At 43.4% G+C, this 57,671-nt stretch carries 51 protein-coding genes and 2 pseudogenes (2 of these 53 only partly in view); 36 read left to right on the top strand and 17 right to left on the bottom strand.

What is annotated here, in order from left to right:
- From CLOL250_RS06420 to CLOL250_RS06465, 10 genes are all read right to left on the bottom strand, one after another.
- Positions 1-232, bottom strand: partial view of a SpoVG family protein gene (locus tag CLOL250_RS06420; protein WP_005927636.1) — the 5' portion only. 221 nt of this gene lie to the left of the window's left edge; the window shows 232 of its 453 coding nt (coding positions 1-232); it begins with the start codon at positions 230-232; its stop codon lies beyond the left edge, outside the window.
- A 13-nt stretch (positions 233-245) separates the two neighbouring features.
- Positions 246-1,112, bottom strand: a complete 867-nt coding sequence (locus tag CLOL250_RS06425; protein ID WP_005927637.1) for a VirB6/TrbL-like conjugal transfer protein, CD1112 family — start codon at positions 1,110-1,112, stop codon at positions 246-248.
- 41 nt (positions 1,113-1,153) lie between these two features.
- Positions 1,154-1,369, bottom strand: a complete 216-nt coding sequence (locus CLOL250_RS06430; protein ID WP_016306504.1) for a Maff2 family mobile element protein — start codon at positions 1,367-1,369, stop codon at positions 1,154-1,156.
- A gap of 85 nt (positions 1,370-1,454) precedes the next feature.
- A complete protein-coding gene (locus CLOL250_RS06435; protein WP_005927695.1) occupies positions 1,455-3,278 on the bottom strand; it encodes a VirD4-like conjugal transfer protein, CD1115 family in 1,824 nt (607 codons plus the stop codon).
- Positions 3,275-3,745: a PcfB family protein gene (locus tag CLOL250_RS06440; protein WP_005927698.1), complete on the bottom strand. Its 471-nt coding sequence runs from the start codon at positions 3,743-3,745 to the stop codon at positions 3,275-3,277. The genes CLOL250_RS06435 and CLOL250_RS06440 overlap by 4 nt, the downstream gene beginning before the upstream one ends.
- A gap of 91 nt (positions 3,746-3,836) precedes the next feature.
- Positions 3,837-4,874 (bottom strand): hypothetical protein, encoded by a 1,038-nt coding sequence (locus CLOL250_RS06445; RefSeq protein ID WP_242651894.1) that lies wholly within the window; start codon positions 4,872-4,874, stop codon positions 3,837-3,839.
- Between the two features lie 26 nt (positions 4,875-4,900).
- Entirely contained in the window at positions 4,901-5,614 is a 714-nt protein-coding gene (locus CLOL250_RS06450) for an antirestriction protein ArdA (protein WP_005927704.1), read from the bottom strand.
- Positions 5,615-5,618: 4 nt separating this feature from the next.
- Positions 5,619-6,704, bottom strand: coding sequence for a DNA cytosine methyltransferase (locus tag CLOL250_RS06455; RefSeq protein WP_005927707.1), 1,086 nt, complete (start codon positions 6,702-6,704; stop codon positions 5,619-5,621).
- A complete protein-coding gene (locus CLOL250_RS06460) occupies positions 6,691-7,047 on the bottom strand; it encodes a DUF7768 domain-containing protein (protein ID WP_003500157.1) in 357 nt (118 codons plus the stop codon). Before CLOL250_RS06460 ends, CLOL250_RS06455 begins: the two co-directional genes overlap by 14 nt.
- Positions 7,048-7,356: 309 nt before the next feature.
- Complete coding sequence (locus CLOL250_RS06465) at positions 7,357-8,736, bottom strand: ParB/RepB/Spo0J family partition protein (protein WP_005927714.1); 1,380 nt, start codon at positions 8,734-8,736, stop codon at positions 7,357-7,359.
- A gap of 291 nt (positions 8,737-9,027) precedes the next feature.
- Between CLOL250_RS06465 and CLOL250_RS06470 the strand changes: the two genes are divergently transcribed.
- From CLOL250_RS06470 to CLOL250_RS06495, 5 genes and pseudogenes are all read left to right on the top strand, one after another.
- Positions 9,028-9,468 carry a hypothetical protein gene (locus CLOL250_RS06470; RefSeq protein WP_044945293.1) on the top strand — a complete coding sequence of 147 codons (441 nt, stop codon included), beginning with the start codon at positions 9,028-9,030 and terminating at the stop codon, positions 9,466-9,468.
- Between the two features lie 172 nt (positions 9,469-9,640).
- Positions 9,641-10,932, top strand: a pseudogene (locus tag CLOL250_RS06480) (IS110 family transposase).
- Positions 10,933-11,375: 443 nt separating this feature from the next.
- A complete protein-coding gene (locus CLOL250_RS06485; protein WP_008401450.1) occupies positions 11,376-12,869 on the top strand; it encodes an ATP-dependent nuclease in 1,494 nt (497 codons plus the stop codon).
- 239 nt (positions 12,870-13,108) lie between these two features.
- The gene (locus CLOL250_RS06490; protein WP_008401452.1) at positions 13,109-13,750 is read left to right on the top strand and encodes a hypothetical protein; all 642 of its coding nucleotides are present in this window, start codon (positions 13,109-13,111) and stop codon (positions 13,748-13,750) included.
- Between the two features lie 92 nt (positions 13,751-13,842).
- The gene (locus CLOL250_RS06495) at positions 13,843-15,948 is read left to right on the top strand and encodes a hypothetical protein (protein WP_008401453.1); all 2,106 of its coding nucleotides are present in this window, start codon (positions 13,843-13,845) and stop codon (positions 15,946-15,948) included.
- Here the strand turns inward: CLOL250_RS06495 and CLOL250_RS06500 are convergent.
- Positions 15,918-17,399, bottom strand: coding sequence for a nucleotide sugar dehydrogenase (locus CLOL250_RS06500; RefSeq protein ID WP_008401454.1), 1,482 nt, complete (start codon positions 17,397-17,399; stop codon positions 15,918-15,920). The genes CLOL250_RS06495 and CLOL250_RS06500 overlap by 31 nt on opposite strands.
- Before the next feature lie 330 nt (positions 17,400-17,729).
- Between CLOL250_RS06500 and CLOL250_RS06505 the strand changes: the two genes are divergently transcribed.
- The 28 genes and pseudogenes from CLOL250_RS06505 to CLOL250_RS06635 all read left to right on the top strand — a co-directional run bounded on the left by CLOL250_RS06505 (position 17,730) and on the right by CLOL250_RS06635 (position 50,250).
- A complete protein-coding gene (locus tag CLOL250_RS06505; protein WP_008401455.1) occupies positions 17,730-20,522 on the top strand; it encodes a leucine-rich repeat protein in 2,793 nt (930 codons plus the stop codon).
- 16 nt (positions 20,523-20,538) lie between these two features.
- The gene (locus CLOL250_RS06510) at positions 20,539-21,966 is read left to right on the top strand and encodes an MATE family efflux transporter (RefSeq protein WP_008401456.1); all 1,428 of its coding nucleotides are present in this window, start codon (positions 20,539-20,541) and stop codon (positions 21,964-21,966) included.
- Between the two features lie 128 nt (positions 21,967-22,094).
- The gene (locus CLOL250_RS13325) at positions 22,095-22,574 is read left to right on the top strand and encodes a hypothetical protein (RefSeq protein ID WP_049941091.1); all 480 of its coding nucleotides are present in this window, start codon (positions 22,095-22,097) and stop codon (positions 22,572-22,574) included.
- Positions 22,575-22,587: 13 nt separating this feature from the next.
- The gene (locus tag CLOL250_RS13330; protein WP_008401458.1) at positions 22,588-22,833 is read left to right on the top strand and encodes a hypothetical protein; all 246 of its coding nucleotides are present in this window, start codon (positions 22,588-22,590) and stop codon (positions 22,831-22,833) included.
- A 708-nt stretch (positions 22,834-23,541) separates the two neighbouring features.
- Entirely contained in the window at positions 23,542-23,979 is a 438-nt protein-coding gene (locus CLOL250_RS06520) for an RrF2 family transcriptional regulator (protein ID WP_008401460.1), read from the top strand.
- Positions 23,980-24,639: 660 nt separating this feature from the next.
- The gene (gene spoIIIAA, locus CLOL250_RS06525) at positions 24,640-25,653 is read left to right on the top strand and encodes a stage III sporulation protein AA (protein WP_008401464.1); all 1,014 of its coding nucleotides are present in this window, start codon (positions 24,640-24,642) and stop codon (positions 25,651-25,653) included.
- A gap of 18 nt (positions 25,654-25,671) precedes the next feature.
- The gene (locus tag CLOL250_RS06530; protein ID WP_044945296.1) at positions 25,672-26,199 is read left to right on the top strand and encodes a stage III sporulation protein AB; all 528 of its coding nucleotides are present in this window, start codon (positions 25,672-25,674) and stop codon (positions 26,197-26,199) included.
- A 15-nt stretch (positions 26,200-26,214) separates the two neighbouring features.
- Positions 26,215-26,415 carry a stage III sporulation protein AC gene (gene spoIIIAC / locus CLOL250_RS06535; RefSeq protein ID WP_008401466.1) on the top strand — a complete coding sequence of 67 codons (201 nt, stop codon included), beginning with the start codon at positions 26,215-26,217 and terminating at the stop codon, positions 26,413-26,415.
- Positions 26,416-26,427: 12 nt separating this feature from the next.
- On the top strand, positions 26,428-26,814 hold the full coding sequence (locus tag CLOL250_RS06540; RefSeq protein ID WP_021944766.1) for a SpoIIIAC/SpoIIIAD family protein: 387 nt from the start codon (positions 26,428-26,430) through the stop codon (positions 26,812-26,814).
- Between the two features lie 4 nt (positions 26,815-26,818).
- The gene (locus tag CLOL250_RS06545; protein ID WP_008401468.1) at positions 26,819-28,087 is read left to right on the top strand and encodes a stage III sporulation protein AE; all 1,269 of its coding nucleotides are present in this window, start codon (positions 26,819-26,821) and stop codon (positions 28,085-28,087) included.
- Positions 28,088-28,153: 66 nt separating this feature from the next.
- Positions 28,154-28,738 carry a stage III sporulation protein AF gene (locus CLOL250_RS06550; RefSeq protein WP_044945301.1) on the top strand — a complete coding sequence of 195 codons (585 nt, stop codon included), beginning with the start codon at positions 28,154-28,156 and terminating at the stop codon, positions 28,736-28,738.
- 45 nt (positions 28,739-28,783) lie between these two features.
- Positions 28,784-29,437: a hypothetical protein gene (locus tag CLOL250_RS13335; RefSeq protein ID WP_008401470.1), complete on the top strand. Its 654-nt coding sequence runs from the start codon at positions 28,784-28,786 to the stop codon at positions 29,435-29,437.
- A 16-nt stretch (positions 29,438-29,453) separates the two neighbouring features.
- Positions 29,454-30,179 carry a SpoIIIAH-like family protein gene (locus tag CLOL250_RS06560; RefSeq protein WP_008401471.1) on the top strand — a complete coding sequence of 242 codons (726 nt, stop codon included), beginning with the start codon at positions 29,454-29,456 and terminating at the stop codon, positions 30,177-30,179.
- 688 nt (positions 30,180-30,867) lie between these two features.
- On the top strand, positions 30,868-32,928 hold the full coding sequence (locus CLOL250_RS13340) for an Ig-like domain-containing protein (protein WP_008401472.1): 2,061 nt from the start codon (positions 30,868-30,870) through the stop codon (positions 32,926-32,928).
- 46 nt (positions 32,929-32,974) lie between these two features.
- Positions 32,975-35,050: an Ig-like domain-containing protein gene (locus CLOL250_RS13345; RefSeq protein WP_008401473.1), complete on the top strand. Its 2,076-nt coding sequence runs from the start codon at positions 32,975-32,977 to the stop codon at positions 35,048-35,050.
- Positions 35,051-35,681: 631 nt separating this feature from the next.
- Positions 35,682-37,982: an Ig-like domain-containing protein gene (locus CLOL250_RS13350; RefSeq protein ID WP_049941093.1), complete on the top strand. Its 2,301-nt coding sequence runs from the start codon at positions 35,682-35,684 to the stop codon at positions 37,980-37,982.
- 666 nt (positions 37,983-38,648) lie between these two features.
- Complete coding sequence (locus CLOL250_RS06580) at positions 38,649-39,035, top strand: Asp23/Gls24 family envelope stress response protein (protein ID WP_008401476.1); 387 nt, start codon at positions 38,649-38,651, stop codon at positions 39,033-39,035.
- Between the two features lie 10 nt (positions 39,036-39,045).
- Positions 39,046-39,480, top strand: a complete 435-nt coding sequence (gene nusB / locus CLOL250_RS06585) for a transcription antitermination factor NusB (RefSeq protein ID WP_008401477.1) — start codon at positions 39,046-39,048, stop codon at positions 39,478-39,480.
- 8 nt (positions 39,481-39,488) lie between these two features.
- Positions 39,489-40,694: an exodeoxyribonuclease VII large subunit gene (gene xseA, locus CLOL250_RS06590; protein WP_008401478.1), complete on the top strand. Its 1,206-nt coding sequence runs from the start codon at positions 39,489-39,491 to the stop codon at positions 40,692-40,694.
- 2 nt (positions 40,695-40,696) lie between these two features.
- Positions 40,697-40,915 carry an exodeoxyribonuclease VII small subunit gene (gene xseB, locus CLOL250_RS06595; protein WP_008401479.1) on the top strand — a complete coding sequence of 73 codons (219 nt, stop codon included), beginning with the start codon at positions 40,697-40,699 and terminating at the stop codon, positions 40,913-40,915.
- Positions 40,902-41,787: pseudogene (locus CLOL250_RS06600) on the top strand (polyprenyl synthetase family protein). The gene xseB and the pseudogene CLOL250_RS06600 overlap by 14 nt, the downstream one beginning before the upstream one ends.
- Positions 41,788-41,792: 5 nt before the next feature.
- Positions 41,793-43,664, top strand: coding sequence for a 1-deoxy-D-xylulose-5-phosphate synthase (gene dxs / locus CLOL250_RS06605; protein WP_008401482.1), 1,872 nt, complete (start codon positions 41,793-41,795; stop codon positions 43,662-43,664).
- Positions 43,665-43,666: 2 nt separating this feature from the next.
- Positions 43,667-44,461 (top strand): TlyA family RNA methyltransferase, encoded by a 795-nt coding sequence (locus CLOL250_RS06610; protein ID WP_008401483.1) that lies wholly within the window; start codon positions 43,667-43,669, stop codon positions 44,459-44,461.
- A gap of 16 nt (positions 44,462-44,477) precedes the next feature.
- Positions 44,478-45,326 carry an NAD(+)/NADH kinase gene (locus tag CLOL250_RS06615; protein WP_044945304.1) on the top strand — a complete coding sequence of 283 codons (849 nt, stop codon included), beginning with the start codon at positions 44,478-44,480 and terminating at the stop codon, positions 45,324-45,326.
- A gap of 1 nt (position 45,327) precedes the next feature.
- The gene (gene argR / locus CLOL250_RS06620; protein WP_008401485.1) at positions 45,328-45,771 is read left to right on the top strand and encodes an arginine repressor; all 444 of its coding nucleotides are present in this window, start codon (positions 45,328-45,330) and stop codon (positions 45,769-45,771) included.
- Positions 45,772-45,809: 38 nt separating this feature from the next.
- Positions 45,810-47,495 (top strand): DNA repair protein RecN, encoded by a 1,686-nt coding sequence (gene recN, locus CLOL250_RS06625; protein ID WP_044945307.1) that lies wholly within the window; start codon positions 45,810-45,812, stop codon positions 47,493-47,495.
- A gap of 184 nt (positions 47,496-47,679) precedes the next feature.
- A complete protein-coding gene (locus tag CLOL250_RS06630) occupies positions 47,680-48,768 on the top strand; it encodes a SpoIVB peptidase S55 domain-containing protein (RefSeq protein WP_084770665.1) in 1,089 nt (362 codons plus the stop codon).
- Between the two features lie 105 nt (positions 48,769-48,873).
- Positions 48,874-50,250: a sodium-dependent transporter gene (locus CLOL250_RS06635; protein ID WP_008401489.1), complete on the top strand. Its 1,377-nt coding sequence runs from the start codon at positions 48,874-48,876 to the stop codon at positions 50,248-50,250.
- A 166-nt stretch (positions 50,251-50,416) separates the two neighbouring features.
- On the opposite strand, the gene CLOL250_RS06640 is transcribed toward CLOL250_RS06635, so the two are convergent.
- From CLOL250_RS06640 to CLOL250_RS06665, 6 genes are all read right to left on the bottom strand, one after another.
- Positions 50,417-51,760 carry an MATE family efflux transporter gene (locus CLOL250_RS06640; RefSeq protein WP_008401490.1) on the bottom strand — a complete coding sequence of 448 codons (1,344 nt, stop codon included), beginning with the start codon at positions 51,758-51,760 and terminating at the stop codon, positions 50,417-50,419.
- Between the two features lie 72 nt (positions 51,761-51,832).
- Complete coding sequence (locus CLOL250_RS06645; RefSeq protein ID WP_084770659.1) at positions 51,833-52,915, bottom strand: NTP transferase domain-containing protein; 1,083 nt, start codon at positions 52,913-52,915, stop codon at positions 51,833-51,835.
- On the bottom strand, positions 52,863-53,198 hold the full coding sequence (locus tag CLOL250_RS06650) for a winged helix-turn-helix domain-containing protein (protein ID WP_008401492.1): 336 nt from the start codon (positions 53,196-53,198) through the stop codon (positions 52,863-52,865). The genes CLOL250_RS06645 and CLOL250_RS06650 overlap by 53 nt, the downstream gene beginning before the upstream one ends.
- Positions 53,195-53,992 carry an ABC transporter ATP-binding protein gene (locus CLOL250_RS06655; RefSeq protein WP_008401493.1) on the bottom strand — a complete coding sequence of 266 codons (798 nt, stop codon included), beginning with the start codon at positions 53,990-53,992 and terminating at the stop codon, positions 53,195-53,197. Before CLOL250_RS06655 ends, CLOL250_RS06650 begins: the two co-directional genes overlap by 4 nt.
- Positions 53,989-54,966: a FecCD family ABC transporter permease gene (locus tag CLOL250_RS06660; RefSeq protein WP_008401494.1), complete on the bottom strand. Its 978-nt coding sequence runs from the start codon at positions 54,964-54,966 to the stop codon at positions 53,989-53,991. Before CLOL250_RS06660 ends, CLOL250_RS06655 begins: the two co-directional genes overlap by 4 nt.
- Complete coding sequence (locus CLOL250_RS06665) at positions 54,950-56,047, bottom strand: ABC transporter substrate-binding protein (protein ID WP_044945310.1); 1,098 nt, start codon at positions 56,045-56,047, stop codon at positions 54,950-54,952. The genes CLOL250_RS06660 and CLOL250_RS06665 overlap by 17 nt, the downstream gene beginning before the upstream one ends.
- Positions 56,048-56,177: 130 nt before the next feature.
- Between CLOL250_RS06665 and CLOL250_RS06670 the strand changes: the two genes are divergently transcribed.
- The 3 genes in view from CLOL250_RS06670 to CLOL250_RS06680 are tightly spaced (each overlapping or abutting the next) and all read left to right on the top strand, a layout consistent with a single transcriptional unit that may run on beyond the window.
- Positions 56,178-56,978 carry an FAD binding domain-containing protein gene (locus tag CLOL250_RS06670; protein WP_044945312.1) on the top strand — a complete coding sequence of 267 codons (801 nt, stop codon included), beginning with the start codon at positions 56,178-56,180 and terminating at the stop codon, positions 56,976-56,978.
- On the top strand, positions 56,969-57,454 hold the full coding sequence (locus tag CLOL250_RS06675) for a (2Fe-2S)-binding protein (RefSeq protein WP_008401497.1): 486 nt from the start codon (positions 56,969-56,971) through the stop codon (positions 57,452-57,454). Before CLOL250_RS06670 ends, CLOL250_RS06675 begins: the two co-directional genes overlap by 10 nt.
- A protein-coding gene (locus tag CLOL250_RS06680; RefSeq protein ID WP_008401498.1) for a xanthine dehydrogenase family protein molybdopterin-binding subunit crosses the window boundary here: on the top strand, positions 57,435-57,671 show its start. The gene runs 2,064 nt beyond the window's last position; 237 of the gene's 2,301 nt are visible here — the first part of the coding sequence; its start codon is at positions 57,435-57,437; its stop codon lies off the right edge, out of view. The genes CLOL250_RS06675 and CLOL250_RS06680 overlap by 20 nt, the downstream gene beginning before the upstream one ends.

Here is a 57,671-nt window from a genome sequence, read left to right on the forward strand (position 1 = left end):
CGCCTTTGCCGTCCGGCTGGCTGGGCATCCCAAGAAAGAGGCCCTTGCTGCCCTGGACGATTTTCAGATTTTCCACCACAAAACAGTCATTGAATTTCACGCTGGCAAAGCCCATGAGATTTTTCACAGGTTCGATGACCCGCACGCTTACATCCAGCTTTATAGGGGCGGCTGGTGTTCCGCCCGCAGTTTTTTCCTGCATGGATTTCTCCTTTCCGCTTCGGGTCAGCATGGCCCGAAGTCTCTTAATGGCAGCCGAAGATGGATTTTGCAAGACTGCCTGTTTTGAATAAGGTAAAACACAGCAACACCGTATATCCCACGCATCCCCAGATCGCCCCGATGGGGTCGCCGTCGGTGGCGATACTCTGGATCAGCACCGCATAGATGGCGACACAGACTAAGATCAATAGACCTTGAAAGCCCACCGCAAAGAGGGAGCGGAAATAGTTCTGCCCCATGTGTCCGGTTTCCCTGTTGGGGACTGTGGCAAACGGGATAGGCGCTAAACTTGTGAGTAAATAAATTTCAATCATACGGCCATATACGATGACGAAAATCACGATGTTTAAGGCAATCATGGTAAGCTGGATCAGGAAGGACTGGAGCCAGAGTCCGAACAGAGGGCCTAACTCCATCGCCTCAAGCTCTGTCCGCAGACTGTCCAGCACATCCGGCGTGATTTCTGTCCCGTTCTGGATAATGCCCGCTGATTGCTGGATCACATGCTGGCTCACATCAAAGACCGCCAGCACGATATTGAAGGTATTCGTCAGGATCATCACAGCCACAAAGGTTTTGAACACCCACTTAAAAAACATCCATGTGTCAACTTCATGTAGGTTGTTGCGTTCTATGAGCATCTGTATCAGTTCATAGGTCATAACAAAAGTGAGGATGACCCCGGCGATTGGCAGAATGGCAGTTTCGGAGATCTGTCGTATCATGGAAAAGACCCCGGCGTTCCAGTCCGCCGGGGTCGTGCCTACCTGTGTGGCGATTTCGCCAACGCTCTGATTGACGTTATCGAAAAGGCCGTCCAGATTTCCCATGATACCATCGACGAGCAGACCTTTCAGCCATTCAACGATTGCGTCGATGATAAAGTCCATACATCAGCTCCTTTTCTGGAAAAAGGGACAACGGGTGACATTTAGCTGAACAGCCCGGACAGCAGAGGGATAAGCTGAAGGCCGATCAGAACGACACCGCCGCCCGCCATGAGCTGCTTAATGCCCTGGCTTTTTGCCGCAGGGTTGTCCGACCCGTAACCTTCCAGAAGGTTGATGACGCCCCATACCGCCAGACCAGCGCCAAGAGCCATGACCAGAATTTTAAGAATGTCGATTGCCTGATTGAAAAATTCCATATACGTTCCTCCATTTTGTTTGATGGTTTTGGGTACAAAAAAAGCCGCCCACATCGGCGGCGCTTCGGGTCATCATGGCCCGAAGTTACACAAACTCGTCGCTGTCCAGATCATCGAAATTCAACAGGTCAGCTTCTTCGTCCGTGTCGGAGCCGTCCACTTCGTACACCGTGTATTCGTCCTCCGGCTTTAGTCTCAATGGCCGGTGGCGGAACAGGCTTTCCAAGCGGAAGGCGTTTTTCTTTTTATCAAATTCGGCTGTGTACTTGTAATTCGGGTGCTTTTTCAAGTCATACTTCGGGGACAGGAAGGGCGGGAGCCCCCGAAGCTGCAAGATACATTTATCCCCGGGCATGGTGGTGATCTCGCTGGTGGTCATCAGTTCCCGGCCAAGCCGCTGCATATTCTGGCTGTAACTTTCAGACTGTCCCCGGCTTCGGCCCTCGGTCTGCATGGAGATGGTGGCCTTGCCCAGCCAGTTTTCCGAAATATCCTTTAGGGTGGAAGCCTCCCGGCCTCCGAGGAATACGATACTGTCCATGTTGCCCATGATGGTTTCGGAATGGTCTTTGTACAATGCCTTGCACTGGCTCATTGCCTGATAAAAAAGCGTCAGGCTGATCTCACGGGAGCGGATGACGGCCACAATCTTTTCCAGCCCCGGCACCTGCCCGGTGTTGGCAGCCTCGTCCCACAGCACCCGCACATGATAGGGCAGACGCCCGCCATAGGTGTTGTCAGCCCGTTCACACAGAAGGTTGAACATCTGCGAAAAAGCGAGGGCAACCAAAAAGTTGTAGGTGGTGTCCGTGTCGCTGATAAGAAAGAACAGCGCTGATTTTTCATCCCCCAGCTTATCCAGCTCCAGTTCGTCATAAGACATGATCTCCCGAAGTTGGGGAATATCAAAGGGAGCCAGTCTTGCACCGCAGGAAATCAAAATGCTTTTGGCTGTCTTGCCGCTGGCGAGCTTGTATTTCTTATACTGCCTCACGGCGAAGTGCTGGGGGCTGCGGCGTTCCAGCCCGTCAAACATATAGTCCACCGCGTTTTTGAAGGTTTCGTCATCCTCCCGGACTTCCATGCTGTTTATCATTTCCACCAGCGTATTCATGTTGCGTTCTTCCTCCGGCCCCTCAAAGACGATGTAGGACACAAGGGCGCAGTACAAGAGGGTTTCTGCTTTTGTCCAGAACTCGTCGCCCTCCTTGCCGTCGCCTTTGGTGTTGGCAATCAGGGCGGTAACAAATTTCAAAACATCGCTTTCTGTCTTGATATAGGCCAGCGGATTGTAGTGCATGGATTTTGAAAAGTCGATACTGTTGAACACCCGCACCCTGTATTTCTCCCGTTGCAGAAACCGCCCGCACTGGTCGAGAGTGCCGCCCTTCGGGTCTACCACCACATACGAGGAATGGGCTTGAAGGAGCTGCGGGGTCAACCAGAACCTTGTCTTTCCCGAGCCGGACGATCCGATGACACAGGCGTTTAGGTTCCGGGCATTGGCGGGTATCTTCGGACGGGTGTTCATGGTAAGGAACTCCGTCCCGGTCAGAATGACATTGTTCTGAAATTTAGGGTCAACAAATGGCTTTATATCTTCCTTTGTTCCAAAGCGGGCGGTGCCGTACTCCGCATCCCGCCGGAATTTTTTCGCCTGCCTGATCTTTGACTGTATCAGCAGATACATCCCAGCCGCACCGGCAAGGCCCACCAGCAGGTCAATACCTCCCAGCCCCGGCCAGTAGGTTTCAAAGGCTTTGGGGAAGGTATCAAGCATCCCCATGAGCTTTGTCCCGAAGTCTGTGTCGGGGGCGATCCGGTAGGCCGTCCCGATTTTGGAGAAAAACCAGAACACAAAGAGGTACGGCAGGTTTGGGAGCACATATTTTCTGATCTTGTCACTCAACGTCCGTCCTTCACCGCCTCTCTGGTCCGCTGCTTTTCCTTTGCCTGCGTCCTGATTTGCTCCGTGAATTTCCGAAGCTGACCGAGGATGGAAGCCTTGTCCTGCTCTTTGTTCAGCACCTTTGCGCTGTACTTCTGGAAGGCCGCCGTGATAGCGTCCGCCTGATTGGCTTTGAAAAACAGCAGGTAATGACCGGGGCTCACTTTATGGAAAGCGTAGTCCACATGGAACTCCTTCGCGATCCGGTCAAACTCCTTTGGAGCTCCCACATAGGGCATGGCACTTTTGCCGCCATAGTGGTTCATCAGCTTTTTCACGCTCTGGCGTCCCTGCGGGGTCAGCGCCTTCTGGTGGTGCTTTTGCAGCGCCCGAACCACCTTGCCAAGAGCGGCAGCCAGCACTTTTCCTGTGAGCTTCGTTGTCCTGATCGAAAGGGCAACCGTTTTTTGGTTTACTTCTTCCTGCATAAAACCTCCTTTCCGTCGGGGTCCCCGCTATCCGGGAGGCCCCCGTACAATATCGGGGAACAGAAAACCTCGGGCCAATGTGGCCCGAGGCTTACCGCTCGGCATCCCTGCCGGACGGAGCTTTCTTTTCCGGCTCCGTCTGGACTTTTTCGCCCTGTTCCCGCATGGTCTGCAAGATAGAGGGCTTCTTTTGAAGCTGGGAGGGCTTTTCGCCGGACAGCGGCTTGATACATTCCAGACGGTCAGCCGCCCGGATGGCGTTGTCCGTGAGCTGCCTCTGCCATGCGCCTACGCTGGGAGCCCAGCGAAAGCCGCTGCTTTTCAGCTCGGCCCGGGTGTCTGCGTCAGGCTTTCCATCAAAGAATACCTGCAAGCGGTTGTCCTCCCGGTTCATCTCCACACGGCCCCCGTCGAATTCCCAGCCGGAAAACTCCCGCTGTGCCTGTTTGGAAAGCTGTTCGATACGGGCCTTTACCCGGCGGATCTCCGCATTGTTGTTGGTAAGCTGGTAGCTTTCAAAGGGCCTCGGGTCGCTCCGCCAGCTTGACGCCATGCTTGCTTTCAGCTTTTCGATCTGGTCCGGCGATAGCAGCGCACAGCCATCCAGTTTGCCATGCTTGCGGTAATAGGCGTTGACCTCCTTCATAATGAGCTGGGAGCGTTCCAGCCCGTCCAGCTTCTTCTGGAGCTTTTCAATCGCTGCCGGGTCATCGGCGCTGATCCCGCCCATGCCGGTACTGCGTATCTTATCCAGAAGCCCTTGAATATACCGCCATTCCTCCATGTTGCTGTCCCGAGCCCGGTTTTGCTTTTCCTTTTTTCCCACCGGGAAATTGGCAGGTCCGGCGATCATCACAGAGGGAACCCTTGCGTCAATGACAAATCCCTGGTTCATGTTTTCGGCCAGCTTGCGAGCGTAGGTGTCTAACAGATGGTCGATCTTCTCATGGTACATGGGGTCCACCCGGGATTTCTGCTGTTCCGCTATGGCGGCGGCCTTGTCCACCATTGCCCGGTATTCCGCCGTTGCGCTCCCTTCCTTGTAGTCGGAAAAGCTGTTCATTTCCTTTGCCCGACGGGCGGCCCCTTCATTGATAGGGTAATAGTTGATGGTATGCACCTCCTTCATGCTTCGGGCCATGCTGGCCCGAAGTCTTACCGTTCTTCATGGGAAGGCCCCGCCTTGTCCTTTTTCGGAGCGGGCGGGGCTTCTTGAAACCGTTTGAGTGCAGCGAGAATGGAGTGGACAGGCTCGGCCTTTTCAGGATAGGCAAATATCCGGTGTTCCGGCGGAATGTCCTGCGGCCCGTGGTAATACTCCTTGAAGCCCTCCGGGACTGCCGACACGTACCCACCGGGAGCGAATACGCCGCCCTCGTTGATACGCACATCCCGCCCGTATGCCTCATAATCGAAGTAGTTCTGAATGTGCTCCGGTATGTCGATGGTCCCAAGCTCGTCGGCGTAAAGACGGCCCAGCCCTTCATCATCAGAAATATCCGGGTAAAAGCGGTACAGGTCAAGGTTCTGGGTCAGGTTTATCAAATCCTTCACGCTCCGTGTGTGGTTTCCCAAGACAAGAGCGGCTTCAAAGGTTTCCAGTCCGCCCTTATCCCGTACTTCCAGCAGGGCGTGGCCCAGCTCGTTCAGCTCGTCGATGTTCTCACATTCGTAGAGATGATCGTAGAGCCCCAGCACATCACTGTCAAAGCTGGTAAAGAACACTTCGCTGTACCGTTTTCCGTCTATCCCGATTTTGGCAAGGGCGGCCTGCAACTCCTGTGTCGTCATGGGGAAATGTACCGTTGTCCCTACCTCGATCCCCATCAAGGGGTACAGGGCGGTGTTGGTTATATAGGCTTCAAACATGGGCTTATTCCTCCTTTCCGGCCCGGTCAGCCAGCACCTCATAAATCCCGGCCATAATGTAATCGGCGCAAGGGAGGGCAATCGCATTTCCCAGCGCCTTGTAACGTTGCAGAGGCCGGATCTCCACGCCGTCCGCCCCGTACTTTGTCCAGCCCTCCGGCAGCCCCATCAGCCGTTCGCTTTCCGTTTCCGTCAGAAAACGGATACAGCCGCCCTCCGGGTCGCCCTCATACCAGAAGGCAAAGGGCGTTACATCACTGGCTAAAAGAGTGGGAAAAGGGTCAGTTGGTAATCCGAAGCTGTTTCGGAAGGCCGTTTCTTCCTGCCTTTTTGCCGCTCCCCGCATACGGAAGCACTGAAAGGGGTGGATGACTGGTATCTGCCACCCTGTTTCAAAAGAAGCTGTTCTATCTCCTTCGGCGGCGGCCCGCCCGCCCTCTCCGCAAGGCGGAGGAAGTGGGAGCATTGGACGGGGCTTAAATAGTATGTCTGCGGCACGTCTGCCTCCAAAATCCGCCACGACGAAAATCCGCTGCCTTCGTGCCAGCCTTCGGGAGCCTGCCCAATACTGGGCGTCCATGAGCCGCCAGCACACATCAGGCGTTCCCCCTCGCACCATTCCGGCGTTTCCCCATCTTCCCGAAGGAGGCATTGGAACTTCGGTGTCCGAGAAGGCGGATAGGACGGCTCTAAAGTCCATCCGGTCATTTGTAGAAAACGCTCCCATGACGTTTTCCCAAACAGCGATAGCTGGATATAGGTTATCAGTAGCATCCCTCATTTCCTGTATGATACGAAACGCCTGATAGAACAGGCTTGATTTTGCCCCGGCAAGGCCGGAGCGGTTGCCAATCAGAGAAAGGTTCTGACAGGGGGAACCGAAGGTAATTATATGGACAGGTGGGATTTTCCCGCCGTCCACCTTCGTAATATCCCCCAAATGCACCATGTCGGGAAAGTGCCTTTTGGTTATGGAGATGGGCGCTTTTTCAATCTCGCTGGCCCATACCGGACGGATACCGCACCGGGAAGCAGCCAGAGGGAACACGCCGATCCCGTCGAAAAGGCTTCCCAGCTTAATGTCCGGCATGGCCCGGGGTGCCGTGTCCCTTCACGGCAAGCACCCCTTCCAGTGTGGTCGCCGCAATGCCCAGCCGCCCGGCAACCGCAATATCGTTTTTTACATCCTCATCCACAGCGCTGCCGCAGACGATCAGGGTGTGGGAGCGCCGCAGCATATCCCGGCGCATATCAATCCCGGCCTTGTGTTCCTCGGGAACGCTGTCATTCAAAAACAGCGGCAGATACAAGAGCGGGCAGATCGGGGAAAAGCCCGCCTCATAAGCAAGACGGCAGTAGTGGGCCGCCAGCTCCATATCAACATCCGGCTCGCCGCTCCATGCGGCGGTCAGGTACGCTAAAGGTCGTTTCATTGGTTGAGCCTCCATTTCTGTTTTGGTTTAGGGAAAAGCAAGAGTTCGCCCAACCCCTCCGCCCCTTCCCCCGGGAAGGGGAACGGCTCTGGAGAATTTATATCCCCGTCGCTTGACCGGGAAAAAGCATAACCGGGAGAAATCCGTCAAGGGTGCCTCTGGCACCGCCTGCGGCGGCGCTGCCCTTGACTGATTTTCCCGGCTATGCTACGGAATAACTGGCGACGGGGAATAATTTATATCTCCAGAGCTTCGGGGCGCGGGGCAGAGCCCCGCAATCCTCGGGCCATGCTGACCCGAAGTTTTAGCTTACTTTTCCTGTTCGGTTTTCTTCTCCGGCTTTTCGTGTTCCTTCTGCTGACCCTTCCAGTCGTCCAGCAGCTTGATGATCTGGTCCTTCATTTCCCTCGGCGTAGTTTCCTTGCCGAAATACTTGCTCAGTTCCGCACCTGTCAAAATCACTTTGTCTACCTCCTTTTTGTCCTCCATCATAATGCCGTCGATCACATCCCCGTTGAGCAGCTTCTTTTCGTCCAACTCACGCATACGCTTTGCCTGCGCCTGTGAAGGCGAGGACTGCTGGCTGTCAATGGCGACGGCGATATAGTTCTGGTTCTTCTTGCCGATATAGGAAAGCTCCACCGCCGTAGTAAAACCCAGCTTTTTTTCATCCATCAGCTTCATCAGGTCTGGAACCAGCTCATTGAGACGGATATACCGCTGCACCTGCTTGACCGCCATCTTATTGCGCTCGGCCACGATCTCGTTGGAGCGTTTACCTGCGTCCTTCGGGTCAATCTGGCCCGAAGTGCGGGAGCCCTGGTGCTTGATGGCTTCAAGCTGCATTTTTAAGGCTTTGGCCCGCTCACTGGGGAGGATTTCTTCACGCTGGTTCAGATTGTCCTCCACCATCTGTGTGATGGCTTCATCATCTGTCAGATTTCGGACGATACAGGGCATATCCGCATATCCGGCAAGCTCACTGGCTTTCTGGCGGCGGTGGCCGGACACGATCTCATAGCCGCCATCCTCACGGGGACGGACGATAGCGGGCTGGGTCACGCCCTTGTCCTTGACGCTGGACACCATAGCCCGCATTTCTTCATCATCCCGGACTTCAAAGGGATGGTTCTTGAAGGCGTGGAGTTCGTTCAGCTTGATATAGATGATCTGCTCCTTGCCCCGGCGTGGAGCATCCTTTGGCTTTTCGGGTCCTTTCGGAGCGGGAGCGGCCTGTATCGTTGGAGCCGTTTTTTTCTCCGGTTCCTTTTTGACCGCCTTTTCCGGTTTCTGTGCGGGGGCTTTGGACTTCGGGGCTGCGGCCTTGTCCTTATCTGTTTTCGGGGGACGGCCCCGGCGCTTCGGCTGTTCCGGCTCTTTGGGTTTTTCCTCCGCTTTTTTCGGAGCCTCCGGCTGCTTTTCCGGTTTTTCCGTTTTTGCCGGGGCAGGCTTTTCCCCGCTGGGAGCTGCCGCCCGTTCCTCGACCTTCTTTTCCTTCATAATTTCAGCGAAGTTATAGACGGAAACCTGCGGGTTCTTTACCTCCGGTTCCGTCTTTTTTTCCGGCTCCGGAGAAACGGAAACCTTCTCCGGCTCTTTTGGGGGAGCGGGAGGCGTTTCCTTGCCCGGCCCGCTATCCGTTACCGGCTGTTCCGGCGTTTTTGTGGTTTTATCATCTGCCATAAGCATTTACCTCCTGTTTTTTGGCATGAAAAAAGAGGCTCAACTTTTCAGTCAAGCCCCCGTGGGAAGTTCCTCCTTTCTCCGCCATGATACAAAAATACCGCCCGTAGTCTCGTTTGGGCGGTACTTTGTGTAAGATTGGCAGTCCATTATTAAGTTTTTTATTATGTTCCCTTTGTACACCGTTGCAAACATAATCCAATAGAAATTACAACGCGTTTAAAATCATATGCGGTTAATATGAAGGAAAAATGTGAATCTGGAGGATGTTCTTATAAGAAAATTGAAGGAGGATGTATGCAAAATGAAAAGATGATGTGTTTGCCTAAAATATTTTATTCAGTTTTGCCTAAATTTAAACTTCAACCGCACAAGGGAATGGAATGTGGAGATATGTCAGGAGAAGTTAAGGTAGGAAATAAATCATATGAATTAAAAGGTATTATAAAAAAGAACAGTGAAAACCGTTCACAAAAGACTTCTGATGATAGGAAAATTATGAAACCATTATTATCAACTTCTAGAGAAGGACAAGAAATTATCCGCCAGTTTGTTGAACAAGGAATGATAGATACACGTTGCCAAATGATTGCTGTAATAATTCCACAATATATAGATGCTTCATTAAAAGGGACATTAAGACATTTGGCAAGACTTTCTGGGAAAAAAATAACATTTATTGAGCTTGATGAGGTGGCAGAATTAATTTCAATTAACAATAATATCAAGGTGTTGTAGAAATCAATATTATACATTTTTGATATATCGAATTTATATAAAGGAAATGTACATTATGGAGCATTCCTGTAATTCATTAAAAGCGCCAATTGAATAAAAAAGAACCTCAAGGTATGATTGAGTTGCATCTTGGCGGATGTAAACAAAACAATCAAAACACCGGAGGTTCAACATGAATTATACACAGAATGAAAAAATTGAGCAAGCAACAGATACAACATTGGTTGTTGGAGTTGATATTGGAAGCCAGACGCATTATGCAAGAGCTTTTGATAACAGAGGGCGCGAGCTTACAAAACGAGTTTTTTCATTTCAGAATGATATCGAAGGATTTAATTCCTTTCAGCTTTGGACAGAAAAGCTGAAAATGAGAATAAAAAGACTGCAGTTCTGATTGGCTGTGAGCCGACTGGTCATTACTGGTTTGCGTTTGCAAAGTATGTACAGGATCATCAGAAAACATTGGTAATGGTCAATCCATTCTCTGTTAAGAAGATCAAGGAACTTGATGATAATAGTCCAAAGAAAATAGATTTAAAGGATCCAAAAACAATCGCAAAGCTGGTAGTGGATGGAAGATATTCGATTCCATACATGCCAGAGGACATTTATGCCGAGATAAGAGATTTGGTATACAGCCGTGACAGGATTATTATGAAGCAGCATAACATATCTGCAAACAGAATCCAGAGATGGCTTGCAATACACTTCCCGGAGTATCTGGGATTATATACAAGATTTGATGCCGCAAGTGGTTTGGCGGTGCTTGAAAAAGCACCATTGCCGAAGGATGTAATTGCACTTGGAGTAGAAGGAATCCGAAAGATCTGGCACGATAAGAAGATGCGTGGCAGAGGCGTTACAGAAGATAGGGCAAAGAACCTGGTAGAAGCTGCACACAATAGTGTTGGTCTGTATGGAGGAATTGGAACAAGAAGTGAGTTATGTATGCTGCTTGAGGAACATCAATTATGGACTTCACAACTGGAAGCTGTGAATAAGGTACTGGAAGAGACTATTCGGAAAGTACAGCATGTGGAGAAGTTACTCGCCATTAAAGGAGTAGGAAGTGTTACAATAGCAGGATTTATTGCTGAAGTAGGTGATATAAGACGTTTTAAGTCGCCGAAACAGATCCAAAAGTATGCCGGTTTGGAATTAGTAGAAAACAGTTCCGGAAAGCATAAGGGAAGATCGAGAATCAGCAAGCGAGGAAGAAGAAAACTCAGAAAGATCTTGTATCAGGTAATGATACCATTGTTGGCAAGGAACAAAGAGTTTCGAACAATCTATGATTATTATGTGACTCGTGTAAAAAATCCATTAAAACGAAGACAGGCAATGATTGCTGTCAGTTGTAAGTTAATTCGCATATTCTATGCGGTATTAACAAAAGGTGTGGACTATGACCGGTTTAAAATGATGTCAGATATTCATCATGAAAGAGGAGTTATAGCCGCATAAGAAAGAAGTACTGTAAACAGGAAAGCGTCCGCCGTCAATGGTGCTGTGAAACAGGAATGTAAAAGTATATAAAACAAAGTAGAGCTAGTAGCTGCGTTGACATTTTTTATAGGGCAAAGACCCTGCTGTAGGAGCATAAGCAGCACCCAACTATGGATAAGCAGAACGAAGGAATGTAGGACCCGGCAGAGGCAGGTGATCCTGGTAGATATGAGAGGTTAGTTACTGTGGAGGAATTTGGGAGAACAAGAAAGCCTTCATAGGGAAAAACAAACGACGTTTTATTTATTGTACCTAAAATCATCAGAAATGGACTCTTAGAAGTCGCTTCATATCCAGAAAACTCTGTTTTGTAAATATATGTAACCTATTAACGATTTAGCAAATGCCGTAAAATCAAGGCTTTTTGTTAAACTTGCACTAAAAAGAATAGAGAGTTTTATATGAGTATTCATTTAGAAATAAAAAATATTAAAAACATTCAGTATGCAGATTTATTTCTTCCATCTCAAAAAGGAATGTATGCATTAGTAGGCGAAAATGGATGCGGGAAAAGCACTATTATGCTAGCTTTGTCGTTGATGATAAAAAAATCATCAAATAAATTATTGTCAGAGAATGATTTATCACAAGAAAGTTTAATTTGTTTAGAGATGGATGAACTTGCTGATAATTGGAGATTTAAAGATAATCGTTTAGTTACAGATGTAACTGAATTATATAGGGGACATCCAGTATTAGGAACAAATATCAAAATACAGGGCTTTTACGAGGGAAGCATATTTTTTGGTACTAGATTTTATGATTATGGATTAGTTGATGATTTTATGAAAGTTGATAATTTTGAAGATGAATTAATAGAAGCAGATGATTTTGTAAAGGAGACATTAGGATATATTTTACATAACGATAAATCGTATTACAATTCGTTGTTAAAGGTGAAAAATCGTTCATTGGCGAGAAAGTACAATTTTAGGGGAATGCCATATTTTAGGAAAATTGGAGATAAATACATTAGTCAGTATAGAATGAGCAGTGGTGAAAGTATGTTGATTTCATTAATTGATTTTATAAATAATCTTGTTGTAAGGAATACAGGAACTGACAAACTGCTTTTTTTAATTGATGAAGTTGAGCTTGCATTGCATCCGAGTGCAATAGATCGTCTTGTTGAAATTCTTGATGGACTTGTAAAAAAATCATCCACTGAATTAATTGTTTATTTTTCAACACATTCAGCTGAATTATTACATCGTATTCCAAGCAAAAATATATTTTTACTTGAAAATAATGGAGGAAATGTTGTTTGTACAAACCCATGTTACCCTAATTATGCCATAAGAAATTTGTATGTCCCTAATGGTTTTGATTTTTTGCTATTAGTAGAAGATATGTTGGCTAAAGCATTAGTGGAAAAAGTTATAAGAAATAATAGATTTGGAAATAGTAAGCTTATTTGTGTATTACCTGCAGGTGGATGTAATCAAATGCTACAACTTCATCATGACATGATTACTTACAACACGCTTGGTGTTGGAAAAAGGATTATTAGCATTTATGATGGGGATGTTAAAAAAGAAATATCCAAGAAAAAGGAGTATAAAAATCTTCATAAGTGCTTTTTACCAATTCCAAGTATAGAGAAATATTTAAAAACAAAACTTGTTGATATACCTGACCCGATTTTCATAAAATTAATTGGTGACAAATATTTTACCCAGAGATCACTACAGAGTATTCTACTTGATTATAAAAATGATCCAAGAACGAAAATTAAAGGTGACAATGATGGGAAAAATTTATATAAAGTATTGACGGCCAATCTTTACAAAGTGGGAATTGATGAAGATCACTTTATTTTGTATCTATGTGACGATATATTTGATTATGAAGATTTGAATAAATTTATAAATACCCTAAATTCTTTATTATATTAGTATAACTAATTTATATAAGTATATATAGTATTCTTGATTTAATATATTAAGGCGTTCCTAAAAAAGCAATGTGTATATTTGATAATCAATACGGAAATTCAAAGGCAAATGAAGAAGAAAATGCTATGTATAAAAGTAAGATAACAAAGAGTTCATGGATGAAGCGTTTGTTTAATAATAGATAAAATGTAGGATTAATAAAAAAGTTAATATATTAAGTTAGAAAGGACAATTCATTAATGCTAGAATGGATAAAAGAAAATAAGGACTATGCATCATTATATAGTGCAATGGTAGCGACGGGAGCTTTTGTGTTTAGTATTTTTACATTTCTGGTCTCGGTAATTAGGGCTAAAAAGGATAGAAAAGTATCTGATTATAGATATTATGAACAGCAGAAACAGTATGAAAAAGAAATATCTAGATTACAAGAGCAGAGAAATGAAGATAAATATGATACAGAAGAAAAAATTCGTATTAACGAAGAACCATATTTCGTATTTCGTAATTCAAAAATTAGTACTGAGTCTAATATAGAACAGACTGTTTTACAGATGACATTTATAAATAAAGGAAGAGGATCAGCATATAATATAATTCCTGATTTGAATTGTACTGCGAAAAGATTAAATATGACGGAATTTGCAATACATCGTTATGATGCTGTTCGCGATCCGATTGCTATGGTAGGAGAAAAATTTGTTATACTGATGGCCTATGATAAAAGTGAAAAAAATTTTTTTAGAATGTCAATTTCAATTAAGTTCGAAGATGCGTCTGGTAGAAAATATGTGCAAACATTTAATATTGATATTTTAGATCGTGCAGGAAATGGTAGAATGATTAATTATCCTCAACCTCGATTGTGTAAAAATAGTTGAATAATAGAATTATAGACCATTGTTATTATTATGAAGGTTATATCTTATATAAGGCAGAAGATTTATAAAAAATAGAAAAACAAAGGATACCCATGCAACCAAACCCTAAAACATTCAACAACATATATCATGCCACATTAGAATTAGCAGACAAATTCCGCACACATACATGGCTGGACAACGACCGGTCAGTAAAGGAATGTGAGGCGGAGCTGAAAAGCCTGGCAGTTTTCATTGACAATGGGAAAGGAAATGAAGAAGATAAGCGGGATGAAGCCAGAGAAAAAACGTACGAAGGAACATGGTTTCAAAGCACTTATTTCCGTCGACTCATTGTACATTTGCAGCTTGAAGAAGCAATTAATGGCAGGAGTTTTCAACTTGAGGAAGAAATACTTGGACATACGATGGCATATCTTTCAAATGGTACTTATTACGAAGTAAGCAATCTGCCACAGATTATGGAAGCAGCCGGACAACTTTATCGGGCATCAAAGAAAGCAAATAAACTATATGCGCCGGTGCTGTCTGAGGATACAAAAGTATTGATTGAATCAACGAAGAATCTGATAAAGGCAGGATATTCCTTTCAGATTGTGATTGGTGAACCTGAATTTGATGCAGATTCTGAACAGCGTTTGATTGATGATTTAGAGAGCCGGGTAAAAGAACTTGGTGGAATGTATGTGATCAGACAGATGTTTGCATGGGAGATATCCGGAAAGTATAACGAGAAACTGGGCAGGTATCTGATCTATCGGAATAAGATCTCACTTGGGGAAAGAAGAAATATAAAAGTAAGAATTCCATATCAGTATCTGTTGCAGTTATCTTTGAAATACCTTAAAACAGAATCGATTTTTACGGATTCATATAAAGAACGCAGATATCAGGAATTGATCCGGCTTGCACAGGATTATCTGGAAGTGCTACAGATACAGGGATATCGCACTTGGGAGGATGTCTTTACAGAGATAGAGGATTTCCCATATAAGCTGGCAAAGAATCTTTGTTTTGAGAAAATGTGTATTCCAAGGCAATATCATCCGGAGTATGTAAAGCTCCTTTTACAGAATATGCTGGAACCGTATTATGGCACCGGAAAAGAAAAGATGAGAGCATATTCGTTTCATAATTATCAGGAACTTGCCGTGTATGTGATGCAGGAGGCAAGGGGACCGAGGATATTTAAAAGAGAGGAATTTGCCGATCGGTTAGGTATCAGTTCATACAAATTAGATCAGATCTTACAGGATATTGCGTATGATGCAGATTCCATAAATGTTGATTTTTCTTATTATCTCGATGCGACAAATAGCTGGCGCAAGCCGCTTGTCAGACTGGATGCGGACACATATTTCTGTCTGGATGGTAGGATGGAGGGATATGCATTTTATGAGGCGATGTTTCAGATCATATTTGCAAGATATGGAACAGTATTCAGCAAATATCAGGGCGAACGGCTGGAGGAAATGGTGTATCAGATGTTCCGGGAGAAGCATTTCCCATATATCACAGGACAATATTTGCCGGATGGAGATCTGCCGGAACGTAATTGCGATATGATCTTAGAGGGAAGCGAGCGGGTGATGTTTGTCGAGATAAAGAAATGTCCGCTTCCCGGCAGCTATGAACAGGCTGACGATGTCGATGTTCTTAAGACGCTTGGGGAAGGTATGTTGTATGCACAGGAACAGATCTTATGGCATAAACTTCGTTTAAAAGAGAAAGGTGCTCTTGTTTTATATGATAAAGAGAGAAACTATTTACAGGATTATACACCGGGAAAGAAAAAGATAATTGCGATGAGCATCTGTATGCCGGAGTACGATTTCCTGACGGATCGCATGATGACTGAGACATTTTTAGAAAGTACATTACGTGTTACATATCATGCAATTGATCCGTCTCGTGAAAAAGTACTGAATAAGTTGAACAAGCGGGTAGCCAATATCCAGATGGTGACTGCCAGACTGTTTGCCGGAGAGAAATATACAACCAGAGATGTATTTTTCGATTCAATGTTTCGCAGTCTGCAACAGGTGTGGACGATGCTTCGCATGTGTGATTCGCTGGATATGTTTTTAGATATGTGCGATACACAGCTGGTGGTGATCACCGGAGCAGGAGATGTCTATGTGGACATATTAAGTGCACTTCACCTCCATCAATCCCGTTCGAATAAATCTCTGGTGTAGACCTTTGCCCGGACATCGTCAAGATCAGAATTATACCGATTGGCGATGATCGCCTGCGACATGGATTTAAAAGCATTTAAGTCATTTACTACCTTGCTTCCGAAAAAGGTTGTTCCGTTCTCCAGTGTCGGTTCGTAGACGATGACGGTTGCTCCTTTGGCTTTGATTCGTTTCATGACACCCTGTATGCTGCTCTGACGGAAATTATCAGAGTTGCTTTTCATTGTCAGTCGGTATACGCCGATAATACATTCTTTTTCGCGGTTTGCGGAATAATTTCCATTATAGTTATAGTCATAATATCCGGCAAGATTCAGAACGCGGTCTGCAATAAAATCTTTTCTGGTGCGGTTGCTTTCTACGATCGCACTCATCATATTCTGTGGAACATCATTGTAATTTGCAAGAAGCTGTTTTGTATCTTTTGGCAGACAGTAACCACCGTAGCCAAAGGATGGATTGTTGTAATGACTGCCGATTCGGGGATCGAGACAGACACCATTTATGATGTCTCTGGTGTTCAGTCCTTTGGTCTCTGCATAGGTATCAAGTTCGTTGAAGTAGGATACGCGGAGAGCCAGATAGGTGTTTGCAAATAATTTTACGGCTTCTGCTTCGGTAAATCCCATGAATAGCGTTTCGATATTTTCTTTTATGGCGCCTTCCTGTAAGAGGGCGGCAAATGTATGGGCAGCCTCGATCAGACGGATGTCATTCTTATCCGTAGATACAATGATACGGCTTGGGTACAGATTGTCATATAAAGCCTTTGATTCCCTGAGAAATTCCGGGCTGAACAGGATATTTCTGGTGTGGTATTTTTTTCGGACAGATTCTGTGTAGCCTACCGGGATCGTGGATTTGATAACCATGATGGCATCGGGATTGACGTCCAGAACGAGCTCGATCACTGATTCTACAGCAGATGTATCAAAATAATTTCTTGTGCTGTCATAGTTGGTCGGAGCTGCGATTACAACGAAGTCTGCATCTTTATACGCCATAGCTCCATCGGTTGTGGCAGTCAGATCCAAGTCTTTTTCAGCCAGATATTTTTCGATATATTCGTCCTGGATCGGGGATTGGTGTCTGTTTATCATGTCTACTTTTTCAGGGATAATGTCAACAGCGGTCACATGATTGTGCTGTGCAAGCAGCGTGGCAATGGACAATCCGACATAGCCGGTTCCGGCGATTGCGATCTTTAATGGTGATGGAGAAGGATATTTCACAGGTAGGTCGCTGATGAATAATTCTGTGATATCGAAGTGCAACACATCGCCCAGAGCTTCTAATTGTCCGATCGATGGCATAAAATCCTGCTTCTCCATACGTGAAACTAAGGAACGGTTGATTCCGGTTTCGGCAGCAAGCTGTGCCTGAGTCATATGCTGTTGTTTGCGTAGTCTTATAATAGTATCTGCAAGCTGCGCAGTAGATAATTTCTTCATAATGTACTCCTTGACAAAATGTTATTTATAGTAACAAAAGAAAATGACCCGATATAATCGGATTAATGAAAGATATACCGTGCTTTCTGTATATTACATTATCATTCTATTTTAAATAAGACAATAGTAAAAACAAAAAACACGAACAGAATGCTATATAAATTGTTTTTAAAAATAACACGGGTAGAACGAGAATTTTTACGCCAGTGATCATATGAAAAAACAGAGCATATGGATAAATGGAGAAAAATGGGATTATTTCTATAGACAAAACGACATTTTAAAGATACAGTATAGTTATGAATAATATATGAATATGGGAGGAGAAAAATGAGAAATTACAGATTTAAATTTACAATAGCATTAGGAATCGGAGCCATATGCGGAATGCTTTGGACTCCGGTTAAGCTTGTTCATGCAGAGCAACAGACATCGAATATTATAGCTGAGACAGAGGCGGATCAGGAGCCGGCAGCAGGATATGTAAAAATAGAAGAAAATAGTTCGGGACCGGAGTTGTATTCTGATTATGATATAGCTATGTATAGCACTGACAGTACAACACAGAGCGGAACATGGGGGAATATATCATGGAGCCTTTCCGGTACCACGCTTACGATATCAGGAAGTGGCGATATGCCGGATGCTGATTCATCAAATAAAGCACCATGGATTACATTCAATGTTGAGAAAGTTATAATCCAGAGAGGTATTACAGGTATAGGAAACCGGAATTTTTTACAGATGTCATCGATTACATCGGTAAGTTATCCGGATACATTGACAAAGATCGGAGATGCCGCCTTTTATGAGTGCTATGGACTGACAGAGATTGTATTGCCATCTGGTGTGAATACAGTTGGCAGTGGTGCATATTGTGATTGTTCGGCTGTAACAAAGATTGTAACGCCGGGTGCCACAAGCCTGGAATCTTATGCGTTCCAGGGAACAAGTGCTGTAACATATGAAATACCTGCAGGTATCACATCTATTTCACCATTAGTGTTTTTCGGAAATACCACGATAGAGAGTTATACAGTTGCAGTGGGAAATCCATCCTATATTGCACAGAATGGTATTGTATATTCAAAGGATGGAACAGTGCTTGTTATGTATCCGTTCCAAAGCAGAGTCGGAACCTTTGCGATACCGGCAAATGTAAAGGAGATTGGAGCATATGCATTTTATAATGTAAGAGGTTTAAATTCAGTAGACTTTGCAAATGTAACTACGCTGGGGGAAGGAGCATTCTATCGTTCTCAGTTATCGGGAATATTGACGATTTCAGATAAGATCAGCGAAGTCGGTTATTTTGCATTTGAGCAATGTAATATGCTCACAGCCGTAAAATTTGGCAGTGGATTAAAAGAGAGTTCTTATTCTATGTTTGAAGAGTGTGAAAATATAAGCTCTATTGATTTTGGCGGATTAACAACACTTGGAATGCGGACATTTTTAGGATGTTCGGGATTGACTGAAATAACGCTTCCTGCGACGATGAAGGAATGGGGAGGGTCGGTATTTAACAGCTGCAGTAACCTTAAGACATTCCGTGGATTAGGACTGGAATCAATAGCTTATGCTGATTTTGCACAGTGCTATTCACTGACGGATGTATACCTTCCAAACGTAAAGATTATATATCGTCAAGCATTTGCAAATTGCCCGTCTCTTCAGTCGATAACACTTCCGGCTTCAACGCAATTTGTTGATGAGAATGCATTTTCTTCAACTGTTATCATAAATTGCGAGAATAAGGATCTGGTCAAATTCGGCGCAAATGGACTTCGATATGTGGAGACCATACGGATTACCGGAAAACGTGACTATACAAAAGCATTTGAAGTATTGACGAAGGTGAATGAAGAAAGAGCAAAAAATGGATTACCTGCATTGACTATGGATACGGGTCTTTTGGAAACTGCTATGGTTAGAGCGGGCGATCAGGCTGTATTATTCTCTCATACCAGACCGGATGGAGCATCCTGTTTTTCGGCAGATAAGAATATGATAGCAGAAAATATAGCAATCAATCAGACAACGTCTGAATCTGTAATGGATAGTTGGATGAATTCAACAGGTCATAGAGAAAATATTTTAGATGAAGATTATACTTCCATAGGTGTTGGATGTTTTTATATTAATGGAACTTATACATGGGTACAATGCTTTGGATCAAAGGTGACACAGGAAGCAGTTAAACAGGAAGACCGGATGGTAATACAGAGTGTCAATATCCCCAAAGGCGAATTTACAGAGGCGGTTACCACTGCAGGCATAATGTGGGGAGATGCTGAGACTTATTTATATAAATTTAAAATACAGACAGACGCAGATTCCTATGTAGTTGGGAAGCACATGAATGCGAAAATGATGCTGATAAACCCGGGATTTGAGATCTATTGTCCATTTACAAGCAGCAATATAACATGGACATCGGACAAAAAGAGTGTTGCCACCATAGACTCAAATGGAAAAATTTCATTTGTAGGAAGTGGTAAGGTAAAGATTACAGGTAAGACAGGATATTATCAGGCGTCGATTACTTTAACTGTAAAAGAAAATAAAAAATCGGATCAGTCTGCGAAAACCACACCTGTCCTGAAACTGAAAAATAAAACTGTCACCTATACGGGAAAGAAAAAGAAGATAGATGCTGCTGTTGTAAAAGGAAAAGCAGGAGCAATCGCATATCGGTATTATTCAGATGCTAAGTGTAAAAAGAAACTGGCATCATATCCATATAAAGTTGGAACTTATTATGTAGTGGCAGTTGCAAAGGCAACGAAAAACAGCAACACGGCCAGATCCAATGTCGCAAAACTTGTGATCAAGAAATCAAACACAATGAAATTAAATGTCACCTCTAAAAAATATAAGGTGAAAAAAGCAACCGGAAAACTGGGAAGTAAGCATACCTTTACAGTTGGTGTTAAGAAAGCTAAGGGAAAGGTAACGTATTCCGTTGCTAAAAAAGCAAAAAAATATATTACTGTTACAAAAAAGGGACGCGTAACAGTAAAGAAGGGAACACCACGAGGAACCTATACCGTTACGGTTAAAGCAAAGGGCACCTCTGTATATAGGAGCAAAACGAAAAAGGTAACGATCAAGGTTTCATAAACGTGATAAATGAAATATGAAAAACAAAAAATCCTTTCTGTATGTGATGCTAACGATTGCATTTCCTATCGCATTACAGAATTTATTAACTACAACAGCCAGTATGGTAGATACGATCATGATCGGAAGACTGGGAGAGTCGTGTGTGGCAGCAGTTGGTATCTGTTCGCAGATCAGCTCACTGTTCTTTAGCTGCTACTGGGGCTTCGCCAGTGCGTCGATCCTGTTCTTTTCCCAGTACTGGGGAGCGGATGATGAAAAGGGAATTAACCGTACATTCGGTATCACTTTCATCTGTATGGCAATCGTGGGATTTGCATTTGCATCTCTGTGTATTATCAGACCGGAATTCTTATTGGGGGTATATACAGATAAAGAAGTATTTATCCAGATCGGAAAGCCGTATATGCGGATCGTCGGATGGGCATATCCGCTTCAGGTATTTGCTGTACTTATCAGCTTCCTGCTACGGTCAACAGAGCGGGTGAAAGCGCCGCTTATCTGTTCCATCGTAGGATTGGTAGTGAATTTCTGTTTGAACTTTGTATTGATATACGGTAAATTCGGCGCACCGAAAATGGGTGCAGCCGGTGCAGCAGTCGGAACACTTGCATCTGCAATCATCAATTTATTACTGCTGTTTATCTATCTGATGCGTTCAGAATGCAAGGTGCGGATTCGTCTGAGTCAGATGTTCTTATTCCATGGCGGATTTATCAAAGTATATCTGTCAAATGCATTTCCGATCCTTTGCAATGAACTGTTTTATGGAGTAGGACAAATGCTGATCAATATTGTGATCGGACATCAGAATGAATCCGCGATTGCGGCTATGGCGGCGTTCCGTGTCTGCGAGGGCTTTGTCTATGCATTCTTCGGTGGTTTGTCAAATGCCACCAGTGTTGTGATCGGACAGTCTGTCGGCGCCGGTGACCATAAGGGAGCATACCGGTTTATGAAGCGGTCGGCATTATTCTGTCCGGCAGTTACTTTCGGGATTGTGCTGATCTGTGCGTTATTGCATGAACCGCTGTTTGGCTTATTTGGACTGGGTGATCAGGCACTTCGGTATGGCATGTATATGTTATATATTTACCTGTTTTTCGGTGCCGTTCGAACCTGTAACTATATTATGAATGAGGGATATCGGGCAGCAGGTGAGACGAGAGTCGGAACCTATGTGGAGATTGGCGGTTTATTCCTGGTCAGCGTTCCGGCGACATGGATCGCAGGCATGGTCTTACATCTGCCTTTCCTTGCGGTATTCTCATTTGTATATACGGATGAGCTGGTGCGTCTGGCAATCGAGCTTGTTTATACCAGATCAGGCAAATGGGTGAAGCCGGTTACGGAAGCCGGAAGAAAGACCCTGCCGGAGTTCAAAGATTGGTTAAAGAACCGTAATAATCGTAAACGAAATGCAACATCTATAACGAATAATTAAGCTGACAAAACGGGATGACAAGCATATACTTTTTGTATTCGAAAACAGCCGAGGAAAGGCATTGTGATGAGAGTCGCAATAAGAATTCCGGAAATGTATTTATAAATGAATGCAGGAGGATTTTAAACATGAGAAAGAATATAACGCAATCAGGAAAAATCGTGACAGCAGTACTTGCAGCAACGCTTGCAGCCGGTTTGCTGGCTGGATGTAATGGTGAAAGATCAAAGTCGACAGAAAAGACGAAAGGAACAACGGAGGTATCAACCGAAGTAACGACAGAGAAGACAGAAGCCGAGACTGAGACACAGACAACAGAGGCGGCTTCTTCTGAAGAAGATACCGGTACAACAGAGGCTGAAGCTTCTACAACGGAAGCACAGTCGGAAGATGTGTCATCTCTGCCGGGTACTTATCCGATGGATATGGTATTTAGCAGTGGAGCCGGTGGGTGGAGTACAACGCTCACGTTATCTGAGGATGGATCATTTACGGGAGCATTTTCCGATTCGGAAATGGGAGAAAGAGATGAGAATGATTATCCAAATGGAACGGTGTATTTCTGTAATTTCAGCGGACAGTTTGCAAATATCAAAAAAAGTAAATGATTATACATATTCCATGACGCTTGACAGCGTTGTTATTGATAAAGAAGCAGAACGAATAGAAGATGGTATCCGTTATAAAGAAGGAGAGCCATCCGGCATGGACAGCGGAACAGAGATTTATTTCTATACTCCGGATGCACCTGTCTCAGAATTGCCTGACGGATTCTTGTCCTGGTGGCAGACTCGTTCTACTGATGCAACTACGCTTGGATGTTATGGAATCTATAATAAGTCCGCTGATGCCGGATTCTTCCAGTAAACCGGCAGAAAATTCGAAAGAAGCGATCAATAACAAAGAACGCATGAATTAAATAGTAAAAAGGAAAAGGCTTTGCCGGGAACAAGATAATTTCTGAAGAATAGTTTTCAGGATATGAGTTGTTTCGACAAAGTCTTTTTTATTTAAAATAATTGGCTGAGTTTAAAAATTATTGAGAAAATATATTGATAGGAAGATATTGGTAATATATAATCAGCCCATAAAGTTAAAACATATTAAACCTATGAGATAAGTAGAGATTAAAACACAGGAGGTTCGATCATGACATATGAAAACAGTAGGATAAACAGAAAATATGATATGGGAATGTGTTGTTGCTGTTGTCAGACTGTATGGATGAATACGGTTTATTTTTCATATGCATGATAGACGATAGATTGAGATTACGATAAGTGAGCAAGGCAGTTGTCTACCTGCATAAGACAGCTGCCTTTTCTTTATAACAATGAGAAAATGCAGCATTTGACGTGGATTGTTCAGTGGAAGATGCATTAAAGAAGATAATATTTTATTACAACCGGATAGATCGCCATAAAAAATAATTTTGTACTTGATAAATCCTATAGAAATAGTATACTACAATACAAACGACAATTTATCATGTTTGCAGAAAAAATAGATGAGATTCAGATGATGTATAGAAGCATGGAATCATTTTAATCAGATAACAACGACAGGGAGGTCAAGATGAAGATATCAACAAAAGGAAGATATGCGATAAAACTGATGCTGGATCTGGCCACCTATTATAATGGTGAGCCGGTTAAGATAAAGGATATTGCAAGAAGACAGCATATTTCAGACAAATATCTGGAGCAGATCGTTGCAATATTAAATAAGGCATCACTGGTAAAAAGTGTCCGTGGAGCGCGTGGAGGATACATGTTATATGCTTCACCGGAGAATTATACGGTGAGGCAGATATTAGAAACGGTAGAAGGAAGTCTGGCACCTGCTGACTGTGTAGGCGCTAACGCAGCCTACTGCGAAAACAGAAGTATGTGTGTCAGCGTACTGATCTGGGAGAAACTCGATCAGGCAATACAGGATGTATTAGAGGGCATCACATTAGCCGATCTCGTCGATTGGCAAAACAACCTGATGGTAGATCAATACGTTATTTAATATATGATAGACATTTGCGAAATCCATGGAGCAGATAATGATTAAGCATCTTGACTTACCAAAACAGGGGCATTTGAGTCCGCCGGTTCTTAGGTGGTGCGCAAGCAGCATCTTAGTACCGCTGCAGGACTCAACGAGCGGAAGCGTCCCCTGGTTGGTAATGTCAAAGGTGATTAATCATTGTGATATAGATATAGTTACAAATGTCCAATAATTAAAGAGAGGTAGCAAACATGGCAAACGTTCAATATTCCGGTGTGCGTGAGAGCAGACCCGGCAGGGTCAACGACCTTGGCACGACAGGAAAAGAAGTAGAAGAAAATTACAAAAAGGGTGCCTGAAGCGAGCAGATCGAAGCTTTGCACAGGGCTGCGAGGGATGTACGATCATGGTGCCGATCCATTGTGAGGGCTTCATGTCAAAGATCTGCGCATCGGGTTTTGATACCACATTTCACTCTGAAAAATTCAGAAAGGAATGTGGTATTTTTTTGTTCTAAATTTCATTTGTCATGCATACATTATAACTATCAGAAGTGTGTAACATCCTACTTTAGGTATCAGATCATATCAGAAAAGCAGATGCTTTTCGAGTATTGGCAGATGATGGAACTGACAGGTGAAAATGGTTACAGATGACATATGCATGAGGTGAATCGGTTTGGAAAAAAGCAGAGAGAATGAAATATTGAAGATATTATCCGTAGCGTTAAGGAGAATATTTTCGAGTGAGATATATGATTATAACAAGCTTCAGGAGATAAGGCTTAGGATGAATGAACCCTTGATCGTGATCTATGATAATCGGGAATATTTTGTGACGGAGAAGGGAAAGCGAACCACAGAATGTAAGAAAGCATATATGGTAGCACCTGCCGATATAAGGGAAACGCTGGAATATATCAGTAACTATTCACTCTATGCATATGAGGATGAGATCCGGCAGGGATTTATAACGATTCAAGGGGGACATCGTGTAGGGCTTGCAGGAAAAGTCATTCTGGAATCTGGAATGATCAAGAGTGTCAGACATATATCATTTATCAATATCCGTTTGTCACATCAGGTTAAGGGATGCTGTAAGAAGGTTCTTCCGTACATAATAAATGGAAATGAGACATTTCATACACTGATCATTTCCCCACCGCGATGTGGCAAAACCACACTTCTTAGAGATATGATCCGGATGTTGTCGGATGGATTTCCAGGATTCAAAGGAAATACTATCGGTGTCGTAGATGAACGATCTGAGATCGGAGCCTGTTATAAAGGCGTACCACAAAATGATATCGGCATACGGACGGATATTCTTGACTGTTGTCCAAAATCATATGGAATGCTGATGCTGATCCGTTCGATGTCACCGCAGATCATAGCGGTGGATGAGATTGGCAGCCGGGATGATATCGATGCGATCTACAGCGTGATCAACTGCGGCTGTAAGCTGATCGCAACCGTACATGGCAATTCCATTGATGATATCAGGAATCGTCCGGGACTACGGAAGCTGGTCGATGAGAGGGTATTTGAACGATATATCGTGCTGAGCAATCGCAAACGGACAGGAGAGATCCGGACGATATTTGACGATCGGGGAAGTGTTCTCTTTATGGCAGAGGATGAACGCCTGACATCGGCATATGAAAATGAAGCGGCTGTAGCAGAACTGTCATAAGTGCAGGGAGGCGTACATATGTTATATATAAAGATTCTTGGAATGCTTCTGGTGGTCACAGCTTCCTATGGGATAGGAAAGACGATAGGAGTTTATCAGAACCGGCGCGTGGAAGATATCTACGAGCTTCTGATATTTGTCCGGATGGCAAATGGGCATCTGGCATACAGTGCATCGGAGATCACCGAGATCATTCGGGAAGGATCGGATAAAGCAGGGGGAAGGATCGGAGACTGGCTTGCCGGGCTGGCTCTGCAGTTTCGGACGGAAGAATATGCTTCTTCTTTTGAGCAGATCTGGACAGGCAGTATCGGAAGTCTGATGGAATACAGCTATCTGACGGATGCACAGATCGGTGCGGTAAAAGAGCTTGGAAAATGGCTGTGTTATATGGATATCGATATGCAGATCAGGAATCTGAAGCTGTGGGAGCAGAACATGCAGACAGAGTATGAAGAACAAAAGGACAGAGCACACAGGATAAATAAAGTATCCAGGTCACTTGGATTACTCGGAGGGATCTTTTTGATAATACTGATAGGGTAAGGGTGGCAGGAGCTTATGACGATACAGTTATTATTGAAGATAGGTGCGGTAGGAATCCTTGTAGCACTGTTGAATCAGATATTAAAGCATTCGGGGAAGGACGAGCTGGCATTCCTGCTGAATCTGGCGGGACTTATCCTTGTACTTTCGTGGATCATTCCATATATCGTAGAATTCTTTAATGACATTATGAAGCTTGTAAATATCGGTGGATAGGGGAGAAAAGGCATGAGTCTTGTTACGGTATGTATGGCATCGGTTCTGGTCGTTTTAGTAGCGATAAAACTAAAGAAAATGAATGCAGAATACAGCACGCTCTTAAGTATTGGAGCGTGTTTATTTATTGTCAGCTTTATCATAGGAAGACTTGGAAATGTACTGGATTCCATCGACCGCATCACCGGGTACATCAATATCAATATGGAGTATATATCAATCCTGCTTAAGATGCTTGGCATTTCCTATATCTGTGAATTTGCGACAAATATCTGTAAGGACGCAGGCTATGGAGCGATCGCTTCGCATATTGAGCTTGCCGGACGGGTGACAATGGTGGTGATGAGTTTGCCGATTCTGTTCCATGTGATCGATATGGTTGTTCGTCTGATGGGGTAGAACTATGAGAGGACAAAAAGCGAAAATGATTATAGCAGGCATTGTGGCAGGACTGATCTTAATCGCAGTGGTGTTATTTGCCGGGAAGAAGCAGAAAACGTTTGCTATGCAGGAATCGGGTAATGGAAGACCACCCGGGTTTGTCCCAGAACTTATAAATACCGAACCGGGAGAGTTTGCTGGATATCGAAGATCGGATATGAAAATGGCAGATGTGGATACAGATATATCGGATGTTGATGAGACGGATCTGGGACTTGATGAAAACGCTTTTGACGAAATGGACATGTTGACAGAAGAACAGGCAGGACTCTCTTTTCGGGAGGTCGTATCCTATATCCGAAACGGAGACCTTCAGGGGCTTCTTGACTACAGTCTGGGAACAATACAGCAGACACTTACAGGGGAGATAAAAAGCAATAACCGCCTGCTCCTTCAGCTTCTTGCCGTTGTCATTCTTGGTTCGGTGTTCACGAACCTGTCCGGAAAGTTTGGAAAGATGGTAGGTGGAAACGGCTTCTTCGTCACCTATCTGATGGTGGTATCCATCCTGCTCGGAATGTTTGCGGTCGTTTCCGATATAGCGGTGTCGGCAGTCTCGGATCTTACGGATCTGATGATCACCTTTATACCTGCTTATACGTTGGCTGTCTCCTATACAAATGGTGCAGGCACGGCGGAATTTACCTATCAGATCACGGTGCTGATCATTTTTCTGTGCGAGAAGGTGATCGTTCAGATTGTATTTCCGCTTACCAAATGCAGTGGCGTGGTCGGACTTGTGAATAAGTTAAATGCCGAGGATCATTTTTCAAGGACGGTTACGTTATTAAGGAATATTGCAGGATGGATCCTGAAAACCATGTTTGCAGTCGTAACCGGAATGAATGTGATAAAGGGAGTGATGGTTCCATCAGTGGATAAGCTGGAGAGAAATGCCGTCTTAAAAGCTTTCGGTATGCTGCCGGGTGGAAATACAGTTAAGAATGTTTCGGATATCCTGCTCGGTTCGGGGATGGTTTTAAAAAATGCGATCGGGATTGCGGGTGCAGTCGTCGTATTGCTGGCGGTGCTTCTGCCGGTTACCAAGATCGCAGTGATCTATCTGACTCTTCGTATCGTATCTGCATTTGTGCAGCCTTTGGGAGATAAACGGTTTTCCGACGGCATTAACATTATGGCACAGACCATCGGACTGATGCTGCGTGGCATCTGGTGTGCTTCCTTTTTATTTATCATCTCCCTCACACTCATGACGTTGCTTGCGAGGTGAAAAGTTGGTTGTCCATCCGGGTACATGCATAACCGTTTTTCAGAAATTGGTGGAAAGGAGTGCTGGATGTTGTTAGCCTGGATAAAAAATATCGTGCTTTTTATATTGTTTTCTTCTCTGGTGTTTTTCCTTTTGCCCGATGAGAAATACAGAAAATACATGCAGACGGCGGTTGGTTTTGTACTGGCGATCATTGTCCTGACACCTGTATTAAGTGCGGGTGGCTTAAATGATATTCTAAGCTTTGATTATTACTATGAATCAGTTGCAGGCGCACCGGGAAACGGTGATGTTACATATTATACAGATGTCATGGAGACGATGATCAAAGATCATTTGCGCGATACATTCCAACTGGACAGTAAGGTGGCGATCACCTTTGATGAGAATTACACGATCACAGCGGTTGATGTTACGGTCGGAGAATTAGATACAAAGAATGACGTTGAAGACAATGTTGTAAGTGAAAAAACAGCAGAGAAAGAGGAATCATTCGATCGTGCAGCAGACACAACAGAAAAAGAGAGCGTATCAGGAATTGCGGCAGATACAATCGTGGATGCAGCAAAACTCCGTCAGGAGATCGCAAAAGAGTATAAGATCAGTGAGGACAGGATCAAAGTATTTATAAATGGATATCAGACAAAATAACATGTACTAAAAGCGGACATGTTACATATAATGGAGTGAGAGAGCATGGAAGGAATATGGAATAACATCAAACAAAAGCTGCAGGAACTGAAAAAAGATAAAAATGCGGCACTTCGAAAGTGCATGGGAATTTTGCTTGCAGGTATTTGTCTGCTGGTCATTCTCTGGCCGTCTGATAAGAAAAACGGATTTTCCGGACTTGATGCTTTAACCGGAACGAAACAGGACAAAACGTCCGGTGGAGTGACCGGAAAACAACAGAACGGAGAATATGCCTCAGACAATGGACAGGGAATTTCAGGAGAAGAATCATCGGCAAACAGCGGCTATGAAGATTATATAGCATTTCAGGAGGAGAAGCTGCGAGGGATACTGTCTCAGGTGAAAGGCGTCGGAACGGTAAGTGTCATGATCACATTAAAAGATGGAGGCGAGAAGATCATAGAGAAGGATGTGACGAAGTCCGATAGTGAGTCAGATGGCAGCAGTCAGAAGAGCAGGAGTGAGACTTCTGTTATGACAAATGCAGACAGCGGCGAATATCCCTATGTAAGCAAAACACTGGAACCGGAGATTGAGGGAGTTCTGGTCAGTTGTACGGGGGCTTCCGATCCGACGATTGCGATAAAAATAACCGAAGCGGTTCAGGCATTATTTGATGTTCCGGCGCATAAGATAGTTGTATTAGAACAAGAATAAAGCATGGAGGATATGGATGAAGAAAAAGATCTTTAAGAAAAACCGTCTGGTGATACTTGCCCTGTCGGTTATGATCGGAGTTGCAGGTTATCTGAATTTCAATGCAGGGAAAAGAGACGACCTGTTGCGCCAAAAGGCAAAGGAGACAAATGCGGATGCCGAAGTTATCAGCTATGACAGCGATAAAGCGGATGTTACGGAAGATGGACTTACAGATCAGGCAGACAAAGAAACGATGGGCATTTCTGACAATACAGAAGTGGGAGAAGCTGCATCGGAGAATACCGATACTACATATCTGGAACAGGCAGCTCTTGAAGAAAATGTAGAACTGAACAGTGATGAGGAGGATATCGGAGAAGCTGTTCTTACAAGTGCTCAGACTATGAAAAGTAATCTTGCGACTGCAAAACTGAACCGGGAGCAGAGCCGCGCAAGAAGCAAAGAAGCATTGCTTGCGATCATCAACGATGAAACGATGGACAGTGCAGCAAAAGATGAAGCAGTAAACAGCTATGTAAAACTTACCGATACGATCGAGAAAGAAACAGATGCAGAAACCGTCCTGACAGCCAAAGGCTACACTGACTGCATCGTAACCGTAAATGATGATACCGTCGATGTTACACTTCCTGTTGCAAACCTGTCCGATACCGAACGGGCACAGGTAGAAGACATCGTAACCAGAAAAACCGGCTATGACGTATCCCAGTTGGTGATTACCATAGCCGAGGATAAGTAGGAATACACCTGCTGGGTTTATGACATAAATATGATGCCCTCTATAAATGACTTGCTGCGCTTTCGCATCAAAGCGCATCTGACGACACTATAATAAGAACCGGATACCCCATTGTAAATGACTTGCTGTGCTTTCGATTCGAAGTAAATGCCCTATTCGTAAATACTCCTGTGCAACTCGCCTTCGGCTCAAACAGGCACCCGTATTTACTGGCAATTTACTTCTCCTGTCGAAATGCTCGCAGATGTCATGTTACAAGGGGTATCCGGTTCTTGTTATAGTGCCTGTCTGAAGATATAAAAGATTATAGTGCCTGTTGGAGAAATAATTCAAATACAAATTCCCTCTATAGAATGATCCTTGTGAGGATTTCGATATGAGGTGCACATTGCCAGTAAATACGGGTGCCTGTTTGAGCCGTAGGCGAGTTGGCACAGGAGTATTTACGAATAGGGCATGTGCAGCGAATCGGAACCGCAACAAATCATTTATAGAGGGGATTTGATTTGTATTATCCACCAACAGGCACAATGGAAAAACTGCACAAAAACAACTGGATATTTTGTATAAATAGAATGTGTTACCTTGTTTTTATGTAGGGCGTCAGATATAATTAAGCTATATGTCTATATAGCAGAAAAAGACGTAGAATTACATAAAAAACAAGTTTTTTTACAGGGAGGTATGAATGAAAAACGGAAGAACAACAATGATAAAAAGGTTTTTTGCCTTGGTTCTGGCATTTGCGGTAGCTGTCTCGATCCTGACAGTGCCGGTACAGGAATCGTATGCAGCCGGTGGCAAAGTAAAAACGGTGGCAGTCACAAACCTGCCGGCAAAACAGCTTACACTCAAAAAGGGTAAGTCATTTACTCTGAAAACGAAAGTAAGCGTTTCCGGTAAAAAGGTATCAAAAGCAGTTACCTATAAGACCAGTAACAAGAAAGTTGCTACTGTTAATGCAAAGGGTAAGATCACGGCGAAGAAAAAAGGAACCGCTACGATCACCATTTACTCTAAAGCAGATAAGAAAAAGACGTGTAAGATCAAGGTAACAGTCGGAACGCCTGTTACAAAGGTGAAACTGAATAAGACAAAGGCGAATTTAAATGTTGGTAAATCATTGACATTAAAGACAACCCTTTCACCGAAGAAACCAAGCAATAAGGGAATCATTTGGAAAAGTTCAAACACCAAGATAGCAACCATTACGAGCAAAGGTGTTGTAAAGGCAAAGAAAGCCGGAACGGTTAAGATCACAGCAACAGCAAAGGACGGCTCCGGTAAGAAAGCCACCTGTAAGATTACAGTGAAGAAAGCAGCTTCGATCATACCAATCCCGACACCGGAAGAACCACTGATCGTTAAGAGCCTGAATATAGCACAGCCGGATATGTTAACCATTACATTAACAAAGCAGGCAGCACTCACGGCTTCGGACTTTCAGGTATGGGCAAAGAAATATGAAAGTGCAGACTATCTGAAACAGTATACGATCGGACAGATAACAACAACGGATTCGCTTACTTATAAGATTAAGCTTACAGGAGATTCGGTGTTACAGAAAAACTCCTATATAAAAGTAGTAGTTCCAAAATTAAATCTGTCAAGAGAATGTATCTATCGGGAGAAAACTTATACGATAGAAAAATCAGAAACATATGTATACAAACTCGGAGCTTCCGTCGATGAGAGCCGGGTACTTGGAAAGGGCTATTCCAATTGCTCTGTCAGCGGACTGCCGGCAGGGGTTAGATATCAGATCAAGACAGCTGCTGCCACATGTACACTTAAATTTAACGGTAATGTGACAAAGAAAGGAAAATATACAAGCAAATTAGTCTATGAAGATGAACTTGGTAACAAATTCAGTATGACTATCATCTGGCTGGTTTATGATGGAACGGAATTGCTTGTAAAGGATGCAGAAAAGGTTCTGACAACTGCGTGGGGAACTACGCTTCCACAGCTTGCGGTATATGGCGGAAACGGAACTTCTACAAGTGATTACACATATGAGCTTCTACAAGAAGGCAGTGACAGCGCTGCATTAGCAGTTTCTTCACTTATCAACGGTGGAGCTGGGATACAGGTATCATCCCCAAAACTGTCAACCGGAACCTACAAGCTTCGTATCCGTGCAACAGATAAGACAGACACTTCTATGACAAGCACAGGAACTCTTACACTAAAAATTATAGAAGGCGGTTATTTACAGGGTAAAGTAAAAGATGCAAATGGCGATCCACTGACCAGTTTTCAATTCACTATGAAGAACCAAAATGAATATGCCGAGTATACGGATGAGGTAAGCGGCAGATGGAATGGTGTTAGTAAGGATGGAGTCATTTTAATGGATGATCTGGAAGCTGGTACTTATGATGTTGCGGTATCCAGTTATAGTGGAACAGTAGGTACTACTGTTTATAATCTGAAGACTCAGAAAGCGGCATATGGAACAGATGATGTGCATCCGGTCTGGTCATTTGATGTCACACTCCCGGTATATAAGGTTACTATAGAGCTGGACCCGGATGTGCCGGATGCAGTGAAAAATATAACCGGTTTTGGCAATTGGCAGGATGTTTCGGATGGAAGTTATTATGGATCGACCAAAACCGTTTATCTGGAAAATGGAACTCATCATTTAACCTGTCGAAAGAGTATAAGTGGTGTAATTTATAATTTTTATCTGGATGTGACGGTGAATGGAAGCAATACGACCGCATATGCATATGTCAAGGAATAAGATTCGGATGAGAACAGATAAGGGAATCAACAGAAGGAGAGTATAGATGAAAGAAAGACGAAATATTTTGTCTGTGAGAAGATTTCTGGCATGGGTGATAGCAATAGCAGTTGCAGTATCCATTCTTACTGTCCCACAGACAGAGAGCTATGCAGCCAGTGGTAAGATCAAAACCGTAGCGGTTACGAATCTGCCGGCAAAGCAGCTTACATTGAAAAAGGGCAAAACTTTTACATTAAAGACGAAGGTAACAACGACCGGTAAGATATCAAAGAAAGTCACATTTAAAACAAGCAATAAAAAGATCGTGACTGTAAATACCAAGGGGAAGATCACAGCGAAGAAAAAAGGAACCGCCAGGATCTATGTTATTTCCAAAGCAGATAAGAAGAAAAAATGTACGATCACGGTTACGGTCGGTACCCCGGTTACCAAGGTGAAGTTAAATAAGACAAAGGCAAACTTAAATGTTGGTAAATCACTGACCTTAAAGACAACCCTTTCACCAAAGAAACCAAGCAATAAAGGAATCATTTGGAAAAGTTCAAATACCAAGGTTGCAACCGTTACAAGCAAAGGTGTCGTAAAGGCAAAGAAAGCGGGAACCGTTACGATCACAGCGACAGCAAAGGATGGTTCCGGTAAGAAAGCAGCCTGTAGGATCACTGTGAAGAAAGCGGCGGTGACTCCGGTTGTTCCGGAAGTACCGGTTGTGATCCAGAACGTGAGTATTGTGAATAAAGCAGTGCTTCAGGTGACATTAAATAAAGCAAAAGTATTACAGACATCGGATTTCGCGGTATCCAGTAAGGTATATGGATACGGAAGCTTTGTAAGAAAATGTGTGATCGATCATCTGGAAACAACAGATAACATTACATATAAGCTTTATCTGGACAAACAGGATATTTTTTATAATGGAGATATTGTTCAGGTTTCTGTTCCGACATTAAACAGTACAAAAGAACTGACATATCGGACAAAGCCGACAGAGATAACAATAAGATCGGAAGTACGACGTAAGAAAGGAACAGTGGTAGGGACCAGTTCCTCAGATACTTCAGGAGTTTATGATCCGGATGTACAGGGCTATGCAGTATATACAGTAAGCAATCTTCCAACCGGTCTTTCGTATAAGGTGGTAGATGACGCAGACCAATCCGGTTATCTGCAGTTTTATGGTACCTTGAAAGAGACAGGAATCTGGGAGACAAAGGTTGATGTCGTAGATGAATTGGGAAATAAGATTCATTATATCAAGGTATGGAAAGTATATGATGAAAGGGCAGTCATAGCACAGGATGTTACAAAATATGGATGCCTGAGTTTTCCAACTCCAAACAAACCAAATAGAACTTATACAGTAAAGTATGGAGCACAGATAAGTCCTATTGGTGGAAGTGGCAATTACAAATATGAAGTTGTGTCAAAAGCAGATTGTCTGGATTTGGTGATGTCAAAAACCGGAGTACAGTATTGTTCGATTGATACAGATCAAGCTGGTGAATATACCATGAAGGTAAAGATCACTGACAGTCTGAATGTCAATGTTTTCACATACTGCACAGTGACCTTTATTATAAAACCGGGAGTCCTGCTCCAGATTACAGCTACCGATCTGGATGGGAATAAGATCAAATATACCGGTATAGATACTTATTTGTGCAGACTTGAATCCCAGTGGAAGGATAATTCATACAGTGATATCAGCTATGCACGAGAGGTCGGGGAGATTAGCGATGGAATGGCAATGTACAGCTATGTACCGGAAGGATATTATGATATTTCGATTGAGGATGAAAGAGGCGGAGCAGGAGTCTATGCAAGTGATTACTATGTAAGTGCTGCAGCTACGAATGAAGTTACGTTTGCTCTTCCTGTATATCAGCAGACTGTCGTATCGGATAATACGGATTTTGCAGATCTTAGCGAAATGGGAGAGTGGCAGGATGAGAATGGAGTTGTACAGGGCAAAGGCAGATACCTCTATCTGGCGGTTGGCAATTATACATTAACCGGTAGCGCAGAGAAAAATGGAGTAACCTATCAGGCAACTCTTCAGATATCAGTTACGGATACTACACGGTCTGCGACAGTGACCGCGCATGTGGTGGCGAAATAAAAAAAATGATAATCGTAAAAGATTACAATTATAAGACGGATACCTGTTATAATGACTTAATGCTCATGCCACATTATAATGGGTATTCGTTTTTATTATATAAAAATATAAGCTTAATATTCAGAATTAGCTATTGTACAAAAGTGAATGGATATGCAGGTATGATCTGTCTGGCTGGTGTTTGTATCCTATAACAACATTAGCGAAGCTTCCGTTATGAAGTGCACATTGTCAGCACATACGGGTGCATGTCTGAGCCGCAGGCGAGTTTGCACAGGAGTATGTGCGGATAAGACATGTGCACTTCACAGGAAGAGAAACGCGTTGTTATAGGATACAAACACCAGCCGGCAGCCCATAGCTGCATATCCCTCACAAAACTAACGGCTGATTCTGAATTCTCAACATACAACATACACATGATGTATGCAAATTTCTTGCACGAATTAACAATGTGATATATAATGAATATGCTCTTCGAGTTTTATTCGTATACAAAAGGAGCAGTAAATGAGGGTACATATTCATACATAGAAGAATTGATGATCACGTTTATCATATGATATGAGTGATATTGCATTCTCAGCGGATGAAATTGGGAGAAGAATTCAATAAAGGGAGGCTATTTTTTATGAGAAAACAAGTAAAAATGTCAGTATTAAAACGTATTCTGGCAGTTGTAATTGCAGTAGCGGTAGCTGTTTCCATGCTTACAATTCCGGATGCGGAAGTAAGTGCGGCGACCGGTAAAGTAAAATCTGTAGCAGTTACAAACCTGCCGGCAAAACAGCTGACACTCAAAAAGGGTAAGTCATTTACTCTGAAAACGAAAGTAAGCGTTTCTGGTAAAAAGGTATCAAAAGCAGTTACCTATAAGACCAGTAACAAGAAAGTTGCAACTGTAAATGCAAAGGGTAAGATCACAGCTAAGAAAAACGGAAAAGCAGTGATAACTGTTATTTCTAAGGCAAACAAGAAAAAAACAGTTAAGATCAAGGTGACGGTAGGAACGCCGGTAACAAGCATCAAGTTAAGTAAGACAAAGGCAAGCCTGACAGTAGGCAAGACCTTAAAGCTGAAGGCAACAGTTGCTCCTAAAAAAGCCAGCAGCAAGTCAGTTGTATGGAAGACATCAAACAAGAAAATTGCTACTGTATCAGCAAACGGTGTAGTAAAGGGAATCAAAGCAGGTACAGTAAAGATCACAGCACTTGCAAAGGATGGTTCCGGTAAGAAAAAAGTCTGTAAAGTAACAGTAAAGAAGAAACAGGAAGTACCTGCAGTTATTACAGGACTTACTGCTTTGAACGATCATTCTGTTCAGGTATCTATTTCTCCTGCAAAATCACTTAATGTAAATGATTTCGTATTATATACAAAGGAGTATGCAACAGGTGTATACAGAAAACAGTGTGTGATCGACAGCATATCATCTTCAGATGGTGTAAATTACATTTTAACACTGAATGATGAGACAGGTCTGTACGAGGATCATTATGTAAAGGTTGCAATTCCAAAGTATGGTACGGAGAAGGAAGTTTATTATACAAAGGGCGCATTCCAGTATACAGATGAAAGTATCTACAAGGTGGCTGTAGGTACCAAGATGGATTCCAGTTCAGGTGGATACAGATATGCTCTGGGTGGTTATGGATTTGCAACTGCAACAGTTTCCGGTTTACCGGCCGGTGTAGGATATAAGGTTGTCTATTCAAACAGTTATTCTTATGTTCAGTTCTATGGTTCACCGGTTCAGGCAGGTGTTTATAATGTTACGATCGTAACAGATGATGAATTAGGTAATCGTATGACAGAGACCGTTACATGGCTGGTATATAATGACAGCGGTCTTTATGCTGCCGCAACACCGTCTTATCTGGTGTATGGCTCTGCACAGGGCGTTGATTTCAGTCGGTATGTAACCGCTGCAGGTGGAAGCGGCAGTTATTCTTATGCGTTAACCGGCACAAACTATAATTGTGTGATTGACAGTGACGGAGAATTACATGGAACCCTTCCAATGGCCGGTGATTATGTATTTACTGTTGTTGTAACAGATAAAAATAATCCGGCTCTTCAGACTTCTACACAGGTTGTAGCTCATGTAAAGCAGGGCGTTACAATCGCAGGTATTGTAAAGGATATGAATGGAAATCCAGTTCCATATGCAGATATTTCATTTACAAATCAGAATAAAGCAAGCCGTTATAGTTCAGATATCGGCACATCGGCAAATAGTGAAGGTGCATATTCTATTACATTAGAGCAGGGTACATATGATATTGAAGCTTCTTACAGAGGAACATTGAAGTATCTGTACTCCCAGTCGCTTCAGGCTACCCAGTCAGGTTATGATATCCAGCTTCCGCTTTACAAGGTTATGATTTATTCCAATAATTCAATTGTATCAGATTCTTCATTCGAAACCTGGTATGATGCTACCGGTAAGAGCTGTGGATTCGGAAATACACTTTACCTGAAAAATGGAAATTATGTATTAACAAGCAAGACGAAGAACTCCATATATGACTATACGGCTACAGCATATGTAACAGTTGCAGGAAATAGTACTATGGTAACAGCAAATGTTGTTATTTCCAGTAATATAAGCACAGTCAATACGGGTTCAAATCAGAGCATTACAGTATCTCCGGTCAGTCCTGCGATTCTTAAATTTACACCTACAACAAGCGGATATTATGAATTCTATGTGCCAAGTGTAAGCGGACTGGATAAGAGTATAGATGTATATGAATACTCAGATCCGGATAGTTCGAATGATAGATATGACTGGTTTGATTCAAGTTCCAGTGCGTCAATTACTGCATATATGTATGCGGGTCATACTTACTATTATAAGTTATCAAAAGAAAGTGGAAATGTTGCAAATGTAATATTCAATTTAACTTATGACAGTGACTATGAAGATTAAATGAACAGATGATTTATTTAAAAGTGAAATATTGATATTATTATAAAGCTTTTCAGGCAGGGTGCATAACATCCTGCCTGTTTTGTACAACTAAACAGCAAGAGTGTCTGTTACAAGATGTATTTTATTATGTAAAAATATGTATTATCGTCAGAAATGAAGATATCGCAACGGATATACATTTTAATTATATTATGCCAAAATATAAATAAACATCACCAACAATGCAGATACTATGTTGGAACTATAAATTAGTATAAAGTCATAAGATAGTTCAAAGAATATGAATAAATTCGGAATTAGCTATTGTACAAAGTGAATGGATATGCAGGTATGATCTGTCTGGCTGGTACTTGTATCCTATAACAACATTAGTGAAGCTTCCGTTATGAAGTGCACATTGTCAGCACATACGGGTGCATGTTTGAGCCGCAGGCGAGTTTGCACAGAAGTATGTGCGGATAAGACATGTGCAGTTCATAGGAAGAGAAGTGTGTTGTTATAGGATACAAGTACCAGCCGACAGCCCATAGCTGCATATCATTCACAAAACCAGCAGCTAATTCTGAATTTTCCCCGTCAATTCCGGGTGTTGAATGTTTTTCATAATTGCGGTATAATATTGAATCAATATGTACAAATACAGGAAGTCTGGAGGTATACAGAATGAGTGAAGAGAATACAAGCACGTATGAAAATATAGAAGAAGAAAATTCCATTGGACATGTACAGATCGCGGGCGAAGTAATCGCGATCATCGCAGGTCTGGCTGCAACTGAGGTAGATGGCGTATCAAGACTTGCCGGCTCATTATCAAATGAACTCGCAAGCCGTTTGGGCAAGAAGAATCCGGCAAAGGGAGTGAAGGTAGAATTGTTGCCGGGTGAAGTGAAAGTAGATCTTGCGATTGACGTATTATATGAGTATAGCATTCCGACTGTGACAACACAGGTTCAGGATAAAGTAAAGCAGGCAATTGAGACAATGACAGGTCTTAATGTAACCAAGGTAAATATACGTGTAGCCGGCGTTCGCATGGCAGACGCAAACTAGAGAGGAACATATGACAAGACGAGAGATAAGAGAAACCGTATTTAAAATTTTATTCAGTCTGGAATTCAATGATGTTTCAGAGATCAGAGAAGAAGCAGAGCTCGAATTGGAGCATGCCAGCCTTTATGATGAAGACGATAACAAGATGGATGCTGTTGCCATGACAGAGGAAGAAAAAGCATATATCATAGATCGTGTAGAGGCAGTTGTTTCCCATATTACTGAGATCGATGAAACCATCAGTGGTATCTCACAGGGATGGAAGCTTGGAAGAATCGGAAAAGCCGAGCTTGCTATCTTAAGACTGGCTGTATATGAGATCAAGTTTGATGAAGATATTCCTGTAAAGGTAGCGATCAATGAAGCAGTAGAGCTTGCAAAGACATACTGCGATGTAGAAGCAAAGAGCTTCATTAATGCACTTCTTGCAAAGCTTGCAGATTAGGTGAGAATATGGCAAAGAAAAGCTATACCGTCGGACAGGTAAATGGATATATCAAGAATCTGATCAGCAGTGATTATCTGCTTGGTGATATTTATGTGAAGGGAGAAGTCTCTAACTGCAAATATCACAGTTCCGGGCATATCTATTTTTCATTGAAGGATGAGACCGGTTCGATCATGGCTGTTATGTTTAAAAGTTATGCATATTCCGGTCTTGATTTCAAACTGGAAAACGGGCAGCAGGTAGTCTGCCACGGAAGTGTGAATATCTACGAACGGGATGGCAGATATCAGTTATATGTAAAAGAGATCAAGCTGGATGGGATTGGAAATCTCTATGAGCGGTATGAACAGTTGAAACAGAAGTTGTATGAACAGGGACTGTTTGAATTCGATATCAAGAAGCCGATACCGGCATATCCGAAGCGGGTAGGCATCGTGACAGCACAGACAGGTGCGGCGATCCAGGATATCAGAAACATCGCAAAGAGAAGAAATCCATATGTCCAGCTTATCCTGTATCCGGTAAAGGTACAGGGAGATGGGGCAGCAGAAGATATCGCGCATGGAATCGAAGTGTTGGATAACATGGGCGTAGATACGATCATTATCGGTCGTGGCGGCGGCTCGATCGAAGACCTCTGGGCGTTTAATGAGGAGGTCGTTGCATGGGCGATCTACCATGCAAAGACGCCGATCATTTCCGGTACAGGTCATGAGATTGATAATACGATCGCAGATTATGCGGCAGATCTTCGCGCACCGACACCATCAGCCGCCTGTGAGCAGGCAATACCGGATGTGATGTCCACGGTTCATCAGGTCATAAATCAGGGCAGACAGATGGATTATCTGATGAAACGGAGACTTGCAGCATATCAGGAGAAGTTACAGGCCGCGGAAAGACATCTTCGTATCCTGAATCCGAAGCAGAGGCTTGCACAGCAGCAGATCTATCTGGATGATCTGTCAGATCGTTTAAACCGTGCTATGAAGAATAAATACGACAGATACGAACATCGGGTGATGCTTCTTGCAGAACGTCTGCATGGTCTGTCTCCATCGGCGAAGCTTATAAATGGATTTGGGTATATCGAAAAGACCGGAACGCCGGTAACGACGATAAAAGAGATAGAAAAAGATGACCGCATTACCATCCGTGTTCATGATGGTCTGATCGAGACAAGAGTAACGGATGTGAAAGAGGAAGATTAGAAATGGCAGAGAAGATGGAAAAGAAGGATTTCTCAATCGAGGAATCCCTGAAGAAAATAGAAGCAATCACGGCTGTCTTAGAGAATCCTGCGACATCGTTAAAGGATAGTCTGGCAGCCTACGCAGAGGGCGTACAGCTTGTTCAGGCATGTAAGGATGATCTGTGTGATGTTGAAAAAGAAATGATCGTATTAAGTGGAGAGAACAGTGGAAAAGAATAAATTAGAACTTCATACAAAGGAAGTACAGAATATTATATACACATATGCACCGGCAGAAGAAGGGTTTCAGAAAACTATATTTACGGCAATGAACTATTCCTTTCAGGCAGGGGGAAAGAGACTACGTCCGTTATTAATGCAGGAAACCTACCGTTTATTTGGCGGAACAGGAAAAGTTGTAGAGCCGTTTATGGCAGCGATCGAGATGATACATACCTATTCCCTGATCCATGATGATCTGCCGGCATTGGATAATGATGAATACCGCAGAGGAAGAAAGACTTCACATGTGGTATTTGGTGAGGCAATGGCGATCCTTGCTGGTGATGCGCTTTTAAATTATGCATTTGAGACAGCCTGTAAGGCATTTGAACTGGAACCGGGGAATCAGACTGTTGCCAGGGCATTCACGATCCTTGCAAAAAAAAGCAGGTGTAAACGGAATGATCGGTGGTCAGGTTGTAGATGTAGAGATGACAGGGAAGCAGATGAGTGGTGATCAGCTTCATTTTGTGTATGAGAATAAGACCGGTGCGTTGATCGAAGCATCTATGATGATCGGTGCAGTTCTTGCCGGAGCAACGGAAGATGAATTGAAGCAGGTCGAAATGATCGCATCGGATATCGGACTGGCATTCCAGATCCAGGACGATCTTCTGGACATTCTGGGTGACAGTGCAGTGCTTGGAAAGCCTGTCTGCTCAGATGAAGAAAATGGTAAAGTAACCTATGTCACGATCCACGGACTTGAGGAGTCCAAGAAGGATGTCGCGGAGATATCCAGGCGTGCGGTTACAAGACTGGATCAGCTTCCGTATAAGAATGAATTTCTGGATGAATTGATTCTGGAACTGGTCAACAGAAAGAAATAACAGAGATGAAAGATATGAGTATACTGGATCGAATACAAGAACCAAATGACATAAAGAAAATAGATGAGAAAGATCTGCCGGAGCTGGCACAGGATATCCGGGAGTTTCTGATCGCAAATGTCAGCGAGACGGGTGGGCATCTGGCGTCAAACCTTGGGTGCGTGGAACTTACGATCGCACTTCATCGTGCGATGGATTTCCCGGCTGATAAGTTGGTATGGGATGTAGGACATCAGTCCTATGTGCATAAGATCCTGACCGGACGAAAAGATCAGATGACAACATTACGGAAGTTTGGCGGTTTAAGCGGATTTCCCAAGACCAGTGAGAGTGATTGTGATGCTTTTAATACAGGACACAGTTCGACCGCGATGTCGGCGGCACTTGGTATGGCATGCGCAAGAGGGATCAAAGGAACGAAGGAGAAGATTGCAGCCGTTGTCGGTGACGGTTCCTTCACCGGTGGTATGGTCTATGAAGCGCTAAATAACATGGCAGAGGTCAAGACCGGATGTCTGGTCGTGCTGAATGACAATGAGATGTCGATCGGCCACAATGTAGGAGGAATGTCAAGCTATCTGAGTAAGCTTCGTGTCGGTCAGCCATATAATGATCTGAAAAACGGAATCGAGAAAGCACTGATGCATATACCGGTAGCAGGCGAGAAGCTTGCTAAAGGACTGAAGCGGTCGAAGGATTCTTTGAAGCAGATGTTTGTTCCGGGAATGTTCTTTGAAGAAATGGGTGTTACCTATATCGGTCCGATCGATGGACACAATATAAGATTGATGGAAGAAACCTTTAAACGTGCATTTAAGTTAAATAAACCGATTCTGGTTCATATAAAAACGATCAAGGGAAAAGGGTATAAATTTGCGGAGAAGCATCCATGCTATTTCCATGGAATCGGTTCCTTTGATATTGAAACAGGTAAAGTTAAAAATGTCGAAAAAGGTTTATCCTATACAGGTGTATTTGCAAGAAAGTTAGTAGAGCTCGGAACGGAAAATACCCGGGTCGTTGCAATCACAGCGGCGATGAGCAAGGGAACCGGAGTCGATAAATTTGCAGAGAAATTCCCGGATCGAACCTTTGATGTGGGAATCGCAGAAGAACATGCGGTCACATTTGCGGCAGGACTTGCTGTGGAAGGTATGATCCCTGTGGTAGCAGTGTATTCTTCCTTCTTACAGCGGGCTTATGATCAGATCCTGCACGATGTCTGTATGCAGAACCTGCATGTGATATTTGCAATCGACCGGTCAGGACTGGTCGGGGCAGATGGTGAGACACATCAGGGAATCTTTGATACGGCATTTTTATCGCATATTCCGAATCTGGTCATTATGGCTCCGAAGAACCGCTATGAGCTCACTAGAGCGATGGAATGGGCAGTAGCCTATGACGGACCGGTAGCGATCAAATACGCCAGAGGACAGGCATATTACGGCTTAAAAGATTATAATGAGCCGGTCGAATACGGAAAGAGTGAGATCCTTCGTGAGGGAAGTGAGATCGCGTTAGTAGCGGTTGGAAATATGGTGGAAGAAACCGAGAAATTATATAATCGGTTCTTACAGGAAGGCAGACAGGTGACCTTTGTCAATGCAAGGTTTATCAAGCCGTTAGACAAAGCAATGATCGATCATTTGGCAGAGTCACATAAGCTGATCGTGACGATCGAGGAAGGTATCCTGCATGGCGGTTATGGTGCTCTGGTTGAGGAATATCTGGAATCAAAGGCAAGTGATGTGAAGGTTCTTCCGATCGCAATTGAAGATACCTTTGTCCGTCACGGAAGCATAGAAGAACTGAGAAAGATGCTAAAGATAGATGCTGAATCCATATATGACCGGATTCAGGATATGATGGAGTAGAGATGAAAGAACGACTGGATGTAATGATGGTAAATCGTGGGCTTGCAGAGTCCAGAGAAAAAGCAAAGGCGATCATCATGTCGGGCATTGTCTATGTGGATAACATAAAGGAAGACAAGGCCGGATCGACATTTGATGAGAAAGCACAGATAGAAGTAAGAGGAAATACATTAAAATATGTGAGCCGCGGTGGTTTAAAGCTTGAAAAGGCAATGGACTGCTTCGGAGTAAGTCTTGCGGGAAAAGTGGCAATGGATGTCGGGTCTTCAACCGGTGGATTTACAGATTGTATGCTGCAAAATGGTGCGGTCAAGGTGTATTCGGTGGATGTCGGACACGGACAGCTTGCATGGAAGCTTCGAAACGATGAGCGGGTTGTCTGTATGGAGAAAACAAATATCCGTTATGTGACACCGGATGATATCGAAGACAGGATTGAATTTGCATCGATCGACGTATCCTTTATCTCCTTGACAAAGGTACTTCCTCCGGTAAAAGAGCTGTTGACAGATGACGGAGAGATCGTGTGTCTGATCAAGCCGCAGTTTGAAGCCGGCAGAGAAAAGGTCGGTAAAAAAGGCGTTGTCAGAGATCAGAAGGTGCATGTGGAAGTGGTTGAAATGATCGTTGATTTTGCACGACAGATAGGATTTAAAACACTTGACTTAAGCTATTCACCGATCAAGGGACCGGAAGGAAATATCGAGTATCTTTTGTACATAACAAAGGATCAGACAAAGGAAAATAAAGAATTTGATATAAAGGCTATGGTGGAAGAGTCACACAGAAGCCTGTAAGAGGAGTATAAATCCGATGAATCGTTTTATGATCGTGGTGAATCCCGATAAGGACACCGATTCGACAGTTACAAACAGAATACAGAGTTACCTGGAAGCACATGGAGCAGTCTGTATGGTGCGGGATGTATTCCGGCTTGAGCCTTCGGATTGGGAGACTTTAAAGAAAGAGCAGTTTGACTGTGTACTGGTTCTCGGTGGTGATGGAACACTGTTATGCATGGCAGGTGAGACGGAAGATATTGATATACCGTTATTTGGAATTAATCTGGGTACGGTAGGCTTCCTGACAGAAGGGGAAGTTGCTAATATCGAAGAGATACTGGATCGGCTGCTGACAGATGATTTTACGATCGAAGAACGAATGATGGTCACAGGTACGGTGACAAAAGCGGATGGCACAACGTATCGCAAGAGTGCTTTAAATGATATCGTGATCAGCCGGGCAGGATTTTCCAGACTGATCGGACTTAATGTGTCTGTTGATGGACAGGTGCTTGATACATATGAGGCAGATGGTGTTGTGATATCGACACCGACAGGCTCTACCGGCTATAATCTGTCGGCAGGAGGACCGATCGTCAGCCCGGATGCAGAGTTATTAGTGATCACGCCGGTATCACCGCATTCGCTGACTGCAAAGAGTATCGTATTATCCGGCAAAGAGAGGATCACGATAGAGATCACTAAGAAGCGTAAGACGCAGGATACAGAGGCAATCTGTTCCTTTGATGGCGGTAACGATGTGGATTTATCCGTTGGCGACCGGGTGGATATCCGCAAGTCTGAGAAGATAACCAGGCTGATCAAGGCAAGTAATGTGAACTTTTATGAAATACTTAGAAATAAATTAGGAGGAAACTGAGATGAAATATCAAAGACAGGCAAAGATACTGGAGCTTGTTGAAAAATATGATATTGAAACACAGGATGATCTTCTGGAGAAACTGAAGGAAGAGGGATTTCAGGCAACACAGGCAACCGTTTCCAGAGATATTCGGGAAATGAATCTGACAAAGGTATCCGTACCGGGAGCCAGACAGAAATATGCCGTAGAGAAGAACAATCGTTATGAGACACTGGATTCCTATAAGAAGGTTCTGAGCACAGGAATTATTTCTGTAGATGCGGCAGAGAACCTGATCGTGATCAAGACAATCTCCGGTGTTGCCATGGCTGTAGCGGCAGCGCTGGATCATATGGATATTGATGGGCTGATGGGCTGTATCGCGGGAGATGATACGATCTTCCTTGCTGTGAAGGATAAGAGCCTGACGATGTCGATCAAGGCGCAGATTGAAAAGATGTAAATTCTGTTATTTTGTGCATGGAATATACAGGAGGACATATGCTTTTAAATGTACACATAAAAAATATCGCATTGATTGAAGATGCAAATATCAATTTTACAGATGGACTGAATATCTTAACCGGTGAGACCGGTGCAGGTAAGTCTATTATCATGGGAGCTTTAAAGATTGGTATGGGAGGCAAGCTCCCAAAAGATATGCTGAGAGATCCGGAAAAAGAAGGCTTCTGTCAGTTATTATTTTTTATTGATGATGAATCATTGTTTGAGCAGCTGCAGGAGCTTGACGTTACACCATCAGAGGATGGAGAGATCATCATAACCAGACGAATAGTAAATGGCAGAACCATGAATACTATTAATGACCGGACAGTAACAGCAGCAAAGTTAAAAGATGTTTCGGCACTTCTTGTGGATATGCATGCACAGCATGAGCAGCAGATCCTGTTGAAGAAGGCAGAGCATTTGAATATTCTGGATAAATTTGCAAAAAGACCGCTTGCATCATTAAAACAGAAATATGAAGACTGCTATAAAACATTTGAAGATCTTCGAAAAGAACTGGAAGAAGGACAGATGGATGAGGGCGAGCGGAAACGGAAGCTGGAATATATCCAGTTTGAAGCAGGAGAGATTGAAGGTGCCAGGCTGGTTCCGGGAGAAGATGAAAAACTGGAAAAACAGTATCGTAAGATGGTGAATGCCAAGGATATCGTGGAAGCAGTTTCTGAGGTTTATTCGATCACAGGGTATAATCGGAACGCATCTGCCGGAAATGAGATTGGACGTGCGCTTGCAAGCTTAAAAGCGGTAAAAGGTCTGGACGAGGAGATGGAGAGCATCTTCAGTGAGCTTACCAATATTGATTCGTTGTTAAATGATTTTAACGTATCGGTCAGTGATTATATGCAGAGTATGGAATTTGATGAGTCTGAATTCCATGAGGTTGAAGACCGGTTGAATACCATTAATAATTTAAAAGGAAAATACGGCAGAACGACAGACGATGTGCTTGCCTATCTGGAGCAGTTGAAGCAGGATGAAGCAAAGCTTGTGCAGTATGAGGAATATGCAGAAGAATTGCAGCAGAAAGTAGAAACAGCAAAAAAAGAACTGGATCAGGCAGCGGAAGCTTTAAGTGCAGAACGAAAGATTCAGGCAAAAGAATTATGTAAGCGGGTATCAGAGGCGCTGGAGGATCTGAGCTTTAATCAGATCCGGTTCGATATGCATTTTGACCGTCTGGCGCATCCGGGCATCTCCGGTATCGATGATTGTTACTTTGTTGTATCGACAAATGTCGGAGAAAAGGAACGTCCGCTTTATGAGGTTGCATCCGGCGGTGAGCTTTCGAGGATCATGCTTGCGATCAAATCCTGCATGGCATCGGAAGATAACATTGATACTCTGATATTTGATGAGATTGATGTTGGTATCAGCGGCAGAGCAGCATCAAGTGTGGCAGCAAAGCTTGCGGTTATATCAAAAGCGCATCAGGTGATCAGTATTACGCATCTGCCACAGATCGCGGCAATGGCGGACAGCCATTACAGAATTGAAAAAGTGGTAAAGGATGGCAAGACGATCACGCAGATCTCCAAGTTAGACCGGGAAGAATCTGTGCTTGAGATTGCCAGACTGCTTGGCGGTGCAGAGATCACAAATGCCGCGGTTGAAAATGCCAGGGATATGAAAGAACTGGCAGACAAAGCAAAAATACACTAATTAAAAACAGAACAAAAAAACCAATACTAAGAGTAGCAATAAAACAATTGCTGCTCTTTTTTTACGCGGACAACGAGCCAAAGTCTGTGCTTGCACAAGACCTTGGCGACTGTCGCGATAACCATAAGAAACCGGAGGCATGTTTCTTATGGTCTATGCAGCATTTACAGAAAGGAGTATTGGGATGGAAGAAGGAACAAAGACGTCGAACCGTTACCGTTCGCTGCTGGTCGGATTTTTGATCTTGGATCTGATCGCATTTACACTGTTGGCAATCGCTTATTTCTGGAATGGAGATATCGGAGATCAGGAGATCAAGTATGAAGATGCGGAGCTTGTATTCGATGATCTGTCCGGACAGAAAGTAATACCGTCCGGCGAGCCGGTCGGGATCTATCTGAAAACAGATGGCGTTATGGTCGTAGATTGTGGCGAGGTGGAAACTGCACAGGGAGAGATTTGCTCTCCCTGTAACAGCCTGCTTCAGACAGGAGATTATATCACAGCTGTAAATGAAACAGCCATATCAACAAAAAAGGAACTGATGCAGGCTTTATCCGGGAATAATACCGGAACTGTGAGACTTACATTTGTGCGGGACGGAAAGTCACAGGTAGCAGAGGTTACACCTGTGAAAACAAATAAGAATGCTTATATGTTAGGACTGTGGGTGAAGGATGACATATCGGGTATCGGAACAGTGACCTTCCTATGTGGCAATCAGTTTATGGCACTTGGACACAGCGTATCGGATAATGATACCGGGCTTAAGATCAGCAGCACCGGTGGGGGTATCTATACTACACATATAACGAAGATCAACCGATCTTTTGTGTCGATGCCGGGGCAGCTTCAGGGAACGATCCTTTACAAGAAGGATCTGATCGGAATTGTAGAAGGTAATTATGATAACGGAATCGGCGGATATCTCGATGAAGAATATGTGGCGAAGCATTACAAAGCTGCAGAAGCCATGTATATCGCAGATCCTGGTGAAGTTCAGACCGGAGAGGCATATATTTATTCCAGATTGGATGGGAATCTGAAAAAATACAAGATCAACATTCTGGCGGTTCATACCGATACTGCCAATAAAAATATGGAATTTAAGGTAGAGGACGAGGATCTGATCGCACTTACCGGCGGCGTCTGTCAGGGCATGAGCGGAAGCCCAATCGTACAGAATGGCAAGCTGATCGGTGCGGTCACACATGTGCTTGTGGATGATCCGACGGAAGGGTATGCTGTATTTATTGAAAATATGATAAAGTAGTGACTTAATTGATCATTCATGTTAGAATCGAAGCTGTACACTGTAAAAAGAAAAAAGAGAAGGGATATTTTGCTTCAGGGTACATGGAGCAGAAGTTAGAGTACGATGGATATACAAAACAATAACAACAGAAGTTCATTTTCGGGGAAGATAGGATATGTGCTGTCGGCGGCAGGAGCGTCGGTCGGTCTTGGAAATATATGGCGGTTTCCGTATCTGGCAGCAAAGTACGGAGGAGGAATCTTTCTTCTGATCTATATTCTGCTGGCACTTACATTTGGATATACGATGATCGTTGCTGAGTCTGCGATCGGTCGTATGACAAGAAAGAGTCCGGTCGGAGCGTTTCGGTCATTTGGTAAGAAGAAATGGTTGTCCTTTGGCGGCTGGATCAATGCGATCATACCGGTGCTGATCGTACCGTATTATTCGGTGATCGGTGGCTGGGTTATCAAATATCTGGTGGAATATGTCAAAGGAAATGGAAAGAATCTGGCAAAGGATGGATATTTTACAGACTTTATCTCGAATGGCATTTCGACAGAGCTTTGTTTCATCGTATTCTGTCTGTTTACGCTTGGGATCATCTTTGCAGGTGTTCAGAATGGTATTGAACGTGTATCAAAGATCATGATGCCGGTACTGATCGTATTATCGATCCTTATTGCTGTATATTCAGTGACAAGACCGGGGGCATTAAAGGGCGTGAAGTATTTTCTTGTTCCGAATTTTGATAATTTCTCATGGATGACTGTGGTAGCGGCGATGGGGCAGATGTTTTATTCCCTGTCGATCGCAATGGGTATTCTGATCACATTTGGTTCTTATATGAAAAAGGATACGGCGATCGAGGATGCTACAAGGAATGTTGAGGTGTTTGATACGGCGATTGCGATCATGGCAGGACTTATGATCATTCCTGCGGTATTCGCATTTTCAGGCGGTAATCCTGACACTTTACAGGCAGGTCCTTCATTGATGTTTATAACGATCCCTAAGGTATTTCAGAATATGGGACTTGGAACAATAGTCGGTATTCTGTTCTTCCTGTTGGTTTTATTTGCAGCAGTAACCAGCTCAATCGCACTGACTGAGAGTGCAGTATCCACATTTGAGGATGAGATCGGTTGGAGCAGAAAGAAAGCAACTGTTTTCGTAGGTGTGATCATGCTGATCCTTGGAAGTCTGTCATCACTTGGATATGGACCGCTCGCCTGTGTAAAGATTATCGGTATGCAGTTCTTAGACCTGTTTGATTTCCTGACGAATTCGGTTATGATGCCGATCGCAGCACTTATGACCTGCTTACTGGTTTCAAGAGTTGTTGGAATCGATAAGATAGAAGAAGAGATTCGTCATGGCGAGGGCGCATTCCGCAGAAAGAAGATCTTTGTTGTGATGATCAAATACATATGTCCGGTCTTCGCCCTGATCATTCTTGCAAGTTCGGTTGCAAATGCACTTGGCTGGATCTCGATGTAGCTTCAATCTCCTTATGTTAGAAATGGATGTGCTGTTTATGGCATTTATTTCCGGCAGAAGGAGATTTTTGCTTTATATGTTTATGGTGGAAACTGGTTTGCCGATATCAGTCGAAGAAGGGCTGACCTTGACCGGATTGAAGCCCTTGGAAGAAGTCATAACATTATTATGCTTCAAATGCATTTTTAAAATCCCGTTTCTGTTCACCGCGGTAAAAGAGGACGGAGACTGCAGTTCCGCAGCACCAGCCGACCGGCCAGGAGCACCAGATACCGACAGAACCGAACATCTTTGAAAAGATGATGGATAAGATTACTCGAAGAATCAGATCGGTAAAGGTGGAGATCATGAATTTGTTCATGATACCTGCGCCACGCAGGATTCCGTCTGCCATTAATTTGATGGAAACGATGAAATAAAATGGTGCAAGGATACACAGGAAAACGATACCTGTCTTGATCGCAGTTGCAGTCGGATTGTCAAGAAAGAGCAGTAACAGCCATCTTCCGCAGGTGAAGTACAACAGCGCAAACGGAATACATAACAGCCAGACCAGTTTTAAGGAAGCTTTGAAACCGGAACGGATACGGTCAATTTTACCCGCACCGATATTCTGGGCGGTATAGTTTGATATACCGTTTCCCAGTGTGGTAAGAGAGGTAATGACCAGATTGTTCAGCTTGACAGCCGCAGAATATCCGGCGATAACGCTGGTTCCGAAGTCGTTGATAACGCTCTGGATGATAATATTTCCGATGGATATAAAGCTCTGCTGTAAGGTGCTTGGGATAGCAACGACCAAGATTTGTTTTAAGATGCTGCCATCAAAGAACCGGAAACGGCCATCTGTCTTGATACAGGTAAGACGGCGTATCACAACAGCGACAGCCAGAATAGCACTGACACCCTGACAGAGGAAGGTCGCCCAGGCAACACCTGAGATTCCCATCTGAAAGGATTTTACAAATAAGATATCGACAAATATATTGGAAACGGATGATATTGCAAGGAAGATGAACGGAGTTCTGGAATCACCGAGAGCGGAGAAGATTCCGGTTGCAATGTTGTAAAAGAACATAAATGGAAGACCATAGATATAGATGTTCAGATACAGCAGGGAAGCATCCATGATATCGCCCGGAGTGTGGATCAGAGCAAGCAGCTCCCGGCTGGTGAGCAGACCGGCGATCACCATAACAGCCAGTAAAACAGCCGTAAAGATAAAGGTGGTCGATACAGCCGTCTTCATATTCCGATATTCTTTTGCTCCAAATAATCTGGATACGATAACCGAGCATCCCATATTGCATCCAAATGCAAATGCGATAAAGATCAATGTGATCTCGTAACTGTTGCCAACAGCGGCAAGAGCACTTTCATTGATAAATTTTCCGGCAACCAGACTGTCGGCAATGTTATAGAGCTGCTGGAAGATCACACTTCCAAAGAGTGGCAGACAGAAACGCCACAGCACAGATTCCGGTTTCCCTACGGTCAGATCCTTGTTCATTTTTATTCGTCCTCATTTCTTTTTTTATGACATGATGAATTATAGAACGATAAAATAAAATGTCAAGAATGATTAAAGGTTCCCATGGAGTAATTGGGATAAATCATCAGGTGTATCAATATCTCTTAGTTCGTTTATATCTGAAACAGAAATGGTACGGATACGATCAGGATGATTATTTATTATCAGACTGCCGCCTTTTCTTAAAGGAAGATTCTGAAGTTCCTCAAAAAATTCAGCCGGGAAGATAACAGGAGAACCGACTATATCTCCATAACAGGTTCGCCAGATTGAGTTTCTGTCATTTTCCGCACAAAGAAGCAGCGAGATCATGGATTCTTTTTGAAGCAAAGGCTGGTCGGCGGGGAGAAAGACGCAGCGATCGATATGATCACCAATGGTTTCCAGACCGAGGCGAATCATATCGTTTCGATGCGGAAAGTTATGAAGCAGTACCGGAATATTTTGTTTTATACATAGGCTCTGAATTTCCTTGTGAATGGTTACCACGACAGATGTTGTAAACAGATTCTTAATAATGTTAAGAGAGAAATCGATCAATGGTTGTCCATTGAAATCAGCAAGCAGCTTATTTCCACCAAAGCGGGTACCCTGACCGGATGCCATGATGATACAGCCTGCATTTCCATATGGTTGATCGAGATCCACAAGGAAAACATCCTTATGGTTACGCAGTTCCTCCAGGAATGGAAGCTTTTGTTTTCGCACGACCATGAGAAGCTGTTTGTGCTTCATTAAGGTTCGTATAGCTTGCTGGTATTTGCAGGAATTACTTTCCAGAAAACCGATTTCATCAATCGTGATCCATTCGGAAGTTGTATGCAGACAGGAATGTAAGAATGCGGTTCCTTTTTCATCAAAGCATTCGGGAATAGCAAGCATCTGATTTCTCTTATGGGTTGGATCCGAATGATAACGTCCAATCTGGATTATTTCTTTTGAACAGTTGTTTTTCAGGTAGACTCCTTTTTCCGGTACTACCCAGGAGGTAACACCGGGCATCGGGGAGGAAAAGAGAGATGCCAGAAGTGTTGTTTTTCCACTTCCGGATGCTCCTGTCAGAACCAGATGTTTTTTTCCGCTAGTCTGAAAAGATCTCCATATAGAGTTTGCTGTTGGCCTCGTTACAGGCATTCCGGTAGGTTTCATATTTTTTCAGCCATTCCTTTCCCTCTGGAGTCAGAGTACTTCCACCACCGGATCTGCCACCGGTGCTACGTTTTGTCAGAGAAAATCCTAGTTCTTTTTCTGCCTTATTGATCATACGGAGTGCCTTTGTATAGGCAAGTCCCATAGAGATTGATGCAGAACGGAGAGAGCCGGTTTCTTCGATCATATGAAGCAGTTGGCATGGCCCGGCCCCAAAAAATTTTTCGTTATTATCATTTACAAAATAAATTTTTGTTATTGCTTTCAAGATGTTTCAGCCTCCTTCATCATAACAAGCCTGCTATTTCCAAGACGATCGTTAAGCTTTGACAGACTGATTGTACCATATATTTTGGAAAGAAGCTGTTCCATCTCGGAAATTGATGTTTCGGATGGAATGATCGTACCGATCAATCTGCCGTCTGACAGGATCAGAAGTGAATCACAATAATTTAGCGCCAGAGCTGAATCATGTAGTGTGATCAGGGCAGAAGCATGATTTTGTTGGATATAATCCTGTAAAAGCTCCATTGCCTGATAACGTAGCCGAAAATCTAAGGCACTTTCCGGTTCATCCAAAAGAAGAAGTTTTCGTTTGCCTGCAAATGTACGTGCTAATATACATAACTGTTTCTGACCGGCACTCAGACTTTGAAAATTATCATACATCCGGTTGCCAAGACCAACATCGATAAGTGCCTGTATAGCTGTTTCCTTCATTTGCCGGGTTGGAGTCTGCAACAGTTTAAGTTCAGGGTTGAACCCCATCATAACTACATCAAAAAGCGTGAGATCTAAAGAGATACTGTTATTTTGTGGTATATATCCACAAAGCCTTGCCAGTTCCTTTGGGGAAATTGATTCTACGGTAATTGTATCAAGCTGACAGTTCCCCGTATGGGGAAGCAGATTTGCCAGGGACTTGATCAAGGTGGTTTTTCCGCAACCGTTTGCCCCAAGTATACCAATAATCTGACCGGAGTCGACGGAAAAACTGATATTTTTGATAATGTTTGTTCCATTATATCCGGCAGACAGATTGTTTACAGTCAGTAATTTCATATCCGATCACTTCTCCTTATACATAGATAGATTAAGAATGGGACTCCTAAAAGACTTGTAAAGATACTTACAGGCAGTTCTGTGGATGCTATACTACGAGCAAATATATCTCCCATGGTTAGCAGACATCCACCGATCAGTCCGCTTAACAGCATGGTGGATAGCCGGTTATTTTTTAGTAATAAACGTGCTCCGTGTGGTGCCAGAAGAGATACGAAGCTGATCAGTCCGGTCATACTGATCACACCGGAAACAGCCAGTGTCGCAATCAACAAAACAATCAGACGAATCTGCTGTACATTTACACCGAGCATTTTTCCCTCATTATCATCTAAAGAGAGAAGAATGATCTGTCGATATAATAAGAATAGAATGACTGAACAGAAAAGACACAGGATAATATTTCCTTTTATGGAGTAGATGCTGATTCCATTTAGGCTTCCCATGATCCAATATTCAATCGATGCCAGTTGTTTTTCCGGATCTGCGATTAATTTCAGACAAACCAGTGCCGTCTGTGCGAGACTGTGAACAGCAATTCCGGCAAGTACAATGCTGTGACCATTTCGGTCTGCGGTTAAGAAAGATAATACCAGTGCAAGGATAACAGAACAAACAGCCCCTGCAAAAGCAGAGACTGTGATCGCCATAGAACCGGATAAGAACAGAATTCCAAATGCTGCACCGGCACTGGCTCCCGAAGATACGCCAATGATATCAGGGGAGGCCAGAGGATTCCGAAAAACGGTCTGATAGACAAAACCTGCCATGCCAAGGACAAATCCTCCGATAGCACCGATAACAGCGCGGCTGGCACGGAGCGTAAGAAATACTCGCCATTGCATGGAGTCTCCGGCTATCAGACCGGTTAGGGTGATCCTGTATTTTCCGATAAACAGGGAAGCTGCTGTCAGAAGAATCAGACCTACGCTTCCGGCAATAAGATATAAATTTGCTTTATTTTTTGATTCCATAGAATGTTTCATAGAAAGAATTCATCTCTTTCGTATAAGTATCAGTTGAAACCTGATCAGGATGCAGGATTCCGGCAAGCCAGATGGAAGCCAGGATACTAGCAGGTACAGGACTGTCCAGTGCTTCGATATCCCCCGGAATAGCATAAACGTGGTTATTTTTTACTGCTGTGCAGTCTTTCAGGTTCGGATCGCTTAATACATCATCTACTGTATATTCTGCATCGGAAGCAAGAATAATATAATCAGGATCCCAGGAGAGAAGCTGTTCATAGCTAATCTCGGCCCAATAGGTATCAGAGATATCAGATGCTACATTTTTACCGCCTGCAAGTTCGATAATACCTGATTGGTACATAGCTGGACCGGCAGTTGACAGGAGAGAAGAATTACCTGCAAGGTAAATATTCGGAGTGTCGTCTGCGGTTGCAAGAGAAGTAGTAAGCATTTCTTTTTCCTGATTAATGAAGTCAAGCAGTTGGTCTGCTTTATCCTGGGTATTTGTAGCTGTGGCAATAAGACTGATCATTTCGGATAACTGATCCGGACTTTCTGGATTTACCAGTAGCACAGGAATACCAAGCTCTGTCAGACTCTTTGCGGCATCCTTTAGCTTTAACGGCAAAATCACAAGATCCGGTGAAAGAGAAGCACAGGTTTCCAGATCGAATTCCTTTGCTGTTCCGACGTTTGGAAGTTCCTGAAGCTCCGGGGCAGCCAGTTTGTAGATCGGTCTTTTGTCTGCCTTTGCCTCAATACCTACCACCTTGCCCGATAATCCAAGTGCGATCAGAAGACTGGAAGGAATGTAGTATCCGCTTACAATCTTAGCTGGCTCTTTTTCAATGGTAACGGTGCGGTCTGCCTGATCCGTAACTGTGACCGGATAAGAGGTTTCTTTTTCGTCAGCTTCTGTAGACACATCATCTGAAGAAGTTTCTGATGATAATTCTGAGGTCGCTTCTGATGAAGCGGTTGTCCCCGTGCCTGCAGGCTTTGATGAAGTATTACAGCCTGCCAGAGATAAAAGCAGGGAACAGATTAAAAATAAGGATAAGCATTTTTTTAATGTTTTTTTCATAATAACTCCTTTTCGTTATATTTTAAATAATACAACGGTATTGTAGCAAAGCATCTTTTCAAAAACAAGTATTTTTACTATAATATATCTTGATATAGTGCGGCTAATGCAACATTTAAAGGAGCTTTTTATGGTAACAATTCAGAATTATATACGTGTTAAAAGTCTGGAAGAGGCTTATCAGTTAAATCAAAAAAAAGGTAGCTGTATAATCGGTGGAATGTTATGGACAAAGATGCAGAACCGGACGATATTGACAGCAATTGATCTGTGTGATTTGAAACTGGATCAGATCGAGGAGACAGAGAATGAGATCATTATCGGTTCGATGGTATCTCTACGACAGCTTGAATTGCATAGAGGCTTAAATAATTATACACAAAATTCTGTCAGAGACGCTGTAAAAGATATTGTCGGTGTACAGTTTCGTAATTTGGCAACGATAGGTGGAAGTATCTGGGGACGTTTTGGTTTCTCTGATGTGCTGACGGTATTTCTTGCCATGGATACATATGTGGAATTATATCAGGGTGGGAGAATACCACTTAGAGAATTTGCGGGGCAGAAGCCGGATCAGGATATTCTGGTTCGCCTGATCATAAAGAAGACGTCCGGATGCTTCTCTTATGCATCTGTAAGAAATCAAAGTACTGATTTTCCGGTGATCGCATGTGCGGCTTCTGTTGTAGGTGGGGAATATCGTTTATCAGTGGGAGCAAGACCGGGACGAGCGATGCTTCTTCTGGATGAAGAAGGACTTCTGTCAGAGGGACTGACAGAAGACTCTATAGAGAACTTTGCTATGTGGGCAGAGAAACATATTCCGACAGGAAGTAATCATCGAGCCGGAGCAAAGTATCGTTCCAGATTGGTTCGTGTATTAAGTCAGCGATTATTAAATAAATTGAGAGAGGAGCAGAAATGGAGATAACAGTAATTGTAAATGGAAAAAAACTGGTGGATTCTATTGAACCGGATCTGCTTCTGATCGATTTTTTGAGAAAGCATGGCTGCTACAGTGTAAAGCGAGGCTGTGAAACTGCAAATTGCGGATTATGTACAGTCTTTTTGGACGGCATTCCTGTGCTTTCCTGCTCCGTGCCTGCGGCAAGGGCAGATGGTCATGAGGTACAGACATTAGAGGGACTTCAGGAGGAAGCTTCTGAATTTGTCGGATTTATTGCAGATCAGGGAGCTGATCAGTGCGGATTTTGCAATCCCGGATTTGTCATGAACACGATTGCATTATTGCGAGAGAATCCGGATCCTACAGATGATGAGATCCGTGCTTATCTGGCAGGAAATCTTTGCAGATGTTCCGGATATGAAGGCCAGTTGCGGGGAATTCGAAATTATCTGGAACATAAGAGATCAAAGGAGGGCATTCATGGAAGAAAAGAAGTATAATTCAGTCAATCATTCGGTTCGTAAAAAAGATGCAATGCAGCTCCTTTTGGGAAAACCGGTTTATGTTGATGATATTACATCATCAGATGCTTTGACGGTAAAGCTTTTAAGAAGCCCATATGCCAATGCTATTGTAGAAGATATCAACGTAGCAATAGCAAAAAAAGTTCCGGGGGTTGTAGATGTTTATACATGGAAGGATGTTCCAAAGCAGAGG

It is taken from the genome of Clostridium sp. L2-50, from assembly GCF_000154245.1.
GTDB lineage: Bacteria > Bacillota > Clostridia > Lachnospirales > Lachnospiraceae > Coprococcus.

What these genes read in the sequence shown, in the direction of transcription:
- CLOL250_RS06545 (WP_008401468.1), top strand. Translation starts at nt 26,819, where the DNA reads ATGAGAGGACAAAAAGCGAAAATGATTATAGCAGGCATTGTGGCAGGA.
- CLOL250_RS06425 (WP_005927637.1), bottom strand. Translation starts at nt 1,112, where the DNA reads ATGGACTTTATCATCGACGCAATCGTTGAATGGCTGAAAGGTCTGCTC.
- spoIIIAC (WP_008401466.1), top strand. Translation starts at nt 26,215, where the DNA reads ATGACGATACAGTTATTATTGAAGATAGGTGCGGTAGGAATCCTTGTA.
- CLOL250_RS06655 (WP_008401493.1), bottom strand. Translation starts at nt 53,992, where the DNA reads ATGAAATTACTGACTGTAAACAATCTGTCTGCCGGATATAATGGAACA.
- CLOL250_RS06445 (WP_242651894.1), bottom strand. Translation starts at nt 4,874, where the DNA reads ATGAAGGAGGTGCATACCATCAACTATTACCCTATCAATGAAGGGGCC.
- CLOL250_RS06450 (WP_005927704.1), bottom strand. Translation starts at nt 5,614, where the DNA reads ATGTTTGAAGCCTATATAACCAACACCGCCCTGTACCCCTTGATGGGG.
- dxs (WP_008401482.1), top strand. Translation starts at nt 41,793, where the DNA reads ATGAAAGATATGAGTATACTGGATCGAATACAAGAACCAAATGACATA.
- CLOL250_RS06675 (WP_008401497.1), top strand. Translation starts at nt 56,969, where the DNA reads ATGGAGATAACAGTAATTGTAAATGGAAAAAAACTGGTGGATTCTATT.
- recN (WP_044945307.1), top strand. Translation starts at nt 45,810, where the DNA reads ATGCTTTTAAATGTACACATAAAAAATATCGCATTGATTGAAGATGCA.
- CLOL250_RS06540 (WP_021944766.1), top strand. Translation starts at nt 26,428, where the DNA reads ATGAGTCTTGTTACGGTATGTATGGCATCGGTTCTGGTCGTTTTAGTA.
- CLOL250_RS06430 (WP_016306504.1), bottom strand. Translation starts at nt 1,369, where the DNA reads ATGGAATTTTTCAATCAGGCAATCGACATTCTTAAAATTCTGGTCATG.
- CLOL250_RS06460 (WP_003500157.1), bottom strand. Translation starts at nt 7,047, where the DNA reads ATGAAACGACCTTTAGCGTACCTGACCGCCGCATGGAGCGGCGAGCCG.
- CLOL250_RS06610 (WP_008401483.1), top strand. Translation starts at nt 43,667, where the DNA reads ATGAAAGAACGACTGGATGTAATGATGGTAAATCGTGGGCTTGCAGAG.
- CLOL250_RS06550 (WP_044945301.1), top strand. Translation starts at nt 28,154, where the DNA reads ATGTTGTTAGCCTGGATAAAAAATATCGTGCTTTTTATATTGTTTTCT.
- argR (WP_008401485.1), top strand. Translation starts at nt 45,328, where the DNA reads ATGAAATATCAAAGACAGGCAAAGATACTGGAGCTTGTTGAAAAATAT.
- CLOL250_RS13345 (WP_008401473.1), top strand. Translation starts at nt 32,975, where the DNA reads ATGAAAGAAAGACGAAATATTTTGTCTGTGAGAAGATTTCTGGCATGG.
- CLOL250_RS13335 (WP_008401470.1), top strand. Translation starts at nt 28,784, where the DNA reads ATGGAAGGAATATGGAATAACATCAAACAAAAGCTGCAGGAACTGAAA.
- CLOL250_RS13340 (WP_008401472.1), top strand. Translation starts at nt 30,868, where the DNA reads ATGAAAAACGGAAGAACAACAATGATAAAAAGGTTTTTTGCCTTGGTT.
- CLOL250_RS13330 (WP_008401458.1), top strand. Translation starts at nt 22,588, where the DNA reads ATGACGCTTGACAGCGTTGTTATTGATAAAGAAGCAGAACGAATAGAA.
- CLOL250_RS06520 (WP_008401460.1), top strand. Translation starts at nt 23,542, where the DNA reads ATGAAGATATCAACAAAAGGAAGATATGCGATAAAACTGATGCTGGAT.
- CLOL250_RS13325 (WP_049941091.1), top strand. Translation starts at nt 22,095, where the DNA reads ATGAGAAAGAATATAACGCAATCAGGAAAAATCGTGACAGCAGTACTT.
- CLOL250_RS13350 (WP_049941093.1), top strand. Translation starts at nt 35,682, where the DNA reads ATGAGAAAACAAGTAAAAATGTCAGTATTAAAACGTATTCTGGCAGTT.
- CLOL250_RS06530 (WP_044945296.1), top strand. Translation starts at nt 25,672, where the DNA reads ATGTTATATATAAAGATTCTTGGAATGCTTCTGGTGGTCACAGCTTCC.
- nusB (WP_008401477.1), top strand. Translation starts at nt 39,046, where the DNA reads ATGACAAGACGAGAGATAAGAGAAACCGTATTTAAAATTTTATTCAGT.
- CLOL250_RS06485 (WP_008401450.1), top strand. Translation starts at nt 11,376, where the DNA reads ATGAGTATTCATTTAGAAATAAAAAATATTAAAAACATTCAGTATGCA.
- CLOL250_RS06665 (WP_044945310.1), bottom strand. Translation starts at nt 56,047, where the DNA reads ATGAAAAAAACATTAAAAAAATGCTTATCCTTATTTTTAATCTGTTCC.
- CLOL250_RS06580 (WP_008401476.1), top strand. Translation starts at nt 38,649, where the DNA reads ATGAGTGAAGAGAATACAAGCACGTATGAAAATATAGAAGAAGAAAAT.
- CLOL250_RS06500 (WP_008401454.1), bottom strand. Translation starts at nt 17,399, where the DNA reads ATGAAGAAATTATCTACTGCGCAGCTTGCAGATACTATTATAAGACTA.
- CLOL250_RS06490 (WP_008401452.1), top strand. Translation starts at nt 13,109, where the DNA reads ATGCTAGAATGGATAAAAGAAAATAAGGACTATGCATCATTATATAGT.
- CLOL250_RS06645 (WP_084770659.1), bottom strand. Translation starts at nt 52,915, where the DNA reads ATGCCTGTAACGAGGCCAACAGCAAACTCTATATGGAGATCTTTTCAG.
- CLOL250_RS06615 (WP_044945304.1), top strand. Translation starts at nt 44,478, where the DNA reads ATGAATCGTTTTATGATCGTGGTGAATCCCGATAAGGACACCGATTCG.
- CLOL250_RS06660 (WP_008401494.1), bottom strand. Translation starts at nt 54,966, where the DNA reads ATGGAATCAAAAAATAAAGCAAATTTATATCTTATTGCCGGAAGCGTA.
- CLOL250_RS06510 (WP_008401456.1), top strand. Translation starts at nt 20,539, where the DNA reads ATGAAAAACAAAAAATCCTTTCTGTATGTGATGCTAACGATTGCATTT.
- CLOL250_RS06640 (WP_008401490.1), bottom strand. Translation starts at nt 51,760, where the DNA reads ATGAACAAGGATCTGACCGTAGGGAAACCGGAATCTGTGCTGTGGCGT.
- CLOL250_RS06455 (WP_005927707.1), bottom strand. Translation starts at nt 6,704, where the DNA reads ATGCCGGACATTAAGCTGGGAAGCCTTTTCGACGGGATCGGCGTGTTC.
- CLOL250_RS06505 (WP_008401455.1), top strand. Translation starts at nt 17,730, where the DNA reads ATGAGAAATTACAGATTTAAATTTACAATAGCATTAGGAATCGGAGCC.
- CLOL250_RS06495 (WP_008401453.1), top strand. Translation starts at nt 13,843, where the DNA reads ATGCAACCAAACCCTAAAACATTCAACAACATATATCATGCCACATTA.
- CLOL250_RS06630 (WP_084770665.1), top strand. Translation starts at nt 47,680, where the DNA reads ATGGAAGAAGGAACAAAGACGTCGAACCGTTACCGTTCGCTGCTGGTC.
- CLOL250_RS06560 (WP_008401471.1), top strand. Translation starts at nt 29,454, where the DNA reads ATGAAGAAAAAGATCTTTAAGAAAAACCGTCTGGTGATACTTGCCCTG.
- CLOL250_RS06635 (WP_008401489.1), top strand. Translation starts at nt 48,874, where the DNA reads ATGGATATACAAAACAATAACAACAGAAGTTCATTTTCGGGGAAGATA.
- CLOL250_RS06465 (WP_005927714.1), bottom strand. Translation starts at nt 8,736, where the DNA reads ATGCTTATGGCAGATGATAAAACCACAAAAACGCCGGAACAGCCGGTA.
- xseA (WP_008401478.1), top strand. Translation starts at nt 39,489, where the DNA reads ATGGCAAAGAAAAGCTATACCGTCGGACAGGTAAATGGATATATCAAG.
- xseB (WP_008401479.1), top strand. Translation starts at nt 40,697, where the DNA reads ATGGCAGAGAAGATGGAAAAGAAGGATTTCTCAATCGAGGAATCCCTG.
- CLOL250_RS06670 (WP_044945312.1), top strand. Translation starts at nt 56,178, where the DNA reads ATGGTAACAATTCAGAATTATATACGTGTTAAAAGTCTGGAAGAGGCT.
- CLOL250_RS06440 (WP_005927698.1), bottom strand. Translation starts at nt 3,745, where the DNA reads ATGCAGGAAGAAGTAAACCAAAAAACGGTTGCCCTTTCGATCAGGACA.
- CLOL250_RS06470 (WP_044945293.1), top strand. Translation starts at nt 9,028, where the DNA reads ATGCAAAATGAAAAGATGATGTGTTTGCCTAAAATATTTTATTCAGTT.